Origin of the sequence: Mesorhizobium sp. M0633 (assembly GCF_040320645.1) — a bacterium.
Classification (GTDB): Bacteria; Pseudomonadota; Alphaproteobacteria; order Rhizobiales; family Rhizobiaceae; genus Mesorhizobium.
On record NZ_JAMYQC010000012.1, the window covers coordinates 115,344 to 170,992 of the forward strand.

Genomic DNA, 55,649 nt, shown 5'->3' on the forward strand with positions numbered 1-55,649 from the left:
GTTTCCGACCATGGGCGCGCCCGGCATTGCGGTTGCCTCGGCCGTCGCCGGCTGGGTCAATGCGGCGATGCTGCTCGCCGTGCTGATCCGGCGCGGCCATTGGGGCCGCGACGTGCCGCTCATGAAACGCATCCCGCGGCTGGTGCTGTCGGCGGCGGCGATGGCCGCGGCGCTCTATTTTGCCGAGCACTGGTTCGCCGCACGGCTCGCCTCCGGCTCGCCGCTGGTGATCAAGGCGGTGACGCTGCTTGCGCTGGTCGCCGGCGGGGCGCTGCTTTACTTCGTCACCGCCTTCGCCACCGGCGGCGCCGATTTCGGCATGATCCGCCGCAATATCGGGCGCAAGGGATCCCAGCCGGTCAAGCAACAGTCTCCAGATCCCTGAAGCGGAATTCGTCCGCCGTCGAAAGCATCGGAACGGCGTAGTAGCGCGCACAGGCGTAGTGGAAACAGTCGGCCATGTTGAGGCGGCCAGTGTTGTTGCGAAACCGCGACGCAGCCTCGACTGACAGAGATGCTGCGTCAGAGGGAGGCGGAAGCTCCCGCAAGGTGATTCCACGCTCTTCGAGAAAACGGCTGACTATCTTGAAGCTTGTGGCGACCGGTACGGCCAGCTTTTCCGATCGCGAAAGCGCCATCGCGGCTTCCCAAACCGCGATCGCCGACGTGAACGGAGCCGACGCCTTCATGACCGCCTGCGCGCAGCGCTGGGCTTCGGCCTCGTTGCTCAGTATTGCAACGATAGCCGCTGCATCGATGAACATCAGTCTTCGCCGGACAATTCGTCGTAGACCGAGCGCGGCAGCGGCTTGCGCGCCTGCTCGCTCAGCTCAATCCCGAACTCGGCCCGGAGCCGTGCCGCCGTCTCCAGCGGCGTCTCGCGATTGCGTCGGCGCTCCAGAGCTTCGCGCATGGCGATCACGATTGCCTCGGTGATCCCGACACCCTCAAGCCTGGCAAAAGCCCGCGTCAGGCTGTCCGCTTCCTTGTTGTTGATGTTGATCGTCATTGTTTTGCTTCCGCTGTGTAGCAAATACTATGTAGCTATCTACATCAGTCCGTCAATGTGGCCCTAAGCCAAATCGAAGCGATTGCCGAGGCGAGCTATTTTGTTCTTGCTTTGTGCCGGCAGCTATGCTACTGATTTCCGTATGGTGCTGATTGGCGCCGAGGAACCCGCCGCAAGGCGGGTTTTTGTTTCTGGTCGGCGTCATCCCCTTCAAACAGCCTCCTGCGGCGTCTTGCTCGGCCGACGCCAAAGCCTGCGCGCCCAGTCAATACCCCTCTTGATCGCCTCCTCGCTCTCGTCCATAAGCGCGCCGTCGCAAGACTTTCGCCGCGCGCGAAACGGCCCTCCACAAGCCAGGGAAACACTATGACCGACCTCAACCAGCCCGCCCCCAAGCCGCTCGTCTTTTCCGGCGTCCAGCCGACCGGCAATCTGCATCTCGGCAATTATCTCGGCGCCATCAAGAAATTTGTCGCCCTGCAGGACACCTCCGACTGCATCTATTGCGTCGTCGACCTGCATTCGCTGACCGCGCAGCTCGTCTATGAGGATCTTCAGGACCAGACGCGTTCGATCACCGCGGCGTTTCTCGCCTCCGGCATCGACCCGACCAAGCACATCGTCTTCAACCAGTCGCGGGTGATGCAGCACGCCGAGCTTGCCTGGATCTTCAACTGCGTGGCGCGCATCGGTTGGATGAACCGCATGACGCAGTTCAAGGACAAGGCCGGCAAGGACCGCGAGAACGCCTCGCTCGGCCTGCTTGCCTATCCCTCCCTGATGGCCGCCGACATCCTTGTCTACCGCGCCACCCACGTGCCGGTCGGCGACGACCAGAAGCAGCATCTGGAACTGACCCGCGACATCGCGCAGAAATTCAACAACGACTTTTCGGACCGCATCGCGGCGCTTGGCGTCGGCGTCGAGATGCAGGTCGGCGAGGAGACGGTGAACGGCTATTTCCCGCTGACCGAGCCGGTCATTGGCGGCCCAGCGGCGCGCATCATGTCGCTGCGCGACGGTTCGAAAAAGATGTCGAAGTCGGACCCGTCGGACCTGTCGCGCATCAACCTGACCGACGACGCCGATGCCATCTCGAAGAAGATCCGTAAGGCCAAGACCGACCCGGAGGCTTTGCCCGGCGAACTGGACGGCCTTGCCGGCCGGCCGGAAGCGGAAAACCTCGTCGGCATCTATGCCGGCCTCGCCGAAATCTCGAAAGAGGCCGTGCTGAAGGAATTCGGCGGCCAGCAGTTTTCGGTGTTCAAGCCGGCGCTGGCCGATCTTGCCGTGGAAAAGCTGGCGCCGATCGCCGGCGAGATGCGCCGCATCTCCGGCGACCGCGCCTATGTCGACGCGGTGCTGCGGGATGGCGGCGAGCGCGCCGGCACATTGGCCGAAGCGACCATGAAGACCGTGCGCGACATTATCGGCCTGCTGCAAGGCTGACCTTAGAGCGGCGCCTATCGCCACAGCCGCCGGTCGCTTGCGGGCGGGCTGTGGCGGTGGCAGATTGCGACCGAAACCATCGAACAGGGTGAATATGGTCTCCAAACGCCTCAGCCGCGAAGCCGGTCATCGTCGCAAGTTCCTGGCGATCATCGACGATACGCCCGAATGCGAGCGCGCCGTCGCCTACGCCTCGAAGCGGGCGCAAAGCACGGGCGGCGTACTGGTGCTGCTCTATGTCATCGAGCCGGATGATTTTCAGCACTGGCTGGGCGTCGAGAAGATCATGCGCGAGGAGGCGACCGCCACGGCGCGTGCCGCACTCGACAGCTACGCCAACAAGGTGCGCCAGAAGCTCGGCATCGAGCCGGAACTGGTGGTGCGCGAAGGCAAGCCGACCGAAGAGATCCACAAGCTGATCGAGGAAGACCAGGACATCGCCATCCTGGTGCTGGCGGCAGGCGCCGGCAAGGAAGGCCCAGGGCCGCTGGTCGGCGCGGTCGCCGGCAAGGGCGCCGCCTTTCCCATCCCGGTCACGGTGGTGCCGCAGAACCTGTCCGACGAGGAGATCGACAGCCTCGCCTGAGCGCGCCTCGCTCAAGGCAGGGGTAAAACATTCCGCCTGCCGCTACCGCCGGCGATGCCTTTCGCTTGAATGTCGGGCGGATAAAGCCTAATTAGAATTATTCCAAACTAGCTGCCCCAACGGGCACGGAGACGGCCATGTTCATCCAGACCGAGTCGACGCCAAACCCGGCGACGCTGAAATTTCTGCCCGGCAAGGAAGTGCTGCAAGAAGGCACCGCCGATTTCCGCGATGCCGATAGCGCCGCGACGGCTTCGCCGCTCGCCGGCCGGCTGTTCGAAATCCCCGGCGTCACCGGCGTCTTCTTCGGCTATGATTTCATCACCGTGACCAAGGACGGCCCCGACTGGCAGCATCTGAAGCCGGCTATCCTCGGCGCCATCATGGAGCATTTCATGTCCGGCGCCCCGGTGATGGCCAAGGCCGGCCCCGCCGCCGAGACCAGCCAGACCGGCGAATTCTACGACAAGGCCGACGAGGAGTTGGTCGTCACCATCAAGGAGCTGCTCGACACGCGGGTGCGCCCGGCGGTGGCCCAGGACGGCGGCGACATCACCTTCCGCGGCTTCGAGAACGGCACCGTGTTCCTGCACATGAAGGGCGCCTGCGCCGGCTGCCCGTCGTCGACCGCGACGCTGAAGCACGGCATCCAGAACCTGCTCCGGCACTTTGTGCCGGAAGTGCAGCACGTCGAACAGGTCTCCTGACGCACCGTTCCATCGTCAACGTCGATAGACAACAAAAAACCGGGCCAAAGTGCCCGGTTTTCTGTTTGCGACGTCTGTGTTGTTGCCTAGACGGTCCGCGTATAAGGGTTTTATATCACAATGACCTTGGCGCCGACCGAGGTGCGGTCGTAGAGGTCGATAATGTCCTGGTTCATCAGCCGGATGCAGCCCGACGACATCGCCTTGCCGATCGAATTCCACTCCGGGCTGCCATGCAGGCGATAACCCATGTCGCCGCCCTTGTTGAACAGGTACATGGCGCGCGCGCCGAGCGGGTTCTTCAACCCCGGGTCCATGCCACCGGCAAACTTGGCCAACTCCGGCTGGCGCTTGATCATCTGCGAAGGCGGTGTCCAGGTCGGCCATTCGCGCTTCAGCGCGATATGGGCGGTGCCGTGCCATTCGAAACCCTCACGGCCGACGCCGATGCCGTAGCGCATCGCTTCGCCGTCGCCCATGACGAAATAGAGGAACTTGTTCTGCGTATCGACGATGATGGTGCCCGGCTTTTCCTTGGTGTCGTAGTCGACGATCTGCCGGCGGTATTTGAACGGCACCTTTTCGATCGGAACGCGCGGCAAATGATAGCCGGCGTCGGTTACCGCGCCGTAGTTGTTGGTGAAGATCTGCGAGCCGATGGTGCTGCAACCGGCGACAGCCGTCGACAGCGCCAGGGCCGCGACGATTGCAAGTGACTTCATGCGCATGAAAAGGTCCGATGCCTGCCCAAACAACAGCGGCTCGAGTCGGCCGCTTTTTTCATCTTCATTCATGCTGGCATTTGCTTTGCTTGCCAAGCGGGCGATGCCTATATCCTTGGGCTTGCGTGCCGGTAAACCAGCGACTATGGCATTTCGGCAACAGCCCCCGCAGGATTATGTTGCAAAATCAATGGGCCAAGAACAAGAACCAGGAGACGAGGACATCACCGTGAATGTCGGTGCCGCTGCCCGGCGCTCTGGCCTGCGGCCAAGACCATCCGTTGCTGCGAGGAGATCGGCCTGAGACGCGGCCGCCGCAGGGGAAAGTCCAGACGGGCCGGGTTTAATAAAGGACGCCGCGAAGCACGGTCCAAGCCAGAAGCCCGAACGTGCCGATCACCACCAATGCACCCAGGACCGTGCCGATCGTTTCAGGCAGTCCATCGGGGCGACCAGGACCGTCGGCCATTCAACTATCGATCATGACGTAGGCCGCACCAAACACGGCAACGATAATTGCCCCAAGCACCGCCCATCCTCTGATGGCCGGGCGGATTTCCTCCGGCGTCGCTGATTTCCGGTCGTCATCTTCCGTCATCTAATGCTCCTCGTAAAACACCGTAGCCGACATTGAAAGCGCAAGCTGCCGGCGCTGCCAAGAGCCGCAGTGGACTCTTTTGCGCAAAAGTTTAGGAACGTGCGCAGTTCGCGAGCAAGCGTTACCAGCCTTCGACACTCCGCAAAGCGCGGGCGGCGGTCACGATCCCGGTGGGCGATACCGGATCGACTTGGCTTTCCCAAGGGCTTCCATCGTCTCTTCGACACTTAGCAGCACGGTGGTCTCGTAAGAGCTGAGCGCGCCTCCCGCACCGATGGCGAGCATGACGGATGCCATCGACACGTTGTCCGGCGCCTCCCATAGGTTCCAGCCATCGTACTCTCCGAAGGCATACCAGAACCCGTGCAGCTTTCCGCCGACCGACTCGATGTAGGAACGGGCAGCCTCGCGTCTATCCTCGGGATTATCCATCAAGCGCGCCCAGGTTTCGGGCCTGTAGCTGAATCGCGTGAGATACATCGGCATGGTTCGTCTCTCCCAGAGCTGCCCCCACCAAGACAGTTAAGCGCCCCAATCCGGGAGAACGCGAGTCGTTTCCGAGGCGTAGTACCGCTGGCTTAGTTGCGGGGCCGCTAATAGACCTGTTTCAATGTTTTTTTCAGGGAGTAAGGTCAATGGCCGCATATCTCATTGCTGATGTAGACATAACCGACGCCGCCGTTTTCGAGGAATACCGCCGGGATGTGCCGGCAACCGAAGCCCGCTATGGGGGGAGGTACATCGCTCGCGGCGGAGCCACCAAAGTTCTGGAGGGCGATTGGGAACCTCATCGCCTCGTCATTGTCGAATTCCCGGACATGGCGTCCCTCCTGGCATGGTACGACTCTCCAGAATACAGCCGCCTCAAAGCCATCCGCGAACGCTGCGCAAAGACGAGAATTATTGCCCTGGAAGGGATGATGCCGATTAGCTGAGGGCCGGGTCGATGACAATGGCAAATCTGAGTTGCCATATCTGGTGCGGCCCGGCGACGGGACAGGAGCATTCTGATATGAATCAGCAAGCTTTAAACTTGCGGGCGGGAAATGACGGCCAATGATGGGAGGATGACGCCGGAAGCACTCATTGACGGGACCTACAAATCAATATGACCCAACACCAGATCGGCAGGCGGTGTTGCAGCGTGACCTAGGGTTGTGTCATGGCATTGAAAATGCCGGCGCCAACTATCGCACATAAGGCTGCGGCCCCAAGCCCTCCCACAATGATGCACCACCAGGCGCGGCCATTTCCCCGAAGCACGGGATTCATTTTTATCATCCGTCGCGCCAGAAGCCCCTGGTAGAGTGCATAAGAAGACCCGAAACCGGCGAGCCAAATGACGGAAAATACGACGCCCCGCGTGAGCATCCTATTGAGCCTAGTCTGCTCGACCGTCAAACTTGCATTCTCAGTAACCATGCTTCGCCACCTTTTTGATTATGCTGCGACCACTATCGGGCCTGCAGCGGTGAATATTAGATCAACCGCGACGCCTCGCGAAAACATAGCTCCCCTCACCAGTAGGAAACGCATTCATAACGCGAGCGGCCCGCCTTGTGGAAGGGCGGGCCTTGTAGCGCCCGCTCCACAGTATTTTGCAGATTAGGTTTGTCAGCCAGATAATCGCCGCGACCGGGTTCAAACCGTGAACAAAATCTGGCATGGTGCGGTAATGCCGATCATCTCACCTCTACCCCTCAATCCGCTCATCGACGGCCGCCAGTCGGAGCGCGCCATGCTGGTCAGGCGCGGCGTGCAGCGGCTGCTCAGGCAGATGGGCGCGCATGTCTTGCCCGAACTGTCGCTGGCCACCGGCCGGCGGGCCGACCTGGTTGCGCTGACCCGCCAGGGCGACATCTGGATCATCGAGATCAAATCCTCGATCGAGGATTTCAGGGTCGACCGCAAATGGCCGGACTACCGGCTGCATTCCGACCGGTTCTTCTTCGCCACCCATCCCGGCGTACCCCAGGAAATTTTTCCGCAGGAGTGCGGCTTCATTCTCTCCGACGGTTACGGCGCCGAGATTTTGCGCGATGCGCCCGAGCACCGCATGGCGGCGGCAACGCGCAAGGCGCTGATGCTGAGGATCGCACGCGCCGGTGCGTCGCGGCTGCTGGCGGCGGAGCTTGCCGGCGTGTCGGTGCCCGCGCTGGACGGCGAGAGCGAATAGAGGTTTGCGCTCTCCGTAATTATAGACGTCGCGCTGCCCCTCATCCGGCTGCCGCCACCTTCTCCCCGTAAGTGACGGGGAGAAGGGAGTAAGCCGGACTGCTATTCCACGATGCGGTAGATGTTCCACAGGCTGGTGCCCGACACGACATAGGGCTCCATCTCCTTGCCCCATTTGGCGTGCGCGTCGATCTTGGCGATCCTGGCGAAGAACGCCTCCAATTGGGCGAGGCTTTCGACCTGGTGATGTGACCCGACCGTCGCTTCCCGCGCGCCGTTCGATTCGGTCATGATCTGGAACTTGAGGTCGTCGAGGCCGACCTGCGAGCCGATCTCGCGTTCTCATTCTTTAATAGTTCGAGCACGGTCTGCTTGTGGCCGAACTTGGCGTCGATCTGCCACCTGGCACTGAACATCGCCGCCGCCTCACTCGTCCCATGCCTGCACGACGGTCTGCCGCACGATCAGGCCGTTCTTCAGCTCCAGCATCGCCGCGCAGAACACCTTGGTCCCGTCCGGATAGGCGCAGGCCTGGGTGAAGGCGAGATTGTTGCCGTCGGCGATGGTGGTGTCGACCTTGTGGGTCATCGCCCGGCTGCAGATGTCGTCCCAGAACGTGGTGATCGCAGCGCGCCCGCGGATTTCGCGCGGCTTGCTCGGCGGGTTGTTGCGGTCGATCACCCGCACCAATGCGTCGTCGGCATAGAAGCTCGCCAGCAATTTTCCATCACGGCCCTCAATCGCCTTCTTGATCGCAGCGCCGTCTATCGTCTGTGTCTTGGTCGGCAATTTTTCCTCCATAGGCCCGTCTTCTCGGATCGGGTGGTTGCTTGATCAGGCACTGCCCGGCGCTCGCCGCCGGGCAGTGGCTTCTTCACTGCGACTTCGCCTTGACGGCCGCGAACACCTCGTCGGACTGCTTCTTGAAAGTGGCGAGATCGACCTGGCTGCCGTTGAGCATCGTCGACCAGTGGCGCACGATCGCCGCCATCGCCACCGCCTCCTTGATCTCCTCGTCGCTGGCGCCATTGAGCTTGGCCGCCTGCGTGTGGAAATAGATGCAGTACTGGCAGGGGATCTGCGAGGCGACGGCGAGGCCCATCAATTCCTTGGTCTTGCCGTCGAGCGCGGTGTTTGGGTTGAGCTGCACGCCCTTGATCTCGGCCCAGGCGCCGGCAACGGCGACGTCCGGCAGCGTCTTGAACATGTCCGGTACCGAGCCGAGCGTTGCCTGGATGTCCTTGTAGGCAGCCGTCGCCGAGGCGTCTTCGGCCTTGGCAGGAACGATCGCCAACAGCGCGCCAACGCCTGCCGCCAGCACCAGTGATTTGAGTGTCGACTTCAGCATTTTATTCCTCCCTTCGCAGCGCCTTTCCCGGCGACATCCGCCTGGCCTGCATGGGACGAAGTGATAGCGCTTACGCATGCCCGGCCGCTTCGCCCGAAAGCGCCATGGCTCCTATGGCCCGTGCGGGCCAGCGTGCCGGGCCGAGAACGCCGCCGCCGCCGCCCGCGACGGCAGGTCCAGCTTGAGCAGAATATTGGCTACGTGGCGCTTGACGGTGTGTTCGCTCAGCCCGAGTTCGGCGGCGATCGCGGCATTGCTCTTGCCATCGGCGATGAGGTTCACCACCTCGCTTTCGCGTGCCGTCAGTGCGGCCGGCTCGGCAGCCTTGGCCTTCGGCCGGCAGGCCGGCTCCAGATGCTGTTCCGAGGTCGCCTGCACCAGCGCCAGCGGCTCATCCAGCTCGTCAAGCGCGATGCGCCCGGCGTCATTGAAATGAAGGCCTGAACCGGCGGCGAGGTCGGCGACCAGCCGCGAAGCGAGGATGTCGCCGCGCCCGGCATGCGCGGCAAGCTGAATCGTCACGCGCGCCGTCAACCCCGTCGGCGGCCCACGCAACTCGACCTCGCCGACATGCACGCCCTGCGCGCTGGCGACGCCGATCTCCTGCGCCGCATCGCGCAGCGCCTCCGCACAGCGTACGGCCCGCGCCGGGCCGTCGAAGCGCGCCATCATCAGCTCGCCATTCGTGCCGGCCGGGCGGCCGCCATGGCGCCCGACCAGCAGCCGCCATGTTTCCTGAAAACGCTGGCTGCGCTCGCTCCACATGCGGTCGCCAAGCCGCGCCGTGTCGTAGATCCGGGTGACCAGCAGTGCAGCCAGCACGCGCTCGGCCTCGGCAACGGCGCGCGCTCCGGTCAGGAACTCCTCGATCAGATCGGCCACCCGGTCGACATCGCCGGTCCAGATCGGGTGATCGCGCCCGGGCACCTCGACCAGCCGCGAATTCGGGATCTTCCTTGCCAGGAAGCGGCTGGCCTCCGGGTCGACGCGCGCATCGTTGCGGCGATGGACCAGCAGCGTCGGTGCGCTGATCGCCGCCAGCACGCCGCGCACGTCGATAGCTGCATTCATGCGGGCCAGGGCGATTGCCGCGGTCGGGCTCGCCGACAGCCGCTCGAAGCGCGCCCACCATGTGGCGAAACGCGGATCGTCGACGCGGCCGGGTGCGAAATGCGGCAGGGTGGCGCCGGTGCCCCATGCGGTCTCCGCCGTCGCGATGAACGCCTCCAGGCGTTCCGGCGGCATCACCCATTTGTGGAAATGCGAATAGCCGCCATAAAGCGCCAGCGCCCGCGTCCGCTCCGGGTAGGTGGCGGCGAACAGCATTGCCATCGGCGCGCCTTCCGAAGCGCCGAGCAAGGCGGCGCGGCCGCTGCCGGTCGCATCCATCACCGCGCGCACATCGTCCATGCGGGTTTCGAGGCTGGGCAGATGGTGGGCATCGACGCGATCGGACAGACCGGTGCCGCGCTTGTCGAACAGGATCAGCCGTGAGAACGCGGAAAGCCGCTTCAACAGCCGGGTGTAGCCCTCGTCTTCCCAGTGCAGGTCGAGATTGGAAATGAAACCCGGCACGAAGACGAGATCGAGCGATCCCTGGCCGACCACCTGATAGGCGATCCGCACGTCGCCACTGAGCGCGTATCGAGTTTCGATCGGCCTCACGAGGTTTGTCCGCCCGACCCGACGAATTCTTGTCGCCGATCATAGCAGAGGCGCGCAGCTTGCGGCAGATGAAACTTTAGAGAGCGTGAATGTGGGCCCGCGGCGCCTACTTCTGTGACGCGGCGGTCGTCTCGGTGTTCGCTCCGCCAGCGCTGAAACCTGCGCCCTCCGGCGCGCCAGGCCGCTTGATGTGTGGCGCGGCCGCGACGACAAGCTCGTTGAACCCTTCGCCGCCGCTGTCCAGCATCTCGAACAATTGCCGGCGCATCCTCGGCTCCCAGAACTTGTTGATGTGCTCGGCGACGCCGGCAATGCCTTGCTCGCGCGGCTTTGAGTGGAAAAAGGCGGCGATCTGGTTGGCCATGCGAACCAGCTTTTCGCTGGTGCTCATGAGGTGGCCCTCGTCATGCGACATGCTTGGCAACTCCGGAAACCACTCGGTCAGGATGGGTAAAAATATCGAAATCGTCGCCGCGCACCAGCGCCACCAGCGTCATGCCGGCATCGTCCGCGGTGCGGATGGCAAGTGCGGTCGGCGCCGAGACGGCAATGATGACGGCCGAGCCGATCGCCGCGGTCTTCTGCACCATCTCGACCGAAACGCGCGACGTGACGACGACGGCCCCCGACCTGCCGTCGATACCGGCTTTGGCCAGCGCGCCAGCCAGCTTGTCCAGCGCGTTGTGGCGGCCGACATCCTCACGCGCCATGACGATGCCCTTGCCGGGGAGGTAAAAACCGGCGGCGTGGACGGCACCGGTCTCGGCGTGCAGCGGCTGCAGCTTCGACAAAAGCTTGACCGAGCGGACGATGTCATTGGCCTGAAGTGTAAGTTGCGACGCACCGACCGGGTTTACCGAGCGCATCGCCTCCTCGATCGATTCGATGCCGCACAGCCCGCAGCCGACCGGCCCAGCCAGCCTGCGCCGCCGCGCTTCGAAGCGGGTGTTGGCCTGGTCCTTCAGCCGGATCTGGATATCGATGCCGGCGCCGTGATCCTCGACCTCGATCGCTTCGATTTCGTCCGGCGAGGCAATGATGCCTTCGGTCAGCGAGAAGCCGAGCGCGAAATCCTCGAAATCAGCCGGGCTTGCCATCATCACCGCATGCGTGGTGCCGGCAAAGGAGAACGCCACCGGCGTCTCTTCCGGCACCATGCGGTTGGCGGCCGCAGTGCCGCCGGCGCGGCGCGCGAGGCGGCTGATCTGTGTGACAGCACGACGTTTGGGCATCACGCGGCACCCCCCTCTGGCCTGCCCTCTTTGTCATCATTTGGCATCTCCCCCTCAAGGGGGGAGATCGGCAGTTCAGGCGTCGCGGCGCACCTTTCGACTTTGGTGATTGGCGAAAGTCGAGATGACATCCAATCTCCCCCCCTGAGGGGGAGATGGCCGGCAGGCCAGAGGGGGGTACTCCGGCACGAAACCAAAACCGCTACTCCGCTGCTTGCAGCGGGGCGATGCGGCGGCTTTGCTTTGCCTGCTCGTCATAGTCGCGCTGCCATTCCGACGGGCCGTTGGATGCACCCACCTGCACCGCGGTCACCTTGTATTCCGGGCAGTTGGTCGCCCAGTCGGAGAAGTCGGTGGTGATGACGTTAGCCTGGGTGTCGGGATGGTGGAAGGTCGTATAGACGACGCCCGGCGACACCCGCTCGGTGATCAGCGCGCGCAGCGTCGTCTCGCCGGAGCGGCTGGTCAGCCGCACCCAGTCGCCGTCGCGCAGGCCGCGATTTTCGGCATCGTGCGGATGGATCTCCAGCCGGTCCTCGCTATGCCAGACCACATTGTCGGTGCGCCGGGTCTGCGCGCCGACATTGTATTGCGACAGGATGCGGCCGGTGGTCAGCAGCAGCGGGAAGCGCGGTCCGGTCCTTTCGTCGGTCGCGACGTATTCGGTGCGGATGAACTTGCCCTTGCCGCGCACGAAGCCGCCGATATGCATGATCGGCGTGCCTTCCGGCGACTTCTCGTTGCAGGGCCACTGCACCGAGCCCACCCGGTCGAGAAGGTCGAAGGAAACGCCGGCGAAACTTGGTGTTGTCTTGGCGATCTCGTCCATGATCTGGGACGGATGCGTGTAGTTCCAGCCGAGGCCGAGCGCCTTGGCGAGCTCCTGCGTCGTTTCCCAGTCGGCATAGCCGCATTTCGGCTCCATCACCTTGCGCACCATGTTGATGCGGCGCTCGGCATTGGTGAAGGTGCCGTCCTTCTCGAGGAACGTCGAGCCGGGCAGGAACACATGCGCGTAGTTGGCCGTCTCGTTGAGGAAGAGGTCGTGCACGACGACGCATTCCATCGCGGCGAGACCGGCGGCGACATGCTTGGTGTCGGGGTCCGACTGCAGGATGTCCTCGCCCTGCACATAGAGCCCCTTGAACGAGCCGTCGACGGCCGCATCCAGCATATTGGGGATGCGCAGGCCGGGCTCGTCGTCGAGCTTGACGCCCCACAGGCTCTCATAGATGGCGCGCACCGCGTCGCCTGAAATGTGGCGATAGCCGGGAAGCTCGTGCGGGAACGAGCCCATGTCGCAGGAGCCCTGCACATTGTTCTGGCCGCGCAGCGGGTTCACGCCGACGCCCGGCCGGCCGATATTGCCGGTCGCCATGGCGAGGTTGGCAATGGCGATGACGGTGGTCGAGCCCTGGCTGTGCTCGGTCACGCCGAGGCCGTAATAGATCGCGCCGTTACCGCCGCGGGCGTAGAGCCGCGCCGCGCCGCGTATGTCGTCGGGATCGACATTTGCAAGCTGGCCGACCACTTCCGGGCTATTTTCCGGCAGCGCCACGAACGATGCCCAGTCCTGGAACTCGTCCCAGTCGCAGCGCTCGCGGATGAAGGCCTCGTCGAACAGGCCCTCGGTGACGATGACATGGGCAAGTGCGGTCAGCATGGCGACGTTGGTGCCCGGCTTCAGCGGCAGATGGAACTGCGCCTCGACGTGGGCCGAGCGCACGATGTCGGTGCGGCGCGGATCGAGCACGATCAGCTTGGCGCCCTCGCGCATGCGCTTCTTCATGCGCGAGGCGAACACCGGATGCGCATCGGTCGGATTGGCGCCGATCAGCAGGATCACGTCCGTCTGCTCGATCGAATCGAAGTCCTGCGTGCCGGCGGAGGTGCCGAAGGTCTGGCCGAGACCATAGCCGGTCGGCGAATGGCAGACACGGGCGCAGGTATCGACATTGTTGTTGCGGAAGCCCTGCCGGACAAGCTTCTGGACGAGGTAGGTCTCCTCGTTGGTGCAGCGCGAGGAGGTGATGCCGCCGATCGAGGTGCGGCCGTACTGGTACTGGATGCGGCGGAATTCATTCGCCGTATGGGTGAGCGCCTCTTCCCACGACACTTCGCGCCACGGATCGCTGACCTTCTCGCGGATCATTGGTTTCAGGATACGGTCCTTGTGCGTCGCGTAGCCATAGGCGAAGCGGCCCTTGACGCAGGAGTGGCCGTGGTTGGCCTTGCCTGCCTTGTAGGGCATCATGCGGATGACCTCGTCGCCCTTGACCTCGGCCTTGAACGAACAGCCGACGCCGCAATAGGCGCAGGTGGTGACGGTCGAGCGCTCGGGCAGGCCCTTCGCCAGCACGGTCTTTTCCCTCAGCGCATCGGTCGGGCAGGCCTGCACGCAGGCCCCGCACGACACGCATTCGGAATCGACGAACGCCTCGTGCATGCCGGCCGAGACCCTGGATTCGAAGCCGCGGCCCTCGATGGTCAGCGCGAACGTGCCCTGCACCTCCTCACAGGCGCGCACGCAGCGCGAGCAGACGATGCACTGCGTCGGATCGTAGGTGAAATACGGGTTCGATTCATCGCGGGCGATGTAATCGATGGTCAGCGAGCCATGGCCGGGCGCCACGCCGTTTTCCTGCTTGACGTGGTTGCGGCCGTCCACGCCATAGCGGTTCTCGGTCAGGCCGACCGTCCTGACGACCTTGTCGAACTCGCTGGCGCCAGTGCCGGCCTTCTCGCCCCACGCCGCAGGATGGTCGGAGACGTAGAGTTCCATCACGCCGCGGCGAATGGCGTCTAGCCGGTCGCTCTGCGTATGCACGACCATGCCTTCGCCGACCGGCGTCGTACACGAGGCCGGCGTGCCGCCGCGCCCGTCGATCTCGACGAGGCAGACCCGGCAGGAGCCGAACGAGTCCAGCATGTCGGTGGCGCAGAGTTTCGGGATTTCGACGCCCGCTTCCATCGAAGCGCGCATGATCGAGGTCCCCGCCGGCACCGTCACCGACTTGCCGTCGACCGTCAGCGTTACCTTTTGTTCTGCTTCAGAGGCGGGTGTGCCGTAGTCGATTTCCTGGACCAGCGATTTGATGTCGAATGCCGCGTTCATACCTGTCCGCTCCTATTCCGCTGCTTCGGCGACCGGCGTCGGCCGAAAGTCGTCCGGGAAATGGTTGAGTGCACTCATCACTGGATATGGGGTGAAGCCGCCGAGAGCGCAAAGCGAGCCGAACTTCATCGTGTTGCAAAGGTCGGTGACCAGCGCGATCTGCTTTTCCGGTTCGACGTTCTGGGAGAGCCGGTCCAGCACCTCGACACCGCGCGTCGAGCCGATGCGGCACGGCGTGCACTTGCCGCAGCTCTCGATGGCGCAGAATTCCATGGCGAAGCGTGCCTGCTTCAGCATGTCGGCGCTGTCGTCGAAAACGACGATGCCGGCATGGCCGATCAGCCCGTCCTTGGCCGCAAACGCTTCGTAGTCGAACGGCGTGTCGAACAGGGCGCGCGGGAAATAGGCGCCGAGCGGACCGCCGACCTGTACCGCCTTGACCGGACGCCCGGTCGCCGTGCCGCCGCCGATATCGTCGACGATCTCACCCAGCGTCATGCCGAACGCGGCCTCGTAGAGACCGGGATACTTGACGTTGCCGGCAATCTGGATCGGGATGGTGCCGCGCGAACGGCCCATGCCGAAATCCTTGTAGAAGGCAGCGCCCTTGTCCATGATCACCGGCACCGAGGCCAGCGAGATGACGTTGTTGATCACTGTCGGCTTGCCGAACAGGCCCTTGTGCGCCGGCAGCGGCGGCTTGGCCCGCACCTGTCCGCGCTTGCCTTCGAGGCTGTCGAGCAGGGCGGTTTCCTCGCCGCAAACATAGGCGCCGGCGCCGACGCGCACTTCCATGTCGAATGAATTGGCCGAGCCGAGCACATTGACGCCGAGCACGCCGGCCTTGCGGGCGATCTCGACGGCCTTCTGCATCACCGCCACCGCGTGCGGATATTCGGAGCGGATATAGATAAAGCCCTTGGTCGCGCCGGTGGCGATGCCGGCGATCGCCATGCCTTCGATCAGCACGAAGGGGTCGCCTTCCATGATCATGCGGTCGGCGAACGTGCCGGAATCGCCTTCATCGGCATTGCAGACGATGTATTTGCGGTCGGCCGACGTATCGAGCACAGTTTTCCATTTGATGCCGGTCGGGAAGCCGGCGCCGCCGCGACCGCGCAGCCCGGACTCGGTCACCTGCTTGACGACCTCGGCCGGCGTCATCGCCACTGCATTCTGCAGGCCCTTCAGCCCGCCATGCGCCTTGTAGTGATCGAGCGACAGCGGATCGGTGACGCCGCAGCGCGCAAAGGTCAGCCGCGTCTGCCTGGCAAGGAACGGGATCTTGTCCGGTGCGCCCAGCCAGCGCTTGTGGTGGCCGCCGGTGAGGAAGCCGCAGTCGAACAGGCTTTTGACGTCGGAGGGCTTCACCGGCCCATAGGCGACGCGGCCATTAGCTGTTGCCACTTCGACCATCGGCTCGAGGAAATAGGCGCCGCGCGAGCCGTTGCGCACGATCTTGGCCTCGATGCCGCGCTCGGCCAATTCCGCACGAACCGCCTTGGCGACCTTTTCCGCACCGAGCGCCAGCGCGCCGGAATCGCCGGGAATATAGATACGCGGGATCATGAGCGCACCTCGGCAACGATCTCGTTGAGCTTTTCGTCGTCGAGCCGCCCGATCACCTCGTCATCCAGCATTGCCGACGGCGAGCAGGCGCAAAGGCCGAGGCAATAGACCGGCTCCAGTGTCACCGAACCGTCGCGGGTTGTCTCGTGGAAACCGATGCCCAGCAATGATTTGAGCTTGGCGGCAATCGCATCCGAGCCCATCGACTGGCAGGCTTCCGCCTGGCAGAGCTTCAGCACATGGCGGCCAGCCGGCTGGCTGCGATAATCGTGATAGAAGGTCACGACGCCGTGCACCTCGGCCCTGGAAATGTTCAGCGCCTCGGCGATGACCGGCAGCGCGTCCTGCGGCACATAACCGAACTCTTCCTGGATGCCGTGCAGGATCGGCAGCAGCGGGCCTTCGAGGCCTTTCAGCTCGTGGATGATCGCCGCGGTGCGCGATGCGATCTCGGTACTTGCAGGCTGCATCGTCATGCAGCGCCCTCCCTGGTCGTGGCGGTCTTCCGCTAAGTGCTTAGGAAATCAGAGGAAACCCGCTAAATCAATAAAGCCGATCCGTTGCTCGATAGAAATTTTCTATCGTTCGCGGTCACCAGCCTTGTCTAGCCTAGCGGCGGGCGCGGAAATCGTCCGCCAGCGCCATTGCCTCGTCCAACAGCGCCGAGACCAGTGGCGTGTGCGGTTCGCGCGGTGCCGCCACCAGCCCGACGGTGTGGCTGGCATCCGGCTCGACGATCGGGATAGCCCGGATCGGCTCGGAAAAGCCGAACGTTTCCGCAAGGTTAAGCGGCATGATGGACGACCATTTGCCGGTGCGGATATGCGAAAACAGCACGATCATCGAGTTGGATTCCAATGTCGGCCGCACCTGCACGCCGGCTTCGGCCAGATGCTGGTCGATGATGCGGCGGTTCTGCATGTCGGGCGTCAGCAGGCAGAGCGGCAGCTGACTGAGTTCCGCCCATGTCACTTTGTCGCGGTCGAAATAGGGGTTCCCGACGGCGGTGATCAGTTGGTAGCGCTCGTCGTAGAGCGGCACGCTGGTGACGCGTCCGAGCGGTTCGTTGTCGAGATAGGTGATACCGGCGTCGATGTCGAAATTGCCGAGCAGCGACAGCACCTCGATCGAGGTGCGCGACAGCACCGAGAAGGTGACGCCGGGATGCTTTGCCCGAAACGGCGTCGTCAATCGCGCCACCATGGCCAGCGCCGTCGGGATCGCGGCGATGCGGATGCGCCCCGACAGGCCGTGGCGTGCCGCCCGCATCTCCTCGCGCATGGTCCTGCTGTCGCCGACGATGCGGCGCGCCCACACCAACACCTGCTTGCCTTCCGGCGTCAATCCCTGGAAGCGCGAGCCGCGCAGCACCAGCATCACGCCGAGCTGGCCTTCCAGCTGCTTGATGCCGGCCGAAAGCGTCGGTTGGGTGACGCCGCACACCTCCGCCGCCCGGCCGAAATGTTCTTCCCTGGCAAGTGCTATGAAGAATTCCAGCTTATCGATCATGCCGTCGGGAGCCTGTCACGGACGCTGTGTCCGATTGTAGCGCGCAACGTCGTGGAAATCGCCTTCGGCCGCAAGCCGCGTGTGTAAATCGTCCGCATCCACATCTTTCAGCCGGCTTACTGTTTCCCGCGATGGAATGCGGCGCTATGTGAATGAGACGGGGTCGTGGACTGGACACGACGGGAGACCGAACATGCTGGGCTGGTTCCGCAAGCTGCTGCCGCGCGAAGATCGCTTCTTCGACCTGTTCGAGCGGCATTCCCGCACCGTGGTCGGTGGCGCCGAGGCACTGCAGCAGCTTTTGCAGGGCAACGACATCGACCGCTGGTGTCAGACGATCATCGATCTCGAGGACGAAGCCGATCAGATCACCGCGGAAGTGCTGCTGGCCGTGCGCCGCTCCTTCATCACGCCCTTCGACCGCGGCGACATCAAGGACCTGATCCAGTCGATGGATGATGCCATCGACATGATGCACAAGACCGTCAAGACGGTAAAGCTGTTCGAAAAGAAGGAATTCGACCCGCTGATGCAGGAAATGGGGGGCGTCATCGTCGAGGCCGCCAAGTTGGTGGCCGAGGCGATCCCGCTTCTCGGCAAGGTCGGGGCGCATACGGTGCGCCTCAACGCCATCGCCGAGGAAGTCATGCGCGCCGAAGGCCGGGCCGACGACCTGCACGAACAGGGCCTGAAGGACCTGTTCAAGCGGCACGGCCGCAGCGATCCTATGGCCTATCTGATCGGCAGCGAGATCTACGGCCAGCTGGAAAAGGTGGTCGACCGCTTCGAGGACGTCGCCAACGAAATCAGCGGCATCGTCATCGAGAACGTATAGTGGAAGCCGCGATAGCCTTTCCGGTGCTGGTCGGCCTTGTCGTCGTCGCGCTGTTCTTCGATTTCCTCAACGGCCTGCACGATGCCGCCAACTCTATCGCCACCATCGTCTCCACCCGGGTGCTGCGGCCGCATTATGCGGTGTTCTGGGCGGCCTTCTTCAATTTCATCGCCTTCATGTTCTTCGGTCTCCACGTAGCGGAGACGCTCGGAACCGGCATCATCGACGCCAGCATCGTCACGCCGGCAGTGGTCTTCGCAGCACTTGTCGGCGCCATCGTCTGGAATATCGTCACCTGGCTCGTCGGAATTCCGTCCAGCAGCTCGCACGCTCTGATCGGCGGTTTGGTCGGCGCCGGCGTTGCCAAGGCAGGCACCGGTGCCATCGTCTGGACCGGGTTGGGCAAAACGACGGCGGCCATCGTGCTATCGCCGGCGGCAGGTTTTCTGCTGGCGCTCGTCCTGATCCTCGCGGTCTCCTGGCTGTTCGTGCGGCGGACGCCGTTCGCCGTCGACAGCACCTTCCGCGTCATGCAGTTCTTTTCCGCCTCGCTCTATTCGCTCGGCCATGGCGGCAACGACGCGCAGAAGACTATGGGCATCATCGCCGTGCTGCTCTATTCGCAAGGCATGCTCGGCGCGAATTTTTACGTGCCGCTGTGGGTCGTCATCACCTGTCAGTCGGCGCTGGCGCTGGGCACGTTGCTCGGCGGCTGGCGCATCGTCCACACCATGGGCTCGAAGATCACCCGGCTGAACCCGATGCAGGGTTTCTGCGCCGAGACCGGCGGAGCGGTCACCCTGTTCGCCGCCACCTGGCTCGGTATTCCTGTATCGACCACGCACACGATCACCGGCGCCATCATCGGCGTCGGCGCCGCCCGCCGCGTCTCCGCCGTTCGCTGGGGCATTGCCGGTAACATCGTGGTGGCATGGATCGTCACCCTGCCGGCAACCGCGGCGATCGCGGCTCTCACCTACCTCGCGGTCGGCCTGGCATGGTGACAGCACCGTAGCACTGCGCGGCAGGCGATGCGCCGTATCTACCTATCCACAAGGTTCAGGATGTTGCCGTCCGGATCCTTGAACCATGCGACCTTCATGCCCTGACCGACATGAACATCGCCGTCCAGCGTCAGGCCTGGCATGTCGTAATGCTCGAAGGTCACGCCCTTCGATTTCAATGCCTCAACGATCTTGCTGAGTTCGTCGCCGACCGTCCATGTCACAGCCGTCGCCTTGTTGGTCCCAGCGAAGTTCGAACGGTAGACGTTGATGCTGGTGTCGCCGCTTTTATAGACGATCAGTTCGCCACCTTCATTGTGCACCTCTTTCAGGCCAAGGACCCCTTCGTAGAATGCCCTGGCCTTGGCCAGGTCCTTCACGGCGAGATTGGCCGTCGCGTTGCTGTTTGCGAGCATGATTCGTCTCCTTCCCTGGCTGTCATTCCATGCTCATGAAATAGGCTGCGTTGACGATTTGGCGACGGCTGCTCCCACTGGAAATGCCGTTATATGCTCGCTGCCTCCCCGATACGCCGCTGCAATTGGTGGTCCATCGCTTGGTTCTGTTCCGGAACTGCATTATCTGGAGCGGAAAAGTAGAGGAAAAACTCATGCCCGCCGCCAATGAAAACGTGACCAAGGAAATCGTTATCGAGCGCCTGAAGACGGTCAATGGGCCGGATTTCACCGGCAATATCGTCGACCTCGGCCTGGTTTCCGAGATTTTCATTGCTGATGCCAAGGTGTTCTTTTCGATCACCGTTCCCGCTGCCCGTGCCCAGGAGATGGAACCGCTGCGTGCGGCGGCCGAACGTGTCGTCAAGGCGATCCCCGGTGTTGCCGGCGCCGTGGTCGCGCTGACGGCGGAAAAGAAGGGCGGCGGCATGGAGGCGCCGGTTCCGCAAAGACCGGCTCAGAGGCCCGCTCCGCCGGCCGCACCTGCGCGTCCCGCGCCGCAGGCGCCCGCCTCGCACAGCCAGGGCAAGCGCGGCGTACCCGGCATCGAAGCGATCATCGCCGTCGCTTCCGGCAAGGGCGGCGTCGGCAAGTCGACCACCGCCGTCAATATCGCCCTTGGGCTTGCCGCCAACGGGCTGCGGGTCGGGGTGCTCGATGCCGACATTTATGGCCCTTCCATGCCGCGTCTGCTCAACATTCGTGGCAGGCCTCAGACCGTCGACGGCAAGATCCTGAAGCCGATGCAGAATTATGGCCTCAAGGTCATGTCGATGGGCTTCCTCGTCGATGAGGAGACGCCGATGATCTGGCGCGGGCCGATGGTGATGTCGGCATTGACGCAGATGCTGCGCGAGGTCGAATGGGGACCGCTTGATGTGCTCGTCGTCGACATGCCGCCCGGCACCGGCGATGCCCAGCTGACCATGGCCCAACAGGTGCCGCTGGCCGGCGCCGTCATCGTCTCGACGCCACAGGACCTGGCCCTGATCGATGCGCGCAAAGGCCTCAACATGTTCAGAAAGGTCGACGTGCCGCTATTGGGTATCGTCGAAAACATGAGCTATTTTCTCGCCCCCGATACGGGAAAACGCTACGACATCTTCGGCCATGGCGGCGCCCGCCGCGAGGCCGAGCGTCTCGGCGTCACCTTCCTTGGCGAAGTGCCGCTCGAGATGGGCATCCGCGAAAGCTCCGATGCCGGCACGCCAGTGGTGGTCTCCAAGCCGGATGGCGCTGAGGCGAAAATCTATCGCGACATCGCCGCCAAGGTCTGGGACCGCGTCAATGAAGAGCGCGGCGCGGCCGAGGCTGCAGTGCCGAGCATCGTGTTCGAGTGATGCGGATGTCCCTCCCCAAGTGGGCCCCTTGAGGGGGAGGGTGGCCGGAAGGGTCAGGTAGGGTCCGCGGCGACGCGCTCCAACTTTTCCGGGATAGCGGGCTGACAAACCACGATCCCGTCTAGCGCGGAGGCAGATGTATGTCTTTCGTACCAAAGAGCGGATTCGGATGGCGCGTGCCCCTTGCCTGCTCCCGCGCGTTGTCATATCGATTTGTCATACAAATACGGAGACCACGATGGCAGGCGCCCCCACCCACAAGAAAAAATTTCGCTCGCAGGAGTGGTTCGACAATCCCGACAATCCGGGCATGACGGCACTCTATCTGGAGCGCTACCTGAATTACGGGCTGACGCGGGCCGAACTGATGTCCGGCAAGCCGCTGATCGGCATCGCCCAGACCGGCTCCGACCTGTCGCCCTGCAACCGCCATCACATCGAACTGGCCAAGCGCGTGCGCGAAGGTATCGTCTCGATGGGTGGCATCCCTTTCGAGTTCCCTTGCCACCCGATCCAGGAGACCGGCAAGCGGCCGACTGCTGCACTTGACCGCAACCTTGCCTATCTCAGCCTGGTAGAGGTGCTCTACGGCTATCCGCTCGACGGCGTGGTGCTCACCATCGGCTGCGACAAGACGACGCCGGCCATGCTGATGGCCGCGGCCACCGTCAACATTCCGGCTATCGCGCTTTCGGTCGGCCCGATGCTCAACGGCTGGCACAAGGGCAAGCGCACCGGCTCCGGCACCATCGTCTGGGAATCGCGCCAGCGCCTGTCGGCCGGCGAGATTGGCTATGACGAGTTCATGGATATCGTTGCCTCCTCGGCGCCGTCGACCGGCTATTGCAACACGATGGGTACCGCCACCACGATGAATTCGCTGGCCGAGGCGCTCGGCATGCAATTGCCGGGCTCGGCCGCTATCCCCGCCCCCTATCGCGAGCGCGGCCAGATCGCCTACGAGACCGGAAAGCGCATCGTCGACATGGTGCATGAGGATCTGAAGCCCTCCGACATCATGACCCGTAAGGCCTTCGAGAACGCCATCGTCGTCAACTCGGCGATCGGCGGCTCGACCAATGCGCCGATCCACCTCAACGCCATCGCCCGCCATCTCGGCGTGCCGCTCGACAATGACGATTGGCAGAAGGTCGGCCTCAACATACCGCTCATCGTCAATCTGCAGCCGACGGGCGAATATCTCGGCGAGGACTATCACCATGCCGGCGGCGTGCCGGCCGTGGTCGCCGAACTGATGAAGGGCGGCCTGCTGCCCTATCCGGAAGCCATGACAGCTAACGGCAAGACCATCGGCGACAATTGCAGCGGCGCCGTCAACGAGAACCTCGACGTCATCCGCACGGTTGCCGAGCCGCTGAAAGCCAATGCCGGCTTCATCAATCTCAAGGGCAATCTGTTCGATTCGGCGATCATGAAGACCAGCGGCATCTCGCCCGAATTCCGCGAGCGCTATCTGTCGAACCCGAAGGACCCCGAAGCCTTCGAGGGCAACGCCATGGTCTTCGACGGCCCCGAGGACTATCACGCCCGCATCGACGACCCGGCACAGGGAATTGACGAGCACACCATCCTGTTCATGCGCGGCGCCGGCCCGATCGGCTATCCCGGCGGCGCCGAAGTCGTCAACATGCAGCCGCCTGCCTATCTGATCAAAAAGGGCATCCACGCGCTGGCCTGTATCGGCGACGGTCGCCAGTCGGGCACGTCGGGCTCGCCGTCGATCCTCAACGCCTCGCCGGAAGCCGCCATCGGCGGCGGCCTGGCGCTGCTGAAGAGCGGCGACCGCGTCCGCATCGACCTGCGCAAGGGCACCGCCGACATCCTCGTCAGCGACGACGAGATCACGCGCCGCCGCGCCGAGCTGCAAAACAATGGCGGCTATCAGTATCCGAAGCACCAGACGCCCTGGCAGGAAATCCAGCGCGGCATGGTCGACCAGTTTTCCGAAGGCATGGTGCTGAAGCCGGCGGTGAAATACCAGGATGTGGCTCATACAAGCGGCGTGCCGAGGGACAATCACTGACCAGGGTCCGTCGCACGAGCCAGCCGCCGGTGCAGGCAATTTGCCGAGGTCAGCGCCAGGAGGGGTAGGGGTGGGGGTACATCGTAGAGCGAAAGCCTCGGCTTTCCACCTGCGATAGCCTGCCGTTAATGGGCAGAAATGCCCGGCACAGGGTTGGACGCGGTCATTTGTCAACAGCGATTGCTCCCGCGAGAACGGCAATGCTTGACAAGCGGGCGTGACAAATCCACGATCATCGCAAGGGGTGCATCGCGACGACCCCGTGAGGCGTCAGCCCAACGTTCGCGTCCAAGCTTCTCTTTCAAGGAGGTGGACGCCATGCCGTCAACAACCGCTATCACTGTATCGCAACTGTCCCGTCTGATTGGGCTGCCGGGTGCACCCGCAATCATCGACGTCCGCATCGATGATGACTACAACGCCGATCCGCGCCTGCTGCCGGGGTCGGATCGTCGTGATTTCAGGAGTGTCTCGAACTGGGCTGCCGACTTCGCCGGCAGGCAAGTGACAGTCGTCTGCCAACAGGGAAAAAAGCTCTCGCAAGGCGTGGCCGCATGGCTACGGCAGGAGGGCGTTGCCGCCGAATCGCTCGATGGCGGGTTTGAAGCGTGGCGCGATGCCAAGGGCCTTCTCGTTCACGCCGACAAGATACCGCCCGCCGATGCCAAGGGCCGCACCGTTTGGGTGACGCGTACGCGCCCGAAGGTCGACCGCATCGCCTGCCCCTGGCTGATCCGGCGCTTCATCGATCCTCACGCGGTCTTTCTCTTCGTCGAGCCGGCCGAAGTGGCGGCCGTCGCCGATCGCTTTCAGGCCATCCCTTTCGACATCGAGAACGTGTTCTGGAGCCACCGCGGCGAACGCTGCACCTTCGACACCATGATCGAGGAGTTCGGGCTCAAATCCGAAGCGCTCGATCGCCTGGCCACGATCATACGCGCTGCCGATACTGCGAGCCTCGATCTTGTTCCACAGGCGGCCGGGTTCCTGGCCGCCTCGCTTGGCCTGTCACGGATGTTTCGCGACGATCTGGAGCAGCTCGAGGCCGGCATGCTCCTTTACGATGCGTTTTTCCGCTGGTGCCGCGATGCCACCGAGGAGACGCATAACTGGCCGGTCGCCGGCGCAGTCAGTCTCGGCGCAGGCAAACCATCGTGAGCGCCGTCCTTTCGAAAAAGCCGGCGGAGATCCAGGAGCCCGCTGTGCCGAGCTTCCGGCAGGCCGTGAAGGTCTGGGCGAAAATCGGCGTGCTCAGCTTTGGCGGCCCGGCCGGGCAGATCGCGCTCATGCACAAGGAACTGGTCGAGGAACGGCGCTGGATCGGCGAACAGCGCTTTCTGCATGCGTTGAACTACTGCATGCTGCTCCCTGGCCCCGAGGCCCAGCAACTCGCCATCTATATCGGCTGGTTGCTGCACAAAACGGTCGGCGGCCTTGTTGCCGGCCTCCTCTTCGTCGTGCCGGGCGCGCTTGTCATGCTCGTCCTGAGCAGCCTCTATGCGCTCTATGGCGATGTACCACTCGTCGCGGCGCTGTTTTTCGGGGTCAAGGCGACCGTGCTCGCCATTGTCATCGAGGCGGTGATCCGGATCGGCAGACGCGCGCTGAAAAACCCGGTCATGGTGTCGATCGCACTCGCCGCCTTCATCGCCATCTACGCGTTGAACGTGCCGTTTCCGCTGATCGTGCTGCTTGCCGGGCTGGCAGGCTGGATCGGCAACCGTAGTGCGCCGGCAGTTTTTTCCGGCGCCTCGCATGGCAAGGGCGATGTTCCCGACATAAAGGGCGTGGTCGATCTGATGTTCGAGCGCGGTGAACTGACCCACGTCAGGCCGACACGATGGCACGCGCCGCGCACTTTGGCGATCTGGCTGCCGATCTGGCTGGGGCCTGTTCTGCTGGTCTGGGCTTTCACCGGCCCTGCCAGCGTTTGGACTCAAATCGGTGGCTTCTTCAGTGTCATGGCGGTCGTCACCTTCGGCGGCGCCTACGCAGCCCTTGCCTATGTCGCGCAGGCAGCGGTCGAGTACTTCGGCTGGCTGGCACCCGGTGAAATGGCCGACGGCCTCGGACTTGCCGAAACCACGCCGGGTCCGCTCATCCTGGTCTTGCAGTTCGTCGGCTTCGTTGCCGCGTTCCGCCAGCCGGGCTTGCTGGCGCCGCTGCTTGCCGGACTGTTTGGCGGGCTGTTCACGCTGTGGGCGACGTTTACCCCATGTTTCCTATGGATATTCCTTGGGGCGCCTTACATCGAAGCGCTGCGCGGCAACAAGGCGCTGTCGGCGGCGCTCGGTGCGATCACCGCCGCCGTCGTCGGCGTCATCATGAATCTCGCTCTATGGTTCGGCTTGCACGTTATCTTCGGCGAAGTGCGCAATGTCGGGCTTGGAATGGACGTGCCGGTGCTTTCATCGATAGACTGGCGCGCGGCGCTGCTTTCCTGTGCCTCGATGATCGCCATTCTGAAGCTGAAGATCGGTATGCTGCCGACGCTTGCCGGATCGGCGCTGGCCGGTGTCTTGTTGCTGGCGGCGAGCGGGTAACGCTCAGCCGCCCATTCTGCCGCGCGGCAGCTTGATCATATCGCCGAAGCGGGCGCGCAATTTGTCGTCGACCGGCTTTGGCACATGGCGCGGGAAGCGTTCGGCAAGCACGCGTTTCTTCTCGATGATCGCCCGCTGCAGGATATCGGGCCTGCCTTTCTCATTCCATTCCTTCGGCGAAAAGCGGTCGCCGACGGCCGGATAGAAATATTCGGTCTGCATCAGCCGCAGCGTCTGCTCGTTGCCGAGATAATGGCCCGGGCCCTTCAGGCAGACATCGGCAATCGTGTCGATCGACAGCGACTCGTCCGTCACTTCGATGCCGCGCACGCAGCGCAGGCAGTGGCCGAGCATGTCGTTGTCGATGATCAGGCTCTCAAGGCAAAAGCCGAGCAGCGAGGCGTGCATGCCGGCCGATTCGTAAACCAGGTTGAGGCCGGCAAGACCGGCCATCACGTCGGTTATGCCCTTTTCGTAGCCGGACTGAATATCAGGCAGTTTCGAATCTGTCATGCCGGCGGCCGAACCGCCCGGCAGGTCGTAAAATTGCGCCATCTGCGCGCAGGCCGCGGTCAGCACCGCCTGCTCGGCCGAACCGCCCGACATGGCGCCGGTCCGGAGATCCGAGACAAACGGCCAGGTACCGAAAATCGCCGGATGGCCTGGCTTGATGGCGTTGACGTAGATGAGGCCGACGAGGACTTCGGCGACCGCCTGCACCACGGCGCCGGCAATCGCCGCCGGTGCCGTCGCACCCGCCTGTCCTGCCGACAGCAGCAGGATCGGAATGCCGCCCTCGACGCAGGCTTCGAGAACGCCACAGGCGTCCTCGGCAAACTTCATCGGCGGCACGACGAAGCAGTTCGAATTGGAGACGAAAGGCCGCGCGCGAAAATTCTCTTCGCCGCCCGCGATCGCATAGAGCATGTCGAGCGCCGGCTTGACGTTCTCACGCACGGTAAACGAGGTGCCGACATGCTTCGACGTGCCCATGACGCAGGCGTAGAGCGTGTTGAAATCCATATCGAGCGGGTCGGGAATGTCGCGCGGCACCATCGGCCGCTGGAAGAAATGGATGTTGTCGAGCCCTTCGACCAGGCGCGCGGCATCGTAAATGTCCTGCAGCAGCGACTCGCGATACTCACGCTTTTCGACATCGACAAGATGCACCGCAGCACCGGCCGTGCCGTAGTGCACACGCTTGCCCTGGATCACCATGTCGTGCTTCGGATCCTGGCCGTGGAGGGTGAAATGCCGCGCCGCGTTCTTGATGGTGTCGAGCACAAGGCCGCGAGGAAACCGCAGGCGGCCGTCCTCACTGAAGGTCGCGCCGGCTTTGGTCAGCGCCTCGATGCAGGAGGGGATGGCGTTGGCGAAGCCGACCGTCTCCAGAAGGGTAAGCACGGCCTCGTGGATACGTTCGCAATCGCTGCCGCTGAGCGGGCTGTAGCTTCCGCCTTCGAGGCCGGCACGCACCGGCTTGACGTCGTCGGCAAGCGGTGCCGCCCGCATGGCGCGGCGCGCCTCGCGCCCGCCGGACCGCCGCGAACGCTGGTCTGCGGACACGTCCTGCTTCTCATGGGCCATTGGCATGAAGGCACTCCAACTTTAGCTGCGGAGCGGGCGCGGCGGTTGGTCCACCATCGGCCTGCTTCGTCCCCTCTATACAGCGACTATGCCGCCGGCATTGGCACAGCCTATGTGCCAGCCGGTCCCGTCGCATATGCCAAGGAGCTAAAGAACCGGAGCCGCACTACATGCGCCAGGCTCCGGTCGGGGAAGGGAGATCAGGCCGCTGCCGGCCTGCGTCCAGCTGCCGTCGCCAGTTCGCGGATGCCGGGTTCGATGTGCTGCAACGCGATCGAGGAAATGCCCAAGCGCATGAAACGCGATGGCTTTTCGGTGCGGTCGAAGAAGCGGTCGCCAGGCTCGATGATGACGCTCCGTGAGGCCGCGGCCTCCGCCAGCCCGCGCGAATCGGTGCCGCGCGGCCCCTCGAGCCAGAGCGACGTGCCGCCGGCCGAATCGGTCGAGCGCCACTCCGGCAGGAAGGCGGAAATCGCATGGACCAGACGCTTGCGCCTCTCGTCGAAGGCGCTCGACAGCCGCCGCACCAGCGCCTCGTGATGGCCGAGCGACAGGAACAATGCGACGGCGCGCTGGTTGTTCGCCGGCGGATGGCGCAGCATGAAGCGGCGTAGCGCCCGAAGCTCGGAGATCAGCCCGGCCGAGGCGACGATGTAGCCGAGCCTGAGGCCGGGAGCCAGCGTCTTCGACATCGAGCCGACATAGACGACGCGGCCGGAGCGATCGAGGCTCTTCAGCGCCTGCTGCGGCGCCTCGTCCAGGAGCTGGCTGTCATACCCATCCTCGATGATGATCTGGTTGTGCCGGTTGGCGCGCGCCAAAAGCTCCTGCCGCCGCTCTGCCGACAGCGGCACCATGGTCGGGCAATGGTGGCTGGGCGTGACGAAGACGAAGCCGGAATCATTGGGAATGGCCGAGGTTACGATGCCGGAGTGGTCGACCGGAACCGGCTGGATCTCGGCGCCGGCCAGCCGGAAGATCGAACGTGCATCGGGATAGCCCGGGTCCTCCATCGCCACCTTGGAGCCCTTGGTCATCAACAGCGTCGCCAGCATGTAAAGCGCGTTCTGCGCGCCCAACGTCACGATGATCTCGTCCGGATTGGCGAAGATGCCGCGTCGCGGCAGCAGCCGTGCCTGGATCTGCTCGATCAGGAGCGGATCGTCGCGGTCGACCATGTCGGATGCCCAGTTGCGGATTTCGAGCACCGCCAACGCCATGCGGTTGCACTCGCGCCATTCGGCGGTCGGGAACAGCGCCGGGTCGAATTGGCCATAGACGAAGGGGTATGACGACTTGATCCAGTTGTCGTGCTTGGCCGGCGGCGGCATGTCGCTCGCCGCGATCTGCCGACGCGCCTTCCAGTCGATCTCGTTGGCCTGGTCGGGCGCCTTCTGATGCGGCTTGGCCGGCGTCGCCAGCACTTCGGGATTGACGAAATGGCCGCGGCGCTCGCGCGCCACCAGGAAGCCCTGGTCGACCAGCTGCTGGAAAGCCAGCACCACGGTGCCGCGCGCCACGCCGAGTTTTTCGGCAAGAATCCGGCAGGACGGAAGCGGCATGGAAGCCGCGATCTGCCGGTCGAGGATGGCGGCGACGATCGCCTGGCGGATCTGCGCCTGCAGGGTCTGACCGGATTCCGCCGAAATCCGGAACAGGCCGGACCATATGGCCGTGTCGTTTCGCTGTGGCATGGGAGATGTTCCTCGATGGCCAGCTTTTTTCACTTGGCTGGACCAGTCGAATGTACCGGTGGCACAAGGTGTTGCGCCAATCAATTTTTCTGATCGCTGGGATTTATGCCAGTGATCCTTTGCGTCGGCCCGCGCAGCGCTGCGGCATCGCTGCGCATTGAAACAGATGGAATTCGACCCGATAGTTTGCCGCGACGACACGCGCCGGAAACATCCGGCCTGATAAGATGCATCTCAAGAGACCGGAGCGAAGCAGTGGATCAATCGTCCTTTCAAAAGCAGCTCGACGCATTGCGCGATCATCGTGCGGCCAAATCGGGCTCGATGCGCGAGGCTTTCGCTGCCGATCCGCAGCGCTTCGAGAAATTCTCCGCCAGTGACGGCGACCTGCTGCTCGACTGGTCGAAATGCGCGGTCGATGCGCGGACTATGGAGTTGCTGGAGAAGCTGGCTGAGGCCGCTGACCTCGAAGGCCGGCGCGACGCGATGTTTGCCGGCAAGAAGATCAACGTCACTGAAGGCCGTGCCGTGCTGCACACGGCGCTGCGCAACCTGACCGGCAAGGGCATCGTGCTCGACGGCCAGGACGTGAAGGCGGAAGTCCTTGCCGTACTCGACGCGATGGGTGCCTTCGCCGACGCGGTGCGTTCCGGCAAGGCGGCCGGCGCGACCGGCAAGAAAATCACCGACATCGTCAACATCGGCATCGGCGGCTCCGATCTCGGCCCGGCCATGGCGACGCTGGCGCTGGCGCCCTATCATGACGGGCCGCGCGCGCATTACGTATCCAATATCGACGGTGCCCATATCCACGACACGCTGAAGGGTCTTTCCGCCGAAACCACCCTGTTCATCATCGCCTCCAAGACCTTCACCACGGTCGAGACGATGACCAATGCCGAAACCGCGCGCAGATGGGTCGAGAAGGCGCTCGGCAAGGAAGCGGTCGGCAAGCATTTCGCCGCCGTCTCGACGGCGCTCGACCTGGTCGCCAAATTCGGCATCGCGCCCGATCGCGTCTTCGGCTTCTGGGACTGGGTCGGCGGCCGCTATTCCGTCTGGGGTGCGATCGGTCTGCCGGTGATGATTGCCATCGGCCCGAAGGATTTTCGCGCCTTTCTCGACGGCGCCCATGAGATGGACGAGCATTTCCGCACCGCGCCGCTGGCGAAGAACCTGCCGGCGCTGATGGGGCTGATTGGCTGGTGGCACCGCGTGATCTGCAAATACCCCGCTCGCGCCGTCATCCCCTACGATCAGCGTCTGTCCAGGCTGCCGGCCTATCTGCAGCAGCTCGACATGGAATCGAACGGCAAGAGCGTCACCCTGGACGGCGGCGCTGTAACGACGCCGACCGGCCCGCTGGTCTGGGGCGAGCCCGGCACCAATGGCCAGCATGCCTTCTTCCAACTTCTGCATCAGGGCACCGATTTCATTCCGGTCGAATTCCTTGCCGCTGCCGTCGGCCACGAGCCGGAACTGAAGCATCACCACGACCTTCTGCTTGCCAATTGCCTGGCGCAGTCGGAAGCCTTCATGAAGGGCCGCACGCTTGAGGAAGCCCGAGCACAGATGCTGGCGAAAGGCATGAAGCCGGCCGATGTCGACAGGATTGCTCCGCACCGCGTCTTCTCCGGCGACCGCCCCTCGGTGACGATCCTCTACAGGAAACTCGACCCCCACACGTTCGGACGGCTGATTGCGCTGTACGAACACCGCGTCTTCGTCGAAGGCACGCTGTTCAACATCAACTCCTTCGACCAGTGGGGCGTCGAGCTCGGCAAGGAACTGGCGACCGGGCTGCTGCCCGTCGTTGAAGGCAAGGAGAACGCCGCAAAGCGGGATGCCTCGACTGCCGGACTGGTGGAATACATCCACCGCTTGCGCGGCCCGGAGTGAAAAGCTTGGCGGACATTAAGGGAATATTGTTCGACAAGGACGGCACGCTCGTGGATTTCAACGCGACATGGCTGGGCATCGCCGACTTCATGGCGATGGATGCGGCCGAAGGCGATCGGTGGAAAGCAGACAGGCTGCTTGCGGCGGCGGGCTTCGACTTCGCCACCAAGCGCTTCAAGCCGGATTCGATTTTTGCCTCCGGTACCAACATGGACGTCGTCGAGCTGTGGTTTCCACGGCTGTCCGACGAGGACCAGATGCTTGCCGTCGCCCGCTTCAACGCCATCACTTCGGCGCAAGGATCGGCAATGGCGGTGGCGCTGCCGGGTGTGGTCGAGACGCTTGGGCTGCTTCACAGAAAATCCTACCGGCTTGGCGTCGCCACCAACGACTCGACCAGCGGCGCGGAAAAAACCTTGGTCACGCTGGGCGTCGCGCAGCTTTTCGACGCCGCCTATGGTTACGATGCGGTGGCCAATCCAAAACCGGCGCCGGATACGATCCTTGCCTTCTCGGACCTGACAGGGCTCAGGCCGGCGGCGATCGCAATGGTCGGCGACAATCGCCACGATCTGGAAATGGCGCGCGCCGGCGGCTGTGGCCTGGCGATTGGCGTGCTGTCCGGCACCGGCACACGTGAATCGCTGTCGCAGATCGCAGACGTCATCCTCGATTCAGTTGCCGATCTGCCCGATTTTCTAGCGGCGCGGGTCAGCGAGACAGTCTAGACTCGCAGCTAGCTGGTCCGAACGAGAACACGCCGCTCGGTTTCATCGCCGCATTCCTGCCTTCGCCGACATCCGGCACCTCGTATTCGGCCAGCAGGCGAAGCCGCGAGCGGGGCAGATAGGCGCGGCCCGGATCGCCGATCAGCACGGCGATGCCGGCTGCAAGGCAGCGGTCGAGGAAAGAAATGGCCCGGCCAGCAAGATCATGGGCGTAAAACAGGTCGCCGACCACCACGACATCCACCGGTGGCGGCGGACCGCTGGTGATGTCTTCGCCAATGATCATGATAGCGACGCCGTTCGCAGTCGCGTTGAGGCCGAGCGCAACCACACCATTGCGATCGATCTCGGCCGCGACGACCGCGCTTGCCCCGGCTTTTGCCGCTGCAATGCCGACGAGACCCGAACCGGCGCCGAGGTCGAGCACGCGACGGCCGGCCACGGTCTTCGGCCGGTCGAATATGTAGCGGGCGAGCACCGCGCCGCCGGCCCAGACATAGGCCCAGTACGGTGGCTCCGGTTCAGGTCCGTCTTCTTCGGTCGCATGTTGGTTCCATTCGAGAAGCCGCCTGAGCCCGCTTCCCGGATGGGCGGTGTAAAGCCGAATTTCGGGAAGCGCGGGCACGGGGGCGATCCGCATGTTCGCCCGGATGAACTCTGCCGGGTCCGGGCGCGAACCTATACTCACGGCGTTGGCGCCGGCGATGCAATCGCTCAAGCTGCGCCTAGCCCCGCAACGCCCGTCGCAGGATCTTGCCGACCGGTGTCTTCGGCAACTCGGTGCGGAACTCAATATACCTGGGACGCTTGTAGCCGGTCAGGTTCTCGCGGCAATAAGCCGTCAGCATGTCGGCGGTCAGTGCCGGGTCCTTCTTGACGACGAACAGCTTCGGCACTTCACCCGAATGCTCGTCCGGCACGCCGATCGCCGCCACTTCGAGTACGCCTGGATGCTGCGCCACCACTTCCTCGAGTTCGTTCGGATAGACGTTGAAGCCGGAAACCAGGATCATGTCCTTCTTGCGGTCGACGATCTTGGTGTAGCCAAGCTCGTCCATGAAGCCCATGTCGCCCGATTTGAAGAAGCCGTCCTCGGTCATCACCTTGGCGGTCTCGTCCGGCCGGTTCCAGTAGCCGGCCATCACCTGCGGTCCGCGGATGCAGATTTCGCCGACTTCGCCGAGCGGCAAATTGTTGCCGTCGTCGTCGCGGATGGCGATCTCGGTCGAGGGCAGCGGCAGGCCGATCGTGCCGGTGTAAACGCCGTCGCTGAATTTGTTGATGGTTGTCCCCGGCGAGGTCTCGGTGAGCCCGTAGGCCTCGCTGATCGGGCAGCCGGTCAGCGCCTTCCAGCGTTCGGCGATGGCCCTCTGCACCGGCATGCCGCCACCCAGCGTCAGGATCAGCGGCTTGAAATCGAGCTTGCGAAAATCCTCATTATTGAGCAGCGCATTGAACAGCGTGTTGAGGCCCGGAAAGATGTGGATCGGGTATTTCTGCAGCTCCTTGACGAAGCCGGGAATGTCGCGCGGATTGGGGATGAGGACATTCTGCGCGCCTTGCTGCATGCCTACCAGCACGTTCGCCGTCAGCGCAAAAATGTGATAGAGCGGCAGCGCGCAGAGGAAGTTCAGATGCGCCGGCTTCGGCTTGACGGTAAAAGCGTCTTCGGCCCACAGCGCGTTCTGCGCGACGTTCGCCAAAATGTTGCTGTGCAAAAGCATCGCGCCCTTGGAGATGCCGGTCGTGCCGCCCGTGTATTGCAGGAAGGCGATGTCGTCGGCCGCGACCTTTGCGGGCCTGAAGGCCATGCCGGTGCCGGCCTTCAGCGCGGCGTTGAACTTGACATGGCCGGGCAGCGACCATGCCGGCACCATCTTCTTGACGCGGCGTACAACGAAGTTGACGATCATTCCCTTGAGCCCGCCGAGCATGTCGCCCATCGAGGCGACCACGACATGCTTGACTGCGGTCCTGGCGATCACCGCCTGCAGGGTGCAGGCAAAATTTTCGAGGATGACAATGGCTTGAGCGCCGGAATCCTTGAGCTGGTGCTCCAGCTCGCGCGGCGTGTAGAGCGGATTGATGTTGACCACGACATAGCCGGCGCGAAGCACTGCCATAATCGCCACCGGATATTGCAGCACATTCGGCATCATCAGGGCGACGCGCGCGCCCTTCTGCAGCCCCGTTGATTGCAGATAGGCGCCGAAGGCGGCCGACTGTCGCTCGAGGTCGGCATAGGTGATCGATTTGCCCATGCAGACGAAGGCCGGCCGATTCGCAAACTGCTTGCACACGGCGACGAGAAAGTCGCCGATCGAACTGGAGGGCAGGTCGCCAATCTCGGCCGGCACGATCTTTGGGTAACTCTGGAGCCACGGTTTTTCAGGCAGGCCAGCGGCCAGTGCGGTGATCGCCCTCGGTAATCTCTTGGCCGGACCTGCCGGCGGTCGTGGCGCTGTCGGCACTGCCTTCGCCGCCGGCTTGGCGGCAGATTTTGCAGCAGGCGCAGTCTTGCCGGTTGCCGGTTTAGCAGCCGTTCCAGCCGTGGTCTTCGCCGCCGGCTTCGCGCTTGCCTTCGCGGTAGCCGTCGGCTTGGCGGCGGCCGCTTTTGGCTTGACCGCTTTCGATGTTGCCTCGGCCTTTGCTTTCGCCGCGTTGGTTGTCTTTGCCGGTTTTGCCACCTGTCGCTCCCTCAATCGTTCTTATTGGTTCGGCATGCTTGCGCGCCACCACCGCCCTGATCAACAAAGATATCCCACCGCTTGCCGCAATATCCGGAACCTGGGAAAATCCGGCACGCTGCCCATCTATCTATGTATTGCCACAAGCGGCGGCCGTGCAAGCCTCGCCACCTGGAGTGCGGTAAGACTTGCCGTCAAACCTCTTGGCCGCGACCGGTTTTCGGACGCGCATCTCTTGAACCGAACGGCTCGATTCCCCCAATCGGCGGCATTACCGATCAACAAAAAATTGAAGTCGCTAATAATGTCGTGACCTGCGGATTCGGCTCGTTTTTTCCACAATTTGCCGCGTGCCGAAAATTTTTTCTGCTTCCCGTGGGTTAGGCAAACAAGCAGTTCCAAAGCTAGAAAAACGGTGCTTATATGCGGCCTTCGCGAGCCTGACAGAGGGGCTTGGAAGAACATCAGGGAGTGCTCAATGAAAAAGAAACTGACTTTTGCAGCCGCGTTGCTGGCTGCAAGCGTCCTCGGCGGCGTGGCCAATGCAAAACAACTGGTCTATTGCTCGGAGGCATCGCCGGCCGGCTTCGACCCGTCGCCATGGAGCGGCGGCAACGACTTCGACGCTTCGTCGCGCACCATCTATTCGCGCCTGGTCGAGTTCGAGCATGGCAAGACCACCATCTCGCCCGGCCTGGCCGAGAGCTGGACGGTTTCCGACGACGGTCTCGAATACACCTTCAAGCTTCGCCCGGGTGTGAAATTCCAGACGACCGATTATTTCACGCCGACGCGCGACCTCAACGCCGACGACGTGATCTTTTCCTTCGAACGCCAGTGGAAGAAAGAAAGCCCGTGGTACAGCTATCTGGAAGGCACCGGCTGGGAATATTTCACCGGCATGGGCTTCCCCGATCTCCTGAAGGAAATCGTCAAGGTCGACGACCTGACGGTGAAATTCGTGCTGAACAAGCCTGAAGTCGCGTTCCTGCCGGACCTCGGCATGGATTTCGCCTCGATCGTTTCCAAGGAATATGCCGACCAGCTCGACAAGGCCGGCACCAGGCAGCAGTTCACCCAGAGGCCGGTCGGCACTGGTCCGTTCCAGTTCGTCGACTATCAGGTCGATGCGGTCGTGCGCTATGCAGCATGGGACGGCTACTATGGCGGCCGCCAGAAGATCGATGATCTGATCTTCGCCATCACGCCCGACCCCGCCGTGCGCGCGCAGAAGCTGAAGGCGGGCGAATGCGATATCATGTCATACCCGGCGCCGGCCGACATTGCCGGACTGCAGGCCGACGCGAACCTCAAGGTCGACGAGCAGGAAGGCCTGAACATCGGCTACATGGCTTACAACACGACGCAGCCGCCCTTCGACAAGGTCGAGGTCCGCAAGGCCCTCAACATGGCGGTAAACAAGAAGGCGATCATCGACGCGGTCTATCAGGGCGCCGGTGCGCCGGCCATCAACCCGATCCCGCCGACCATGTGGTCCTATAACAAGGACATCAAGGACGATCCCTATGATCCGGAGGCGGCCAAGAAGATGCTGGCCGATGCAGGCGTCAAGGATCTGTCGATGAAGATCTGGGCTATGCCGGTCAGCCGCCCCTACAACCCGAACGCCCAGCGCGTCGCCGAGTTGATCCAGGCCGACTATGCCGCCGTCGGGGTCAAGGCGGAGATCGTCAGTTACGAATGGACCGAGTATCGCCAGCGCGGCAAGGCTAAGGATCGCGATGGCGCCTTCCAACTGGGGTGGACCGGTGACAATGGCGATCCGGACAACTTCTTTTTCCTGCTCGGTTGCGATGCCATCGGCCAGTCCAATTATGCGATCTGGTGCAACCAGGAATTCGAAGCCCTGCTGAAAAAAGGCAAGGCGACGACGGACGTCGCTGAGCGCACCAAGATCTACGAGGAAGCTCAGGTGGTGTTCAAGCGTGAGGCTCCGTGGCTGACCATCGCCCACTCCAAGGTCTTCATGCCGATGAACAAGAAGGTGTCGGGCTTCGTTATGGACCCGCTCGGCATTCATCGGTTTGACGGCGTCGACGTCACCGAATAAGTCCTGAGAAATTGAACGGCGGCGCTGGACTTCCCGCGCCGCCGTTCTATGAAGCAAGATGCTCCGTTATCTCCTCCACAAGCTCGCTTTGATCATCCCGACCGTGTTCGGCATATCGCTGGCGGCGTTCGCTTTCGTCCGGCTTCTGCCCGGCGATCCTATCCTGGCCCTGGCGGGCGAGCGCGGCGTCAGCCCCGAGCGCTACGCCCAGCTCATCGAGCAGTTTGGCTACAACCGGCCCTATGTCATCCAATACCTGGAATATATCGGCAGGGTTCTGACCGGCGATTTCGGCATATCCATTGCCACTAAGCGGCCAGTGCTCGGCGAATTCCAGGCGCTGTTTCCGGCCACGCTGGAACTGGCGACGGTGGCGTTGATCATCGCCGTCCTGCTTGGCATCCCCGCCGGCATTTTCGCCGCGGTCAAGCGCGGCTCCTGGTTCGACCAGGCGACGATGGGTGTCGCCCTGACCGGCTATTCGATGCCGATCTTCTGGTGGGGGCTGCTGCTCATTATCTTCTTCTCCGGCTATCTCGGCTGGACGCCGGTTTCCGGCCGTATCGGCCTGCAGTATTTCTTCAGGCCGACGACCGGGTTCATGCTCATCGACAGCCTGATCTCCGGCAGGAGCGGCGCTTTCAAATCTGCCGTCAGCCATTTGATCCTGCCGTCGATCGTGCTGGCGACGATCCCGCTTGCCGTCATAGCGCGCCAGACGCGCTCGGCGATGCTCGAGGTGCTGGGCGAGGACTATGTCCGCACCGCGCGCGCCAAGGGCCTGGCGCCGCGCCGCGTCATCGGTCTGCACGCTTTTCGCAACGCGCTGATCCCGGTAGTCACCACCATTGGACTGCAGGTCGGCACCTTGATGGCGGGCGCCATTCTGACCGAGACCATTTTTTCCTGGCCGGGCATCGGCAAATGGATGATCGATGCCATCGGCAAGCGCGACTATGTCGTCGTCCAGAGCGGATTGCTGATCATCGCGCTGATCGTCATGGCGGTGAACCTGATCGTCGACGTGCTCTACGCCGTCATCAATCCGCGCATCCGGGTGCAGTGAGATGACCGACGAATCCGCCGCCGAAGCTACCGCCGCCTCCATCCCGACAGGCGGCAGGCAACGGGCTTTCGCCGAGTTCTGGCACTACTTCTCGATGAACACCGGCGCGGTCATCGGCCTTGTCGTGTTTTCGGCGCTGGTGCTGGTGGCGATCTTTGCGCCGTTCGTCGCCCCACATTCGCCCGACGAGCAGTTTCGCGATGCGCTGCTGGCACCCCCTGCCTGGCAGGAAGGCGGCAAATCGATGTTCCTGCTCGGCACCGACGCGGTCGGCCGCGACATGCTTTCACGGTTGATCTTCGGGGCGCGTTTCTCGCTGTTCATCGGCCTGGTGGTCGTTGTCTTCTCGCTCACCAGCGGCATCGTGCTTGGCGTGCTCGCCGGCTATTTCCGCGGCTGGGTCGACACGCTGATCATGCGCATCATGGATATCATCCTGGCCTTCCCGTCGCTGCTTCTGGCGCTGGTGCTGGTGGCGATCCTTGGCCCCGGCCTTTTCAATGCCATGCTGGCGATCGCGCTGGTGCTGCAGCCGCATTTTGCGCGCCTCACCCGCGCCGCCGTGATGGCCGAAAAGAACCGCGAATATGTCATCTCCGCCAAGGTGGCTGGTGCCGGTCATCTTCGCTTGATGGTGAGGACGATCCTGCCGAACTGCCTGGCACCGCTGATCGTGCAGGCGACGTTGTCCTTCTCCAACGCTATTCTCGAGGCTGCGGCGCTCGGCTTCCTCGGTGTCGGTGCGCAGCCGCCGACGCCGGAATGGGGCACGATGCTCGCCTCGGCGCGCGAGTTCATCCTGCGCGCGCCTTGGGTGGTGACCTTCCCCGGCCTTGCTATTCTGATCACTGTGCTTGCCATCAATCTGATCGGCGATGGCTTGCGCGATGCTTTCGATCCCAAGCTGAAGAGGTCATAATCCAATGCCTCTTCTCGAGATCAAGAACCTGACCGTTTCCTTCGACACCGCCGCTGGACCATTCATGGCGGTACAAGGCATCGACCTGTCGGTCGAACCGCGCGAGGTGCTGGCGATCGTCGGCGAATCCGGTTCGGGCAAGTCGGTGGCGATGCTGGCGGTGATGGGGCTTTTGCCCAACACCGCGACGGTGAGGGCCGACCGCATGGCCTTCGACGGCATCGACCTGCTCAAGCTCGGCCCATCCGAGCGGCGCAAGATCGTCGGCAAGGACATTTCGATGATCTTCCAGGAGCCGGTCGCCAGCCTCAACCCGTGCTTCACCGTCGGCTTCCAGATCGAGGAGGTGCTGCGCTTCCATATGGGCATGGACCGCGCCCAGCGCCGGGCGCGTGCCATCGAATTGATGAAGTTGGTCGGCATCGCCGACCCCGAGGAACGGCTGGGCTCCTTCCCGCACCAGATGTCGGGTGGTCAGTGTCAGCGCGTCATGATCGCCATCGCCATCGCCTGCAATCCCAAGCTTTTGATCGCCGACGAGCCAACCACGGCGCTCGACGTCACCATCCAGAAGCAGATCCTCGATCTGCTGGTCGGCCTGCAGGCCAAATATGGCATGGGCCTGATCATGATCACCCACAATATGGGGGTGGTTGCCGAGACCGCCGACCGTGTCATCGTCCAGTACAAGGGCCGCAAGATGGAAGAGGCCGACGTGCTGTCGCTGTTCGAGTCCCCCAAGAGCAACTACACGCGCGCGCTCCTGTCGGCACTGCCCGAAAACGCCGTCGGCGACCGGTTGCCTACTGTTTCCGACATGCTGTTTGAGCCGGCCCCATCTGTAGTCGCAGCCCGGTCCGCAGGAGGAACCGCCTCATGAGCGTGACCGTAGTCGAAGGCAAGAACATCGTGCGCGACTATCATGTCGGTGGCGGGCTTTTCCGCCCCTCCCGTACGGTTCATGCGGTCAAGGGTGTTTCGTTCAGCGTCGACAAGGGCAAGACGCTGGCCATCGTCGGCGAGAGCGGCTGCGGCAAGTCAACACTCGCCCGCATCATCACCCTGATCGACCCGGCGACCTCCGGCGAGCTTTTCATCGACGGCAAGAAGGTAGACATCGGCAGGAACGGCCTGTCGAAGGAAATGCGCCGCAAGGTCCAGATCGTCTTCCAGAACCCTTATGGTTCGCTCAATCCACGCCAGAAGATCGGCGACGTGCTTGGCGAGCCGCTGCTCATCAATACCGACAGCACGGCCGACGAGCGGCGCGATCTTGCCATGAAGATGCTAAAGAAGGTCGGTCTCGGCCCCGAGCACTTTAATCGCTACCCGCATATGTTTTCGGGCGGCCAGCGCCAGCGGATCGCCATCGCCCGCGCGCTGATGCTCAACCCCAGCCTTCTGGTGCTGGACGAGCCGGTCTCGGCACTTGATCTTTCGGTGCAGGCGCAGGTGCTGAACCTGCTCGCCGACCTGCAGGACGAGTTTCAGCTAACCTATGTTTTCATCAGCCACGACCTGTCGGTGGTGCGCTACATCGCCGACGACGTGATGGTAATGTACTTCGGCGAAGCGGTCGAATACGGCTCGCGCGACGAGGTCTTCGCCGACCCCAAGCACAGCTACACCAGGACGCTGTTCGCGGCGACGCCGCGTGCCGACGTTGCCAGCATCAAGGCACGGTTGGCCAAGAAGAAGGCCGCCTGATCCGGCGAGGTTTGCCGGCCGGTTACCGCTTCTCGATCCCCGGAATGCCGGAGATCTGCTCGGCGAGAAAGTCGACCAGCAGCCGCACCCGGGCAATGCCCGCACGCTCCGGAACGATCAGCATGCTCAGCGGGACGGGAGGCGGAAAATAGCCCGGCAGGACCACTTCCAGCCGGTCGGCCGCCAGAAGATCGTCGACAAGCCAGTGGTGGGCGGGTGCGATGCCGCGTCCGGCGACAAGGGCTTGGCGCGCAGCAAGCCCATGGTCGACCAGAAATCTGCCGCCAAAGGGCACCGCAAAGGTCTCGCCGCCCGGCCCCTGCAAGGTGAGCGTGTCGCTTCCCGCGATGTTCGACATCCGGATGCCTTCATGGCCAGGCAGATCCTGCGGGACAGCCGGTCTGCCCCGCGCCGCCAGATAGGCCGGCGCCGCCACCAGCAGACGCCGGGATTGCCCGAGCGCCCGCAGTTTCATTGAGCTGTCGGTGAGCGGGCCGAGGCGAAGCGCGATGTCGACGCCCTCCCGCACAAGGTTGATGCGCTCGTCGGTAAGGCTGAGATCGATGCCGATGTAGGGATAGCGGTCCTGAAAGGCGAAGATCAGCCGGCTGACATGTAAGACCCCGAGCGCCGCCGTGCAGGATATCCGGATCGTGCCGGCCGACGCGCCGCGCGTGCCCCGCGCCTCATCGCCGGCCTGCTCGACGAGGCGCAGGATCTGGACGCTGTCGGCATAGTAACGGCTGCCTTCATCGGTCATCGTGACGCGCCGGGTGGTCCTGCTGAGCAAGGGCACTCCGACGGCCTCCTCGAGTTCTCGCAAATGCCGTGTGACCGTCGACTGCCCAACTCCGAGCTCGCGCGCCACCGCCGAGAGGCTGCCGCGCTCGGCGACGCGAACGAAGGTGCGCATGCGCTCAAGGGTGACGTCCGATCTATCCATTATTCGGCATTATCTTATACATTTCCTACATATAGTGGATCAGCCCACGGCTGGCTACCTTTGGTGTCTATCGTCCTTCTTCGGAGTAGACCCATGAAAGTCCTGCTTGTTTTTGCTCATCCTGAGCCGCGTTCGCTCAACGGCGCACTGCGTGACGTCGCCATCGGGGAACTTGAGGCCCAAGGCCATGAGGTGCGGGTGTCTGACCTCTACGCCGATGGCTGGAAAGCCGAGGTAGACCGTGCCGACTTTCCGTCGTGGCCGCCTGAAGCACGCTTCCTGCCGGCCGGCGCCTCCAAAAAAGCTTTTGCGAGCGGCACTCTGACCGAAGACGTCAAAGTGGAGATCGACAAGCTGCTATGGGCCGATACCCTGATCCTCCAGTTCCCGCTGTGGTGGTACGCCATGCCGGCGATCCTCAAGGGCTGGGTCGATCGCGTGTACGCCTACGGCTTCGCCTATGGCGTTGGCGAGCACAGCGACAAGCGGTGGGGTGATCGCTTTGGTGAGGGAACGCTCGCCGGCAAGCGCGCAATGCTGATCGTGACCACCGGCGGCTGGGAGGAGCATTATTCCGCCCGCGGCGTCAACGGCCCGATCGACGACCTGCTGTTCCCGATCAATCACGGGATTCTATACTATCCGGGCTACGACGTGCTTCCGCCGTTCGTGGTTTACAGGGTGGACCGTTTCGGGGAGGCGGATTTCGAGCCTGTCGCGGAGCGACTGCGCGAAAGGATGCGAACGCTCGAGACAATGCGGCCCATTCGTTATCGGCAGCAGAATGGCGGCGATTACTTGATCCCAAGCATGCAATTGCGCCCCGGCTTGGAGAACCCGGGTGCGACCGCCTTTGCGCTTCACGAGGATCGCGCCGGCGCCGCCGCCCAGTCCGATCAGGACAGCCGGGCGATGATGGTGCGCAGCGCCTCGCCGAAGCGCCGGACTTCCTCGATCGTATTGTAATGCACCAGCGAGGCGCGCACGGCGCCGCTGTCCATGCTGAGGTTGAGCCGCTTCATCAGACGCGGCGCATACATGTGGCCGTCGCGAATGCCGATCTGCATCTCGGCCATTTCCTCGACGATCCTCTGTGGCGACAGCGTGCCGACATTGAAGCAGAAGGTCGGCACGCGTTCGCTGAGGCGTGCCTCTTCGGCCACGCCGTAGATCGTCGCGCCGCAATCTTTGAGCACCGCCAGCATTTCGCGCGCCAGCACCTGTTCGTAGTCGCGGATGGCATTCATGCCGGCGACGATGTTGTCGCGGCGCGACTGGTTATTCTCGGACAAGAAATTGCGGCCGATCGATTCGAGGTAGCGCACCGCGGCATCCATGCCGGAGACGTTCTCGTAGATGAACGTGCCGGCTTCGATTTTGTGGGGCGGCTCGTCGGGGATGAAATCCTCGCGGAAGGTCGGCAAGCGCTTCAGTGTTTCGAAGCGGCCCCAAAGGAAGCCCATATGCGGCGAGAAATTCTTGTAGCCGGAGCAGACCAGATAATCGCAATCCCAGGCCTGCACATCGATCAACCCGTGCGGCCCGTAATGCACGCAGTCGAGGAACACTTCGGCGCCTGCCGCATGCGCAATCCCAGCCACGGAGGCAACGTCGACAATCGACCCGATCGAATGCGCCGTTACCGTGCAGGCGACGAGCCGGGTGCGCTCTGAGACCAGCGGGCGCAAATCGTCGACATGCAGATTGCCGTCCTCGCGCATCCGCCACCATTTGAACTTGGCGCCGGCGGGCGCCAGCGCCAGCCAGGTCGCGATATTGGCGTCGTGATCCATGTCGGTGATGACGATCTCGTCACGCTCCCCGTTTGGGCGCTCGGAAAGCATCTGGCCGATGCCGAGGCTGACCAGGCGGATGAACGAAGTGGCGTTCATGCCGAAGCAGATCTCCGCCGGGTTGGTGGCGTTGATCAGCAAGGCCACGCTTTCGCGAGCGCCGGCGACGGCTTGGTCGACGGTGACGCTGCGGCCATAGCGGCCGCCGCGCTGCACATTATGCGCGACCAAATGGTTGGTGACCGCATCGAGCACGCTTTGCGGGATCTGCGCGCCGGCGGCATTGTCCATGAAGACGAAGTCCCCGGCTTGCTGCAAGGCGGGAAACATGGCGCGGATCGTCTCGACCGGGAAAGCTGCGGCATCGCCGGTTTTCGAAATCTGATGCTGGTTCAAGGTCGTCTCCTGCGAAGTGCGCTGACAGAGTCAGCGGGTCTTTTCGGTTTGAAAGCGGCGTTCAAGGAGGCTGACGAGACGGACCATCGGCCAGAGAAAGATGAGATAGACCAGCGCCGCGCCGATCAGCGGTGAAGGATTGGCATAGAGCGATTGCGCGTTGGTCGCTTCCTTCAGCAGTTCGGGCAGCGCCACGGTGGAAGCGAGCGAAGTATCCTTGAACATCGAAACGCAATTGCTGGTCATTGGCGGAATGACGACGCGGATCGCCTGCGGCAGCACTACCTTGCGCAAGGTCAGCAAGAACGGCAGGCCGAGCGCCTGCGCCGCCTCGAACTGGCCGCGCGGAATGCTCTCTATACCGGAGCGGAACACCTCGGCCGAATAGGCCGCCATGATGATGGCGAAGGCCATCACCGCGGACGTCCACGATGACAGGCGAATGCCGAGGAACGGCAGCGCATAGTAGATCAGGATCAGCACGACCAGCACCGGCATCGCCCGGAAAATGTCAATGTAGCCGACAGCCAGCAGCCGAAGCGGCTTTGGCGCATAGAGCCGCACCAGGCTGATGGCGAGGCCGACGGGAATACCGATGCCGATGCTCATGATTCCGAGCAGCAGGGTGTTCAGGAAACCGCGCAGCAGCGCCGGCAGGCTGGAGACCATGACGTCGGCGTTGAAGAAGGTGTCCAGCAGCGACATCGCAGCATTTCCGAAACGTTTGGCGTCCCGCGACGCTCGAGCCCGAGCCCGAAATCCGAAATCGTGCCGGCATCGAAAGCCGGCACGACATTTAAGCGCGAACTGCCGCTCAGGCCTTCGGCATAGGCATTTCCTTGACGGTCGAGGAATCGGCAGGTGCGTCGCTGCCGAACCACTTCTTGTGGATCGCGGCCAGCGTGCCGTCCTTCTTCATCGCGGTCAGCGCGTCGTTCAGCTTGCCGAGCAGCGGGTGGTCTTTGGTCATCATCAGACCGTACTGCTCGCCGGTCTTGATGCGCTCTTTTACGGCGAGATCCTTCATCCTGGTGAAAGAATATTCCAGGCCCGGAATATCGCTGACCGCCGCATCGACGCGGCCGGAGCTGAGATCGAGCAGCAAATTCTGCTGCGTGTCGTAGCCCTTGACGTCACTGAACCCGTCCGCTTCCTGGTGGGCCGTGACCCAGGCTTCGCCGGTCGAGCCGGACAGCACGCCGACGATCTTGCCCTTGAGGTCGGCCTCGGCCTTGATCGGGCTGTCGGCCTTCGCGGCGATGCCCATGTCGGAATCATAGTAGGGCTGCGTGAACGACTGAGACTTCAGCCGCTCCGGCGTGATGGTGATCGACGAGATGGCGACGTCGATGCGCTTCGAGGTGGTGGCGGCGAACAGCGCCTGGAAACCGAGATCGGCGATATCAGTGGTCATGCCGATACGCTTTGCCGCCTCATTGATGATGTCGACTTCGAAACCCTCGAACGTGCCGCTCTCGTTCTTGTATTCAAAAGGCGGATTGGTCGGATAGGCGCCGACATTCAGCGTGCCTTCGGCGTAGGCCGGGCCGCCAGCGATGCCGATGGCAGCAGCAAGAAGCAGCAGGTTGCGACGGGTGAAGTTCATTTTCGTTCCCTCTGGTTGTGATCGGACGGGTTTGGCCCCGCACGGTTTTGATGCGCCAAGTGACGGGACTGCCGGAAAGCCCTCCCGGCACGGCAGTCGCAAGACATTGGATGCTATCCAAAGTACCGCGCTTTTCAAGGCGAAAGTTTTAAGCTTAAAAAATTGCCACGTGTTGCCGTCACTCCGGAATAACCGCCGTGGCCTGGATCTCAACCTTGGCGCGATCCTCGACCAGCGCCATCACCTGCATGGCGGCCATCGCCGGGAAATGCCGGCCGATCACCTCGCGATAGACCTCTCCGATCCCCTTGAGATTGGCCAAATATTCCGCCTTGTCGGTAAAGTACCAGGTCATCGAGGTGATATGTTCCGGCTTGGCGTCGGCCTCGGCGAGCACAGCAACAATATTGGCCAGCGTCTGCCGCACCTGGCCGACAAGATCATCGGTCTCGAAGCGGCCCTGTCCGTTCCAGCCGACCTGCCCGCCGACGAAGACAAGCTGCCCACGCGCGGCGACGCCATTGGCGTAGCCGACGGGTTTCGCCCAGCCTTCCGGCTGCAGGATGGTGTGCATGTCAAAACCTCCCAATGCTCAAATCCGGTCGCTCAAAACTCGAAGACAATAATTTTCACGCAAACTCCTGTCTCAGGCCGCTCCCATCACTTGCCGTGCAATCACCACCTTCTGCACGTCGGACGCTCCCTCGTAGATGCGCAGCGCCCGGATCTCGCGATACAGGCTTTCGACGATATGGCCCTTGCGGACGCCGTCGCCGCCATGCAGCTGCACAGCCTTGTCGATCACCTCCTGCGCTTTGTCGGTAGCGAACAGCTTGGCCATGGCGGCTTCGCGGGTAACCCGAGCCGCGCCCATGTCCTTGGTCCAGGCGGCACGATAGACCAGCAACGCGGCGGCATCGACATCCAGCGCCATGTCGGCGATGTGGCCCTGCACCATCTGCAGCTCGGCCATCGGCGCACCGAACAGCCTGCGCTCGGCCACTCTTGTGATGCTTTCGTCCAGCGCGCGCCGGGCAAAGCCGAGCGCCGCTGCGCCGACGGTCGAACGGAACACGTCGAGCACGGACATGGCGATGCGAAAACCGTCACCGGGTTTGCCGATCAGCGCCGAGGCTGGAATGCGTGCATTGTCGAAGGACAGCCGGGCGAGCGGGTGCGGCGCGATCACCTCCAGCCGCTCGGCAACGATCAGCCCCTCGGTTTCGGAAGGCACGACAAAGGCGGATAGCCCCTTGGCGCCGGGCGCTTCGCCGGTGCGGGCAAAGACAGCATAAAAGTCAGCGATACCGCCGTTGGAGATCCAGGTCTTTTCGCCGGACAAGAGATAGCTGTCGCGGTCACGCGTGGCCGTCATTTCCATATTGGCGACGTCCGAGCCCGAGCGCGGCTCCGACAGCGCGAAAGCCGAAATCGCCTTACCGGCCCGTGTCTTAGCCAGCCAATGCTGCTGCTCGGGCGAGCCGAACAGGCTGAGTGCGCCGGTGCCGAGCCCTTGCATGGCGAAGGCGAAATCGGCCAGCCCGTCATGCCGGGCCAGCGTCTCGCGCGTGAGGCAGAGCGTGCGCACGTCGAGTGCTGCAGGGTTGTCGGTATCGAGCGCCGTCGGCTTTAGCCAGCCGTCCTTACCGAGCTTGGCCACCAGCTCGCGACAGGCGGCGTCGACATCGTCATGCGCAACCGGCAGGTTCTTGGCGCACCATGCCTCCAGCCGCTCCGCCAGATCGCGGTGGCGATCCTCGAAGAACGGCCAGGAGAGGAAGGAACGGTCAGGCATTGCTGCCTCCACAATTCTCCGGCCCTGGCGCTCCACGGCGCCCCCCTCTGTCCTGCTGGACATCTCCCCCTCTAGGGGGGAGATTGGCGGCTTCGCTGCCACGGCTCTCCCTGCGATGTTGGAGATTGGCGAAAGCGGGCCTGATATCCAATCTCCCCCCTTGAGGGGGAGATGGCCGGCAGGCCAGAGGGGGGTGCTGTCCCGCCAGCGTGGAAGCGATCATCTCAATTTCCCTCGAACACCGGCTTCTCCTTGGCCACGAAAGCCGTGTACGCCCGCTCGAAATCGCGGGTCTGCATGCAGATCGCCTGCGCCTGCGCTTCCGCTTCGATCGCCTGGTCGAGACCCATCGACCATTCCTGGTTCAGCTGCGTCTTGGTCATGCCATGGGCGAAGGTCGGGCCGGAAACGATGCGCGCGGCCATGTCGAGCGCGTCGGCCTCAAGCGTTGCGGTATCGACCAGCCGGTTGTAGAAGCCCCAGCGCTCGCCTTCCTCGGCACTCATCGTGCGGCCGGTATAGAGCAGCTCGGCGGCCCGGCCCTGGCCAATGATGCGCGGCAGGATCGCGCAGGCCCCCATGTCGCAGCCGGCAAGGCCGACGCGGGTGAACAGGAATGCTGTCTTGGCCTGGGGCGTGGCGATGCGGATATCGGAGGCCATGGCGATAATCGCGCCGGCGCCGACCGCCACGCCATCGACCGCCGCAATAATCGGCTTGCCGCAATTCAGCATCGCCTTGACGAAATCGCCCGTCATGCGGGTGAAGGCGAGCAGCGCCTTCATGTCCATCTTGACCAGTGGGCCGATGATTTCGTGGACATCGCCGCCCGAGCAGAAATTGCCGCCATTGGGCAGGACCACCACAGCATCGACATCATCGGCGTAGACAAGGTCGCGAAATATGTCGCGCAATTCGGCATAGCTGTCGAAGGTCAGCGGGTTCTTGCGCTCCGGTCGATCGAGCCGGATCTTTGCGATCTTGCCTTCGACCTGCCAGAGGAAATGCTTCGGCTTGCGGCCGGCCAGCTTCGTCATTCCCGTCCCTCCCAATTGCTGCGGAAGGAGGTCAGCATGCCGGTCAGCCGGCGCGCCTCATCCTCGCTCACATTGCCCAGCAACTCGCCGACCCATTTCTCATGCGCGGCGGCGATCACGGCGAAAATCTTCGATCCCTCTTCTGTCAGCCGCACCATCGAGGTGCGGCGGTCGCCATTGCGTCGGGCCCGCATCACCAACCCTTCCGAGACCAGCCGGTCGATGATGCCGGTGACATTGCCGTTGGACACCAGCAGGAAGCGCGAAAGATCGCTCATCAGCATGCCCTCCGGCGCGCGGTAGAGCGCGGCCATCACGTCGAAGCGTGGCAGCGTTGTGTTGAACTCTTGCCGCAGTCGTTCGCGCAGCTCGGCCTCGATGGTGCGCGAGGCGCGCAGCAGGCGTATCCACAGCCGCAGGCGGTCCTTGCCGGGTCCGGAAGGGGCGGGCAGGGGACCGGCTACCATGTCTCACCTCCGGAGATCGAAATCGTCTGCCCGGTAATCGACCGGGCGGCGTCGCCACACAGATAAAGTACCGCGGCCGCAATTTCTTCCGGCTGGATGAAGCGGCCTTGCGGGTTGGTCGCGGCTAGGCTTGTCCGTGCCTGCTCGGACGAGCGGCCGGTCGTTTGGACGATGCGCTGGACGGTGCTCTCCAGCATCTCGGTTTCGACAAACCCTGGGCACACGGCATTCACTGTTATGCCGGACTTGGCGGTCTCGACGGCGAGTGCCCGCATCAGGCCGACGACGCCATGCTTGGCGGCAACGTAAGCTGCGACATAGGGATAGCCTTTCAGTCCGGCGGTGGAAGCGACGAAGATGATACGGCCAGTCTTGCGCACTGCCATGCCGGCCAACGCCGGCTTCACCGTCAGGAACGTACCGGTCAAGTTGACGTCGAGCGTGCGCTGCCAGTCTGCCAGCGAGGTCCGCTGCGCCGGGGCACTGCCGGACATGCCGGCATTGGCAACGACGATGTCGAACGCTCCGCGTGTCGCTTCCGCGGCCTCGTAGAGCGACGCCATCGACGTCTCGTCGGTGACGTCGGCGGCAATGGCGAAGATGGACTTGTTCTCCGCGGCGACCTCGGCAAGCGGCTCCACGCGCCGGCCGCAGATGGTCACGTCAACGCCCGCGCCGGCCAGCGCCAGCGCGATCGCGCGGCCGACGCCGGAGCCGCCGCCGGTGACCAGCGCATGACGCCCCGAAATCGTCGCCGCGGCACTCATACTTTCAACCCCGCTGCCGCTTCGCGTTCGGCCAGCCGGTAGAGCTGGTCGCGGCCGGGCAGATAGGGATCCGGCCATTTGACGCCGCGATCGCCAAGCATGACGGCCGCGTGCAGCGTCCAATACGGATCGGCAAGATGCGGCCTAGCCAGTGCGACGAGATCGGCGCGGCCCGCCATCAGGATCGAGTTGACGTGGTCCGGCTCATAGATATTGCCGACCGCCATCGTCGCCATGCCGACCTCGTTGCGGATGCGATCGGAAAACGGCGTCTGGAACATGCGGCCATAGACCGGTCTTGCCACGGCCGAAGTCTGGCCGGCCGATACGTCGCAGATGTCTACGCCGGCCTCATGCAGCAGCCGCGCGATCTCTACGGCATCGGCCGGCGTCACGCCTTCGATGCCCAGCCAGTCATTGGCGGAGATGCGCATCGAGATCGGCTTCTCGGCCGGCCACGCGGCGCGCACCGCATGAAAGATTTCCAAGGGGTAGCGCATGCGGTTTTCCAGCGAGCCGCCATAGGAGTCGGTGCGCCGGTTGGTCAAGGGCGTGATGAAGGAGGACAGGAGATAGCCGTGCGCGGCGTGGATTTCGAGCATGTCGAAGCCGCAGCGCGCCGCCATCTCGGCCGAAGCGACAAACTGGTCGCGCACCATATCCATGTCGGCGCGGTCCATCGCCTTAGGCACCTGGTTTTCCCGCGACCACGGCACGGAAGACGCTGCCATGACGGGCCAATTGCCTAAGGGCAGCGGCACGTCGGTTCCCTGCCAGCCGAGCCTGGTCGACCCCTTGGCACCGGAATGGCCGATCTGGGCGCAGATCTTGGCCTCGGTTTCGGCATGGACGAACTCGACCAGCCGCTTCCAGGCGACCTCATGCTCGGGCGCATAGAAACCGGGGCAGCCAGGCGTGATGCGGCCCTCCGCGCTGACGCAGGTCATCTCGATGTAGAGGAGACCGGCGCCGCCCTTGGCCCGTTCGGCGTAATGGGCGAAATGCCAATCGGTCGGACAGCCGTCGACCGCTTTGTACTGCGCCATCGGCGAGACGACGACGCGGTTCTGCAGCGCCATGCCGCGCAGCCGGAACGGCGCGAACATCGGCGCGCGACGCAGATTGTTGCCCCCGGCGCCGGCCTGGCGCTGGAACCACTCCTCGGCGCCGGCCAGCCATTCGGCATCGCGCAGCCGCAAATTCTCGTGACTGATGCGTTGCGAACGCGTCAGCAGCGAATAGTTGAACTGCACCGGATCGAGGCCAAGATAGCGCTCGACCTCCTCGAACCATTCGAGCGAATTGCGCGCCGCCGACTGCAGCTTCAGCACTTCGGTGCGGCGGGCGTCCTCATATTTGCTAAAGGCGGCCTCGAGGTCTGGCTCGGACTCGAGATAGTCGGCCAGCGCCACCGCGCTTTCCAGCGCCAGCTTGGTGCCGGAACCGATCGAGAAATGCGCGCTCGCCGCCGCGTCGCCCATCAGCGCCAGGTTCTTGTAGGACCAGCGTTCGCACAAGACGCGCGGGAAATTGATCCACGCCGAGCCGCGGATATGATTGGCGTTGGTCATCAGCGCGTGGCCGCCGAGATGACGGGCAAAGATGCGCTCGCAGACGGCAATCGATTCCTGCTGCGACATCGCGCCGAAGCCGAAGCGCTGCCAGGTCTGCTCGCTGCATTCGACGATGAAGGTCGCGGTATCGCTGTCGAACTGGTAGGCATGCGCCCACACCCAGCCATGCTCGGTCTTTTCGAAGATGAAGGTGAAGGCGTCGTCGAATTTCTGGTGGGTGCCGAGCCAGACGAACTTGCATCTACGAATGTCGATATCGGGCTTGAACACGTCGACGAAGGCGCTCCGCGCTTTCGAGTTCAACCCGTCGGCGGCGACAACCAGGTCGTGCGTCTCCATATATGGCTTGGGATCGGCGATGTCGGTTTCGAAGACCAGCTTGACGCCGAGTTCGCGCGCGCGCCGCTGCAGCAACGTGAGCAGCCGCTTGCGGCCAATGCCGCAAAAGCCGTGACCGGTCGAGACCGTGCGCACGCCGTCATGGATGACGGCGATATCGTCCCAATAGGCGAAATGCTTGCGGATCCAGACGGCGCTGACCGGGTCGTTTTTGGTCAGATTCTCCAGCGTTTCGGCCGACAGCACGACGCCCCAGCCAAACGTATCATCGGCACGGTTGCGCTCGAACACCGTGACCTCATGCGCGGCATCCCTGAGCTTCAGCGAGATTGCAAAGTAGAGCCCGGCTGGTCCGCCGCCGAGAACCGCAACTTTCATCGTGCGATCTCCTCTTCGCTTCTGTTTGTCGAGTTTACGCCTGAGACGGATTAATTCAAGCTTGAAGTTTCAGGATTGAAACAATCCGCCCCAGAAACCCAGCTTGCCGGCAGTCGGCTTGCGCAGGCCAGGGACGCCCCGGGCTATTTTTCCGGGTTCTTCGGGCTCCACAGCACCGTCTCCGCATCTTTTTCATAGGCCATGCCATTGGGATAGCTGATCGCTTCCAACTGCAAGCCCCAGGGCGCCTGGAAGTAGAGGATGGTCTGGCCGGCGGCCGGGCCTTCGGTAACCGGCAGCGGTCCCATCCGCGTCTTGACGCCCTTGCCGTCAAGATAGGCTTTTGCGGCGGCGATGTCGTCGACATAGAAGGCGATATGGAAGCCGCCTATGTCGCTGTTGCGAGGCGTCAGGTCCTTCTGGTCCGGCGCGGTGTATTTGAACAGCTCGATGTTCGACCCGTGTCCGCAGCGGATCAGGGTGATCTCCTCGATCACCGCCTTGGGATCGACGCCCAGCAGATCCTGCATGAATGTGCCCTTGTCGTCGGCGAACGGGCCGAACGACATCGCCTTCTTGCAGCCAACCACTTCTGTGAAGAAATCGACCGCCTGCTGCATGTCGGGGACGGTGACGCCGGTGTGGTCGTGGCCACGCATGCCGGGAATGGAACTGGCGTAAGCGGTGCCGATGCTTCCCAGCACGGTGGCGATGAGCACTGCGTAGCGGATTGCATTCTTCATGTCAGTCATCCTCCATCGCGGGACATTTTGCCGGCCGCACGCCCGAGGCCCGCTCTTTAGCGTGCGAATAGGATTGCGTTTCATGCCGGCGCCTTTGCGGCGGGAAGTAGCCAGGCATCATCGATCTCGGGCAGCGGAATGGCGGCGAGCAGATCGCGCGTGTAGGGCTGCTGCGGCTGCTCGAACAAAGCGTCGGTCGCGCTGGCTTCGACGATCGCGCCTTCGCGCATGACGATCACTTGCCGGCAGAGCCGCCGGATCACCGACAGGTCATGGCTGATGAAGGCAACGGTCAGGCCCATTTCGGCGGCGAGTTTTTCCAGCAGCGTCAGGATCTGTGCCTGCGTCGACACGTCGAGGCCTGAGACGATTTCGTCGGCCAGCACGAATTTCGGCGACAGCGCCAGCGCGCGGGCAATGCCGACGCGCTGGCGCTGGCCGCCCGACAATTCATGACGATAGCGGCTGGCGAAGCCTTGCGGCAGGCCGACGCGCTGAAGCGCCTCCGCGACACGATCCCTGAGGTTGTCGCCAAGCCCGTTCTGCTTGAGCGGTGCTGCGATGATGCTGAAGATGGTGCGGCGCGGGTTGAGCGACGACATCGGATCCTGGAAGATCATCTGCAGATTGCGGCGCAGCGGCCGGAGCTCGGCCTCAGGCAGATGTGTGATGTCGCGGCCGTCGAAGATGGCCTTGCCGGCGCTCGGCTCCAGAAGCCGCACTAAGGCGCGGCCAAGCGTCGATTTGCCGGAGCCGGATTCGCCGACGATGCCGGTCACCGATCCCTTTGGCAGGTCGAAATCCAGCCCTTTCAGGATCTCGGCCAAGGGCGCGCGGCCGATCAGCGGCTTGCGCGTCATGTCGGGCAGCGCGACCTTCAGCCCACGCACGGAAAACAGCGGCTCAGCCATGCGGGCGCCTCCAGGCCTGATCGGCGGCGGCGATCTCCGAAGCAAGCCCGGCCAGCACCGCCTCGTCCACCGGCTTCAGCGAGGCGAAGGGATCGGTGTAGCGTGGCGTCGCGGCCATCAGAGCTCGCGTGTAGGGGTGCTGCGGAGCGGCGAAGAGAGCGGCCGTTTCGGCCTCCTCGACCACCTTGCCAGCATAGAGCACCGAGACCTTCTGGCTGATCTTGGCGACGACGCCGAGATCATGGGTAACGAACAGGATCGCCGTGCCGTGCTCGCGCTGCAGTTGCGCGATCAGCCGCAGGATCTGCTTCTGCACAGTCACGTCGAGCGCCGTGGTCGGCTCGTCGGCGACGATCAGCCTTGGTTCGGCAGCAAACGCCGCGGCGATCAGCACGCGCTGGCGCATGCCGCCGGACAGCTCGTGCGGATAGCATTTGAGGACACGCTCGGGGTCGCGGATTTGCACCTCGTCCAGCAATTGGCGGATGCGTGCATCGGCCTTCTCGCCGCTCCAGCCGAGGATGCGCACCAGCCGGTCGGTCATCTGCGGGCCGATGCGGCGTGACGGGTTGAGTGCGGTCAGCGGATCCTGCGGGATCAGCGCCGTGCGCGCGCCGATCAGGGTGCGCCGTGCCTTGGCCTGCAGTTTGCCGAGGTCCTCGCCCTCAAGCAGCATGTCGCCTTCGACGATGCGCACGCTCGAAGGCAGCACGCCAAGCACCGCCTTGCCGATCATCGTCTTGCCGGCGCCGCTCTCGCCGACCAGCGCGCGCACCTCGCCGGGCTCGACGGCGAGCGACACCGAGCGCAGCACGCGCAAGCCATTAGGCAGCACCGCGCTAAGGCTGCGTATGTCGAGGCAGGGTTTCGCCAGCGCGTTCATCGCAGCACCGGATCGAAACGTGCCCTGAGGCCCTCGCCAAACTGGCTGAACGACAGCACCGTCAGGATCAGCGTGACCAGCGGGAACACCAGCACCCACCAAGCCTGATGGATCGACAGGCGGCCCTCGGCGATGATGCCGCCCCAGGTCGGGTCGTCGGTCGAGATCGACAGATTGACGAAGGACAGGATCGCCTCGACGATGACGGCAATGCCCATCTCCAGCGACAGCAGCGCGACGATCGATGGCACCACATTGGGCAGCACCTCGCACAGCATGATGCCGATGCGGCCGTAGCCGGCGATGCGGGCGTTCTCGACATAATCCATGCGCGACTGGCCCATGGTCTCGGCGCGGATCACCCGGCAGAAGCGCGTCCAGTCGATGACGGCAATGGCAATGATGACCGAGCTCAAGCCGGTGCCGAGCACGGCGACCAAAAGGATGGCAAACAGCACCGGCGGAAACGCCATCCAGACATCGACAACGCGCGAGATGATGCGGTCGGCCCAGCCGCCGAAATAACCAACGATCAGGCCGAGCGTCGAGCCGACCAGGCAGGCCGCGATGGCGGCGGCGAAGGCGACGATGAAGGCGATGCGGGCGCCGAAGATCAGCCGTGACAGGAGATCGCGGCCGAGACTATCGGTGCCGAGCCAGTAGCCGGGCTCGGCTCCATCGAGCCAGAACGGCGGCAGGCGCTCCAGCATCAAATCCTGCGCCAGCGGGTCCTGCGGTGCGACCAGCGGCGCAAAAATTGCGGCCAGCAGCGCAATCAGCAGCCAGCCGCCGGCCAGCCACAGGCGTGCCCGCGAGCCATGTCTCGAAATGCGGGCCTCATCCATGGCGCAGCCTCGGATTGAGCAGGGCGTACATCATGTCGACGGCAAGGTTGATCAGCACAAACAGCAGCGCGAAGACCAGCACGATGCCCTGGATCAGCGGCAGGTCGCGGTTGATGACGGCATCGATCGCCATGTTGCCGAGACCTTCATAGGAAAACAGTCGTTCGACGATGACCGTGCCGCCGATCAGGAAGGTGAACTGCACGCCGACCAGCGTCAGCGTCGGCAGGGCCGCGTTCTTCAGCGCCTCGCGCAGGATGACCTGCGTTTCCGAAAAGCCCTTTACCCGCGCCAGCACGACGTAGTCGAGGTCGAGCACTTCCTTCAGCGACTGTTTCAGCAGCTGCGAGATGATCGCGGCCAGTGGCAGCGCCAGCGCAATCGCCGGCATCAGCATGTGTGCCAGCAGGTCCCTGGTCAGGTCGAAGCGCAGCCGTACGATGCTTTCGAACAGATAGAATTGCGTGGCGAAGGGCAGGTCGAGCTGCGGCGACACCCGGCCAGAAATGTCGAAGATAGGCACCAGCACGCCGAACAGAAGGATCAGCACCAGGCCCCACAGGAAATCGGGAATCGAGAGTGCCGCACCGCTGGCAATGTCGATGCCGGCTTCGACCGCGGTGCCGCGTTCGCGCGCGCCGAGGATCGCCGTCGTGCCGCCGATCGCCAGCGCCATCACAAGCGCGACGATGGCGAGTTCCAGCGTGGCCGGGAGGCGATTGAAGACCAGCCCAAGCACGTCCTGCCGCAGTGAGATCGACGTGCCGAAATCGCCCCTGACGACACCGGCCAGCCAGATGAAGAATTGCTGGACGATGGTCTTGTCCAGCCCGTAAAGCGCGCGCAGCCGAGCGATGTCGGCATCGGTCGCGCCGGGCGGCAGCATCATCGCGATCGGGTCGCCCGGCG

The 55,649-nt window shown here is 63.4% G+C and carries 57 protein-coding genes (2 of these 57 cut by a window edge); 21 read left to right on the top strand and 36 right to left on the bottom strand.

Annotated features, from left to right (window positions below; translation table 11 throughout):
* On the top strand, positions 1-385 hold the 3' portion of the coding sequence (gene murJ / locus NKI47_RS15365) for a murein biosynthesis integral membrane protein MurJ (protein WP_352591211.1). It extends 1,214 nt beyond the left edge of the window; the window shows 385 of its 1,599 coding nt (coding positions 1,215-1,599); its start codon lies off the left edge, out of view; its stop codon occupies positions 383-385.
* On the opposite strand, the gene NKI47_RS15370 is transcribed toward murJ, so the two are convergent.
* Entirely contained in the window at positions 360-764 is a 405-nt protein-coding gene (locus NKI47_RS15370; protein ID WP_352591214.1) for a type II toxin-antitoxin system VapC family toxin, read from the bottom strand. The two genes, murJ and NKI47_RS15370, sit on opposite strands and share 26 nt — an antisense overlap.
* Entirely contained in the window at positions 764-1,009 is a 246-nt protein-coding gene (locus tag NKI47_RS15375; protein WP_023676383.1) for a type II toxin-antitoxin system VapB family antitoxin, read from the bottom strand. Before NKI47_RS15375 ends, NKI47_RS15370 begins: the two co-directional genes overlap by 1 nt.
* A gap of 366 nt (positions 1,010-1,375) precedes the next feature.
* Between NKI47_RS15375 and trpS the strand changes: the two genes are divergently transcribed.
* The 3 genes from trpS (at position 1,376) to NKI47_RS15390 (ending at position 3,751) form a co-directional block, all read left to right on the top strand.
* Positions 1,376-2,458, top strand: coding sequence for a tryptophan--tRNA ligase (gene trpS, locus NKI47_RS15380; protein WP_352591217.1), 1,083 nt, complete (start codon positions 1,376-1,378; stop codon positions 2,456-2,458).
* Between the two features lie 94 nt (positions 2,459-2,552).
* Positions 2,553-3,044: a universal stress protein gene (locus NKI47_RS15385; protein ID WP_023717912.1), complete on the top strand. Its 492-nt coding sequence runs from the start codon at positions 2,553-2,555 to the stop codon at positions 3,042-3,044.
* A 137-nt stretch (positions 3,045-3,181) separates the two neighbouring features.
* Entirely contained in the window at positions 3,182-3,751 is a 570-nt protein-coding gene (locus NKI47_RS15390; protein WP_023676386.1) for a NifU family protein, read from the top strand.
* Positions 3,752-3,861: 110 nt separating this feature from the next.
* Here NKI47_RS15390 and NKI47_RS15395 read toward each other — a convergent pair whose 3' ends face one another.
* From NKI47_RS15395 to NKI47_RS15410, 4 genes are all read right to left on the bottom strand, one after another.
* Complete coding sequence (locus NKI47_RS15395; protein WP_352591300.1) at positions 3,862-4,479, bottom strand: L,D-transpeptidase; 618 nt, start codon at positions 4,477-4,479, stop codon at positions 3,862-3,864.
* 337 nt (positions 4,480-4,816) lie between these two features.
* On the bottom strand, positions 4,817-4,942 hold the full coding sequence (locus NKI47_RS15400) for a hypothetical protein (RefSeq protein WP_023676388.1): 126 nt from the start codon (positions 4,940-4,942) through the stop codon (positions 4,817-4,819).
* The gene (locus NKI47_RS15405) at positions 4,943-5,071 is read right to left on the bottom strand and encodes a hypothetical protein (RefSeq protein ID WP_023676389.1); all 129 of its coding nucleotides are present in this window, start codon (positions 5,069-5,071) and stop codon (positions 4,943-4,945) included.
* A 159-nt stretch (positions 5,072-5,230) separates the two neighbouring features.
* Entirely contained in the window at positions 5,231-5,557 is a 327-nt protein-coding gene (locus NKI47_RS15410; RefSeq protein WP_352476054.1) for a GYD domain-containing protein, read from the bottom strand.
* A gap of 149 nt (positions 5,558-5,706) precedes the next feature.
* Between NKI47_RS15410 and NKI47_RS15415 the strand changes: the two genes are divergently transcribed.
* Together NKI47_RS15415 and NKI47_RS15420 are read left to right on the top strand one after the other, a co-directional pair.
* A complete protein-coding gene (locus NKI47_RS15415) occupies positions 5,707-6,006 on the top strand; it encodes a DUF1330 domain-containing protein (RefSeq protein ID WP_352570234.1) in 300 nt (99 codons plus the stop codon).
* Positions 6,007-6,746: 740 nt separating this feature from the next.
* Positions 6,747-7,247, top strand: coding sequence for an MmcB family DNA repair protein (locus NKI47_RS15420; RefSeq protein ID WP_023676393.1), 501 nt, complete (start codon positions 6,747-6,749; stop codon positions 7,245-7,247).
* Positions 7,248-7,348: 101 nt separating this feature from the next.
* Here the strand turns inward: NKI47_RS15420 and NKI47_RS15425 are convergent, their stop codons facing one another.
* The 10 genes from NKI47_RS15425 to NKI47_RS15470 form a co-directional block, all read right to left on the bottom strand.
* A complete protein-coding gene (locus tag NKI47_RS15425) occupies positions 7,349-7,537 on the bottom strand; it encodes a hypothetical protein (protein WP_352570235.1) in 189 nt (62 codons plus the stop codon).
* Positions 7,538-7,672: 135 nt separating this feature from the next.
* Complete coding sequence (locus NKI47_RS15430) at positions 7,673-8,035, bottom strand: nuclear transport factor 2 family protein (RefSeq protein ID WP_023676394.1); 363 nt, start codon at positions 8,033-8,035, stop codon at positions 7,673-7,675.
* Positions 8,036-8,120: 85 nt separating this feature from the next.
* Entirely contained in the window at positions 8,121-8,594 is a 474-nt protein-coding gene (locus NKI47_RS15435; protein ID WP_352448517.1) for a carboxymuconolactone decarboxylase family protein, read from the bottom strand.
* A gap of 111 nt (positions 8,595-8,705) precedes the next feature.
* Positions 8,706-10,259 carry an alpha/beta fold hydrolase gene (locus tag NKI47_RS15440; RefSeq protein ID WP_352591222.1) on the bottom strand — a complete coding sequence of 518 codons (1,554 nt, stop codon included), beginning with the start codon at positions 10,257-10,259 and terminating at the stop codon, positions 8,706-8,708.
* A 106-nt stretch (positions 10,260-10,365) separates the two neighbouring features.
* Positions 10,366-10,674, bottom strand: coding sequence for a formate dehydrogenase subunit delta (locus NKI47_RS15445; RefSeq protein ID WP_352570237.1), 309 nt, complete (start codon positions 10,672-10,674; stop codon positions 10,366-10,368).
* Positions 10,664-11,491: a formate dehydrogenase accessory sulfurtransferase FdhD gene (gene fdhD, locus NKI47_RS15450; protein ID WP_502897325.1), complete on the bottom strand. Its 828-nt coding sequence runs from the start codon at positions 11,489-11,491 to the stop codon at positions 10,664-10,666. Before fdhD ends, NKI47_RS15445 begins: the two co-directional genes overlap by 11 nt.
* A 202-nt stretch (positions 11,492-11,693) precedes the next feature.
* On the bottom strand, positions 11,694-14,606 hold the full coding sequence (fdhF, locus tag NKI47_RS15455; protein WP_023676803.1) for a formate dehydrogenase subunit alpha: 2,913 nt from the start codon (positions 14,604-14,606) through the stop codon (positions 11,694-11,696).
* A 12-nt stretch (positions 14,607-14,618) separates the two neighbouring features.
* Complete coding sequence (locus NKI47_RS15460) at positions 14,619-16,175, bottom strand: formate dehydrogenase beta subunit (RefSeq protein WP_023676804.1); 1,557 nt, start codon at positions 16,173-16,175, stop codon at positions 14,619-14,621.
* The gene (locus tag NKI47_RS15465; RefSeq protein ID WP_023676805.1) at positions 16,172-16,651 is read right to left on the bottom strand and encodes a formate dehydrogenase subunit gamma; all 480 of its coding nucleotides are present in this window, start codon (positions 16,649-16,651) and stop codon (positions 16,172-16,174) included. Before NKI47_RS15465 ends, NKI47_RS15460 begins: the two co-directional genes overlap by 4 nt.
* Before the next feature lie 133 nt (positions 16,652-16,784).
* On the bottom strand, positions 16,785-17,684 hold the full coding sequence (locus NKI47_RS15470; RefSeq protein ID WP_023717897.1) for a LysR family transcriptional regulator: 900 nt from the start codon (positions 17,682-17,684) through the stop codon (positions 16,785-16,787).
* Positions 17,685-17,877: 193 nt separating this feature from the next.
* On the opposite strand from NKI47_RS15470, the gene NKI47_RS15475 reads away from it, so the two are divergent.
* The gene (locus NKI47_RS15475) at positions 17,878-18,519 is read left to right on the top strand and encodes a DUF47 domain-containing protein (RefSeq protein WP_023676807.1); all 642 of its coding nucleotides are present in this window, start codon (positions 17,878-17,880) and stop codon (positions 18,517-18,519) included.
* Positions 18,519-19,523: an inorganic phosphate transporter gene (locus NKI47_RS15480; RefSeq protein WP_352577476.1), complete on the top strand. Its 1,005-nt coding sequence runs from the start codon at positions 18,519-18,521 to the stop codon at positions 19,521-19,523. The genes NKI47_RS15475 and NKI47_RS15480 overlap by 1 nt, the downstream gene beginning before the upstream one ends.
* 38 nt (positions 19,524-19,561) lie before the next feature.
* Here the strand turns inward: NKI47_RS15480 and NKI47_RS15485 are convergent, their stop codons facing one another.
* On the bottom strand, positions 19,562-19,939 hold the full coding sequence (locus NKI47_RS15485) for a VOC family protein (RefSeq protein WP_352591226.1): 378 nt from the start codon (positions 19,937-19,939) through the stop codon (positions 19,562-19,564).
* A gap of 194 nt (positions 19,940-20,133) precedes the next feature.
* Here NKI47_RS15485 and NKI47_RS15490 point away from each other — a divergent pair, with 194 nt between their 5' ends.
* From NKI47_RS15490 to chrA, 4 genes are all read left to right on the top strand, one after another.
* The gene (locus tag NKI47_RS15490; protein ID WP_352577477.1) at positions 20,134-21,318 is read left to right on the top strand and encodes an Mrp/NBP35 family ATP-binding protein; all 1,185 of its coding nucleotides are present in this window, start codon (positions 20,134-20,136) and stop codon (positions 21,316-21,318) included.
* A gap of 238 nt (positions 21,319-21,556) precedes the next feature.
* Complete coding sequence (locus tag NKI47_RS15495) at positions 21,557-23,362, top strand: IlvD/Edd family dehydratase (protein WP_352591229.1); 1,806 nt, start codon at positions 21,557-21,559, stop codon at positions 23,360-23,362.
* Between the two features lie 318 nt (positions 23,363-23,680).
* Complete coding sequence (locus NKI47_RS15500; RefSeq protein ID WP_352591232.1) at positions 23,681-24,520, top strand: chromate resistance protein ChrB domain-containing protein; 840 nt, start codon at positions 23,681-23,683, stop codon at positions 24,518-24,520.
* Complete coding sequence (gene chrA / locus NKI47_RS15505; protein WP_352591235.1) at positions 24,517-25,905, top strand: chromate efflux transporter; 1,389 nt, start codon at positions 24,517-24,519, stop codon at positions 25,903-25,905. Before NKI47_RS15500 ends, chrA begins: the two co-directional genes overlap by 4 nt.
* Positions 25,906-25,908: 3 nt before the next feature.
* Here the strand turns inward: chrA and NKI47_RS15510 are convergent, their stop codons facing one another.
* Together NKI47_RS15510 and pdxR are read right to left on the bottom strand one after the other, a co-directional pair.
* A complete protein-coding gene (locus NKI47_RS15510; RefSeq protein ID WP_352455053.1) occupies positions 25,909-27,498 on the bottom strand; it encodes a trimethylamine methyltransferase family protein in 1,590 nt (529 codons plus the stop codon).
* Between the two features lie 194 nt (positions 27,499-27,692).
* Positions 27,693-29,186: a MocR-like pyridoxine biosynthesis transcription factor PdxR gene (pdxR, locus tag NKI47_RS15515; protein ID WP_023676815.1), complete on the bottom strand. Its 1,494-nt coding sequence runs from the start codon at positions 29,184-29,186 to the stop codon at positions 27,693-27,695.
* 255 nt (positions 29,187-29,441) lie between these two features.
* Here pdxR and pgi point away from each other — a divergent pair, with 255 nt between their 5' ends.
* The gene (gene pgi, locus NKI47_RS15520) at positions 29,442-31,085 is read left to right on the top strand and encodes a glucose-6-phosphate isomerase (RefSeq protein ID WP_352591237.1); all 1,644 of its coding nucleotides are present in this window, start codon (positions 29,442-29,444) and stop codon (positions 31,083-31,085) included.
* Positions 31,086-31,090: 5 nt separating this feature from the next.
* Positions 31,091-31,813, top strand: coding sequence for an HAD family hydrolase (locus NKI47_RS15525; RefSeq protein ID WP_352591240.1), 723 nt, complete (start codon positions 31,091-31,093; stop codon positions 31,811-31,813).
* Here NKI47_RS15525 and NKI47_RS15530 read toward each other — a convergent pair.
* Together NKI47_RS15530 and NKI47_RS15535 are read right to left on the bottom strand one after the other, a co-directional pair.
* Positions 31,797-32,453 (bottom strand): class I SAM-dependent methyltransferase, encoded by a 657-nt coding sequence (locus tag NKI47_RS15530; RefSeq protein WP_352591243.1) that lies wholly within the window; start codon positions 32,451-32,453, stop codon positions 31,797-31,799. The genes NKI47_RS15525 and NKI47_RS15530 overlap by 17 nt on opposite strands.
* 85 nt (positions 32,454-32,538) lie before the next feature.
* Positions 32,539-34,170, bottom strand: a complete 1,632-nt coding sequence (locus NKI47_RS15535) for a long-chain-fatty-acid--CoA ligase (RefSeq protein WP_352591246.1) — start codon at positions 34,168-34,170, stop codon at positions 32,539-32,541.
* A 55-nt stretch (positions 34,171-34,225) separates the two neighbouring features.
* Here NKI47_RS15535 and NKI47_RS15540 point away from each other — a divergent pair, with 55 nt between their 5' ends.
* The 6 genes from NKI47_RS15540 to NKI47_RS15565 all read left to right on the top strand — a co-directional run bounded on the left by NKI47_RS15540 (position 34,226) and on the right by NKI47_RS15565 (position 40,263).
* Positions 34,226-34,813 (top strand): hypothetical protein, encoded by a 588-nt coding sequence (locus NKI47_RS15540; RefSeq protein WP_352591249.1) that lies wholly within the window; start codon positions 34,226-34,228, stop codon positions 34,811-34,813.
* A 165-nt stretch (positions 34,814-34,978) separates the two neighbouring features.
* Positions 34,979-36,571, top strand: coding sequence for an ABC transporter substrate-binding protein (locus tag NKI47_RS15545; protein WP_352591252.1), 1,593 nt, complete (start codon positions 34,979-34,981; stop codon positions 36,569-36,571).
* A gap of 58 nt (positions 36,572-36,629) precedes the next feature.
* Complete coding sequence (locus NKI47_RS15550) at positions 36,630-37,637, top strand: ABC transporter permease subunit (protein WP_023676822.1); 1,008 nt, start codon at positions 36,630-36,632, stop codon at positions 37,635-37,637.
* Between the two features lies 1 nt (position 37,638).
* Positions 37,639-38,556, top strand: coding sequence for an ABC transporter permease subunit (locus tag NKI47_RS15555; protein WP_023676823.1), 918 nt, complete (start codon positions 37,639-37,641; stop codon positions 38,554-38,556).
* 4 nt (positions 38,557-38,560) lie between these two features.
* Complete coding sequence (locus NKI47_RS15560; RefSeq protein WP_023676824.1) at positions 38,561-39,436, top strand: ABC transporter ATP-binding protein; 876 nt, start codon at positions 38,561-38,563, stop codon at positions 39,434-39,436.
* Positions 39,433-40,263, top strand: a complete 831-nt coding sequence (locus NKI47_RS15565; protein ID WP_023676825.1) for a dipeptide ABC transporter ATP-binding protein — start codon at positions 39,433-39,435, stop codon at positions 40,261-40,263. Before NKI47_RS15560 ends, NKI47_RS15565 begins: the two co-directional genes overlap by 4 nt.
* Positions 40,264-40,285: 22 nt before the next feature.
* Here the strand turns inward: NKI47_RS15565 and NKI47_RS15570 are convergent, their stop codons facing one another.
* Positions 40,286-41,206: a LysR family transcriptional regulator gene (locus tag NKI47_RS15570; RefSeq protein ID WP_352591255.1), complete on the bottom strand. Its 921-nt coding sequence runs from the start codon at positions 41,204-41,206 to the stop codon at positions 40,286-40,288.
* 93 nt (positions 41,207-41,299) lie between these two features.
* Here NKI47_RS15570 and NKI47_RS15575 point away from each other — a divergent pair, with 93 nt between their 5' ends.
* Positions 41,300-42,172, top strand: a complete 873-nt coding sequence (locus tag NKI47_RS15575; RefSeq protein WP_352591258.1) for an NAD(P)H-dependent oxidoreductase — start codon at positions 41,300-41,302, stop codon at positions 42,170-42,172.
* Here NKI47_RS15575 and NKI47_RS15580 read toward each other — a convergent pair.
* The 14 genes from NKI47_RS15580 to NKI47_RS15645 form a co-directional block, all read right to left on the bottom strand.
* The gene (locus tag NKI47_RS15580; RefSeq protein ID WP_352591261.1) at positions 42,103-43,395 is read right to left on the bottom strand and encodes a cysteine desulfurase-like protein; all 1,293 of its coding nucleotides are present in this window, start codon (positions 43,393-43,395) and stop codon (positions 42,103-42,105) included. The two genes, NKI47_RS15575 and NKI47_RS15580, sit on opposite strands and share 70 nt — an antisense overlap.
* Positions 43,396-43,425: 30 nt before the next feature.
* The gene (locus NKI47_RS15585) at positions 43,426-44,100 is read right to left on the bottom strand and encodes an amino acid ABC transporter permease (protein WP_292656040.1); all 675 of its coding nucleotides are present in this window, start codon (positions 44,098-44,100) and stop codon (positions 43,426-43,428) included.
* A 109-nt stretch (positions 44,101-44,209) separates the two neighbouring features.
* A complete protein-coding gene (locus NKI47_RS15590) occupies positions 44,210-45,001 on the bottom strand; it encodes an ABC transporter substrate-binding protein (RefSeq protein ID WP_352570264.1) in 792 nt (263 codons plus the stop codon).
* Positions 45,002-45,179: 178 nt separating this feature from the next.
* Entirely contained in the window at positions 45,180-45,575 is a 396-nt protein-coding gene (locus NKI47_RS15595; protein ID WP_023676831.1) for a RidA family protein, read from the bottom strand.
* Between the two features lie 72 nt (positions 45,576-45,647).
* Entirely contained in the window at positions 45,648-46,796 is a 1,149-nt protein-coding gene (locus tag NKI47_RS15600; protein ID WP_352591266.1) for an acyl-CoA dehydrogenase family protein, read from the bottom strand.
* Between the two features lie 224 nt (positions 46,797-47,020).
* Positions 47,021-47,833, bottom strand: coding sequence for an enoyl-CoA hydratase family protein (locus NKI47_RS15605; RefSeq protein WP_023676833.1), 813 nt, complete (start codon positions 47,831-47,833; stop codon positions 47,021-47,023).
* Positions 47,830-48,300 (bottom strand): MarR family winged helix-turn-helix transcriptional regulator, encoded by a 471-nt coding sequence (locus NKI47_RS15610; RefSeq protein WP_023676834.1) that lies wholly within the window; start codon positions 48,298-48,300, stop codon positions 47,830-47,832. The genes NKI47_RS15605 and NKI47_RS15610 overlap by 4 nt, the downstream gene beginning before the upstream one ends.
* Positions 48,294-49,067 (bottom strand): SDR family NAD(P)-dependent oxidoreductase, encoded by a 774-nt coding sequence (locus NKI47_RS15615; RefSeq protein ID WP_352591269.1) that lies wholly within the window; start codon positions 49,065-49,067, stop codon positions 48,294-48,296. The genes NKI47_RS15610 and NKI47_RS15615 overlap by 7 nt, the downstream gene beginning before the upstream one ends.
* On the bottom strand, positions 49,064-51,358 hold the full coding sequence (locus NKI47_RS15620; protein WP_352570269.1) for a bifunctional salicylyl-CoA 5-hydroxylase/oxidoreductase: 2,295 nt from the start codon (positions 51,356-51,358) through the stop codon (positions 49,064-49,066). The genes NKI47_RS15615 and NKI47_RS15620 overlap by 4 nt, the downstream gene beginning before the upstream one ends.
* A gap of 143 nt (positions 51,359-51,501) precedes the next feature.
* Positions 51,502-52,101 (bottom strand): VOC family protein, encoded by a 600-nt coding sequence (locus tag NKI47_RS15625; protein ID WP_352570271.1) that lies wholly within the window; start codon positions 52,099-52,101, stop codon positions 51,502-51,504.
* Between the two features lie 80 nt (positions 52,102-52,181).
* Complete coding sequence (locus NKI47_RS15630) at positions 52,182-53,012, bottom strand: ATP-binding cassette domain-containing protein (protein WP_352591272.1); 831 nt, start codon at positions 53,010-53,012, stop codon at positions 52,182-52,184.
* Positions 53,005-53,895 (bottom strand): ABC transporter ATP-binding protein, encoded by an 891-nt coding sequence (locus NKI47_RS15635; protein WP_352455070.1) that lies wholly within the window; start codon positions 53,893-53,895, stop codon positions 53,005-53,007. Before NKI47_RS15635 ends, NKI47_RS15630 begins: the two co-directional genes overlap by 8 nt.
* Positions 53,892-54,740 (bottom strand): ABC transporter permease, encoded by an 849-nt coding sequence (locus tag NKI47_RS15640; RefSeq protein ID WP_352570275.1) that lies wholly within the window; start codon positions 54,738-54,740, stop codon positions 53,892-53,894. Before NKI47_RS15640 ends, NKI47_RS15635 begins: the two co-directional genes overlap by 4 nt.
* Positions 54,733-55,649, bottom strand: the 3' portion of a protein-coding gene (locus NKI47_RS15645; RefSeq protein WP_023676841.1) for an ABC transporter permease. It continues 91 nt past the right edge of the window; only the last 917 of its 1,008 coding nucleotides appear in the window; the start codon falls outside the window, past its right edge; its stop codon occupies positions 54,733-54,735. The genes NKI47_RS15640 and NKI47_RS15645 overlap by 8 nt, the downstream gene beginning before the upstream one ends.

What these genes read in the sequence shown, in the direction of transcription:
- NKI47_RS15530 (WP_352591243.1), bottom strand. Translation starts at nt 32,453, where the DNA reads ATGCGGATCGCCCCCGTGCCCGCGCTTCCCGAAATTCGGCTTTACACC.
- NKI47_RS15495 (WP_352591229.1), top strand. Translation starts at nt 21,557, where the DNA reads ATGGCAGGCGCCCCCACCCACAAGAAAAAATTTCGCTCGCAGGAGTGG.
- NKI47_RS15390 (WP_023676386.1), top strand. Translation starts at nt 3,182, where the DNA reads ATGTTCATCCAGACCGAGTCGACGCCAAACCCGGCGACGCTGAAATTT.
- NKI47_RS15600 (WP_352591266.1), bottom strand. Translation starts at nt 46,796, where the DNA reads ATGCCTGACCGTTCCTTCCTCTCCTGGCCGTTCTTCGAGGATCGCCAC.
- NKI47_RS15585 (WP_292656040.1), bottom strand. Translation starts at nt 44,100, where the DNA reads ATGTCGCTGCTGGACACCTTCTTCAACGCCGACGTCATGGTCTCCAGC.
- NKI47_RS15465 (WP_023676805.1), bottom strand. Translation starts at nt 16,651, where the DNA reads ATGACGATGCAGCCTGCAAGTACCGAGATCGCATCGCGCACCGCGGCG.
- NKI47_RS15630 (WP_352591272.1), bottom strand. Translation starts at nt 53,012, where the DNA reads ATGGCTGAGCCGCTGTTTTCCGTGCGTGGGCTGAAGGTCGCGCTGCCC.
- NKI47_RS15545 (WP_352591252.1), top strand. Translation starts at nt 34,979, where the DNA reads ATGAAAAAGAAACTGACTTTTGCAGCCGCGTTGCTGGCTGCAAGCGTC.
- NKI47_RS15615 (WP_352591269.1), bottom strand. Translation starts at nt 49,067, where the DNA reads ATGAGTGCCGCGGCGACGATTTCGGGGCGTCATGCGCTGGTCACCGGC.
- NKI47_RS15375 (WP_023676383.1), bottom strand. Translation starts at nt 1,009, where the DNA reads ATGACGATCAACATCAACAACAAGGAAGCGGACAGCCTGACGCGGGCT.
- NKI47_RS15625 (WP_352570271.1), bottom strand. Translation starts at nt 52,101, where the DNA reads ATGAAGAATGCAATCCGCTACGCAGTGCTCATCGCCACCGTGCTGGGA.
- NKI47_RS15425 (WP_352570235.1), bottom strand. Translation starts at nt 7,537, where the DNA reads ATGACCGAATCGAACGGCGCGCGGGAAGCGACGGTCGGGTCACATCAC.
- NKI47_RS15405 (WP_023676389.1), bottom strand. Translation starts at nt 5,071, where the DNA reads ATGACGGAAGATGACGACCGGAAATCAGCGACGCCGGAGGAAATCCGC.
- NKI47_RS15470 (WP_023717897.1), bottom strand. Translation starts at nt 17,684, where the DNA reads ATGATCGATAAGCTGGAATTCTTCATAGCACTTGCCAGGGAAGAACAT.
- NKI47_RS15635 (WP_352455070.1), bottom strand. Translation starts at nt 53,895, where the DNA reads ATGAACGCGCTGGCGAAACCCTGCCTCGACATACGCAGCCTTAGCGCG.
- NKI47_RS15385 (WP_023717912.1), top strand. Translation starts at nt 2,553, where the DNA reads ATGGTCTCCAAACGCCTCAGCCGCGAAGCCGGTCATCGTCGCAAGTTC.
- NKI47_RS15490 (WP_352577477.1), top strand. Translation starts at nt 20,134, where the DNA reads ATGCCCGCCGCCAATGAAAACGTGACCAAGGAAATCGTTATCGAGCGC.
- NKI47_RS15420 (WP_023676393.1), top strand. Translation starts at nt 6,747, where the DNA reads ATGCCGATCATCTCACCTCTACCCCTCAATCCGCTCATCGACGGCCGC.
- NKI47_RS15500 (WP_352591232.1), top strand. Translation starts at nt 23,681, where the DNA reads ATGCCGTCAACAACCGCTATCACTGTATCGCAACTGTCCCGTCTGATT.
- NKI47_RS15435 (WP_352448517.1), bottom strand. Translation starts at nt 8,594, where the DNA reads ATGCTGAAGTCGACACTCAAATCACTGGTGCTGGCGGCAGGCGTTGGC.
- NKI47_RS15560 (WP_023676824.1), top strand. Translation starts at nt 38,561, where the DNA reads ATGCCTCTTCTCGAGATCAAGAACCTGACCGTTTCCTTCGACACCGCC.
- fdhF (WP_023676803.1), bottom strand. Translation starts at nt 14,606, where the DNA reads ATGAACGCGGCATTCGACATCAAATCGCTGGTCCAGGAAATCGACTAC.
- NKI47_RS15400 (WP_023676388.1), bottom strand. Translation starts at nt 4,942, where the DNA reads ATGGCCGACGGTCCTGGTCGCCCCGATGGACTGCCTGAAACGATCGGC.
- NKI47_RS15510 (WP_352455053.1), bottom strand. Translation starts at nt 27,498, where the DNA reads ATGCCAATGGCCCATGAGAAGCAGGACGTGTCCGCAGACCAGCGTTCG.
- NKI47_RS15590 (WP_352570264.1), bottom strand. Translation starts at nt 45,001, where the DNA reads ATGAACTTCACCCGTCGCAACCTGCTGCTTCTTGCTGCTGCCATCGGC.
- NKI47_RS15415 (WP_352570234.1), top strand. Translation starts at nt 5,707, where the DNA reads ATGGCCGCATATCTCATTGCTGATGTAGACATAACCGACGCCGCCGTT.
- NKI47_RS15565 (WP_023676825.1), top strand. Translation starts at nt 39,433, where the DNA reads ATGAGCGTGACCGTAGTCGAAGGCAAGAACATCGTGCGCGACTATCAT.
- fdhD (WP_502897325.1), bottom strand. Translation starts at nt 11,491, where the DNA reads ATGCCCAAACGTCGTGCTGTCACACAGATCAGCCGCCTCGCGCGCCGC.
- NKI47_RS15550 (WP_023676822.1), top strand. Translation starts at nt 36,630, where the DNA reads ATGCTCCGTTATCTCCTCCACAAGCTCGCTTTGATCATCCCGACCGTG.
- trpS (WP_352591217.1), top strand. Translation starts at nt 1,376, where the DNA reads ATGACCGACCTCAACCAGCCCGCCCCCAAGCCGCTCGTCTTTTCCGGC.
- NKI47_RS15395 (WP_352591300.1), bottom strand. Translation starts at nt 4,479, where the DNA reads ATGCGCATGAAGTCACTTGCAATCGTCGCGGCCCTGGCGCTGTCGACG.
- NKI47_RS15460 (WP_023676804.1), bottom strand. Translation starts at nt 16,175, where the DNA reads ATGATCCCGCGTATCTATATTCCCGGCGATTCCGGCGCGCTGGCGCTC.
- NKI47_RS15595 (WP_023676831.1), bottom strand. Translation starts at nt 45,575, where the DNA reads ATGCACACCATCCTGCAGCCGGAAGGCTGGGCGAAACCCGTCGGCTAC.
- NKI47_RS15485 (WP_352591226.1), bottom strand. Translation starts at nt 19,939, where the DNA reads ATGCTCGCAAACAGCAACGCGACGGCCAATCTCGCCGTGAAGGACCTG.
- NKI47_RS15610 (WP_023676834.1), bottom strand. Translation starts at nt 48,300, where the DNA reads ATGGTAGCCGGTCCCCTGCCCGCCCCTTCCGGACCCGGCAAGGACCGC.
- pdxR (WP_023676815.1), bottom strand. Translation starts at nt 29,186, where the DNA reads ATGCCACAGCGAAACGACACGGCCATATGGTCCGGCCTGTTCCGGATT.
- NKI47_RS15475 (WP_023676807.1), top strand. Translation starts at nt 17,878, where the DNA reads ATGCTGGGCTGGTTCCGCAAGCTGCTGCCGCGCGAAGATCGCTTCTTC.
- NKI47_RS15620 (WP_352570269.1), bottom strand. Translation starts at nt 51,358, where the DNA reads ATGAAAGTTGCGGTTCTCGGCGGCGGACCAGCCGGGCTCTACTTTGCA.
- NKI47_RS15575 (WP_352591258.1), top strand. Translation starts at nt 41,300, where the DNA reads ATGAAAGTCCTGCTTGTTTTTGCTCATCCTGAGCCGCGTTCGCTCAAC.
- NKI47_RS15555 (WP_023676823.1), top strand. Translation starts at nt 37,639, where the DNA reads ATGACCGACGAATCCGCCGCCGAAGCTACCGCCGCCTCCATCCCGACA.
- NKI47_RS15370 (WP_352591214.1), bottom strand. Translation starts at nt 764, where the DNA reads ATGTTCATCGATGCAGCGGCTATCGTTGCAATACTGAGCAACGAGGCC.
- NKI47_RS15605 (WP_023676833.1), bottom strand. Translation starts at nt 47,833, where the DNA reads ATGACGAAGCTGGCCGGCCGCAAGCCGAAGCATTTCCTCTGGCAGGTC.
- NKI47_RS15640 (WP_352570275.1), bottom strand. Translation starts at nt 54,740, where the DNA reads ATGGATGAGGCCCGCATTTCGAGACATGGCTCGCGGGCACGCCTGTGG.
- NKI47_RS15410 (WP_352476054.1), bottom strand. Translation starts at nt 5,557, where the DNA reads ATGCCGATGTATCTCACGCGATTCAGCTACAGGCCCGAAACCTGGGCG.
- NKI47_RS15570 (WP_352591255.1), bottom strand. Translation starts at nt 41,206, where the DNA reads ATGGATAGATCGGACGTCACCCTTGAGCGCATGCGCACCTTCGTTCGC.
- NKI47_RS15445 (WP_352570237.1), bottom strand. Translation starts at nt 10,674, where the DNA reads ATGTCGCATGACGAGGGCCACCTCATGAGCACCAGCGAAAAGCTGGTT.